Source organism: Cystobacter fuscus, assembly GCF_044360685.1.
Taxonomy (GTDB): domain Bacteria; phylum Myxococcota; class Myxococcia; order Myxococcales; family Myxococcaceae; genus Cystobacter; species Cystobacter fuscus_C.
This window is the reverse complement of the sequence record NZ_CP043491.1, coordinates 1,435,960-1,493,630: the sequence shown is the minus strand read 5'-3', so window position 1 is coordinate 1,493,630 and position 57,671 is coordinate 1,435,960. Positions and strand designations below refer to the sequence as shown.

The 57,671-nt window shown below is 67.6% G+C and carries 45 protein-coding genes and 3 pseudogenes (2 of these 48 only partly in view); 28 read left to right on the top strand and 20 right to left on the bottom strand.

The window, feature by feature from the left end:
• Together F0U63_RS06255 and F0U63_RS06250 are read left to right on the top strand one after the other, a co-directional pair.
• A protein-coding gene (locus tag F0U63_RS06255) for a discoidin domain-containing protein (protein WP_395844696.1) crosses the window boundary here: on the top strand, window positions 1–1,102 show its 3' portion. It extends 830 nt beyond the left edge of the window; only the last 1,102 of its 1,932 coding nucleotides appear in the window; its start codon lies beyond the left edge, outside the window; its stop codon occupies window positions 1,100–1,102.
• Between the two features lie 69 nt (window positions 1,103–1,171).
• Window positions 1,172–2,203, top strand: coding sequence for an alpha/beta hydrolase family protein (locus tag F0U63_RS06250; protein WP_395844694.1), 1,032 nt, complete (start codon window positions 1,172–1,174; stop codon window positions 2,201–2,203).
• Window positions 2,204–2,215: 12 nt separating this feature from the next.
• Here F0U63_RS06250 and F0U63_RS06245 read toward each other — a convergent pair whose 3' ends face one another.
• A complete protein-coding gene (locus F0U63_RS06245; RefSeq protein WP_395844692.1) occupies window positions 2,216–2,983 on the bottom strand; it encodes a hypothetical protein in 768 nt (255 codons plus the stop codon).
• Between the two features lie 133 nt (window positions 2,984–3,116).
• On the opposite strand from F0U63_RS06245, the gene F0U63_RS06240 reads away from it, so the two are divergent.
• Window positions 3,117–4,730 (top strand): carboxylesterase/lipase family protein, encoded by a 1,614-nt coding sequence (locus tag F0U63_RS06240; RefSeq protein WP_395844690.1) that lies wholly within the window; start codon window positions 3,117–3,119, stop codon window positions 4,728–4,730.
• 28 nt (window positions 4,731–4,758) lie between these two features.
• On the opposite strand, the gene F0U63_RS06235 is transcribed toward F0U63_RS06240, so the two are convergent.
• Window positions 4,759–5,373, bottom strand: a complete 615-nt coding sequence (locus F0U63_RS06235) for a GNAT family N-acetyltransferase (protein WP_395844688.1) — start codon at window positions 5,371–5,373, stop codon at window positions 4,759–4,761.
• 167 nt (window positions 5,374–5,540) lie between these two features.
• On the opposite strand from F0U63_RS06235, the gene zwf reads away from it, so the two are divergent.
• The 6 genes and pseudogenes from zwf to F0U63_RS06205 form a co-directional block, all read left to right on the top strand.
• Entirely contained in the window at window positions 5,541–7,082 is a 1,542-nt protein-coding gene (gene zwf, locus F0U63_RS06230; protein WP_395844686.1) for a glucose-6-phosphate dehydrogenase, read from the top strand.
• Window positions 7,082–7,729: pseudogene (gene pgl / locus F0U63_RS06225) on the top strand (6-phosphogluconolactonase); the annotation flags it as partial. The gene zwf and the pseudogene pgl, both read left to right, overlap by 1 nt.
• A 51-nt stretch (window positions 7,730–7,780) precedes the next feature.
• Entirely contained in the window at window positions 7,781–9,211 is a 1,431-nt protein-coding gene (gene gndA / locus F0U63_RS06220; RefSeq protein WP_395848326.1) for an NADP-dependent phosphogluconate dehydrogenase, read from the top strand.
• 257 nt (window positions 9,212–9,468) lie between these two features.
• Complete coding sequence (locus F0U63_RS06215; RefSeq protein ID WP_395844684.1) at window positions 9,469–10,257, top strand: hypothetical protein; 789 nt, start codon at window positions 9,469–9,471, stop codon at window positions 10,255–10,257.
• Between the two features lie 2 nt (window positions 10,258–10,259).
• Window positions 10,260–10,841 (top strand): hypothetical protein, encoded by a 582-nt coding sequence (locus F0U63_RS06210; RefSeq protein ID WP_395844682.1) that lies wholly within the window; start codon window positions 10,260–10,262, stop codon window positions 10,839–10,841.
• 83 nt (window positions 10,842–10,924) lie between these two features.
• Window positions 10,925–11,020 (top strand): annotated as a pseudogene (locus F0U63_RS06205) (hypothetical protein); the annotation flags it as partial.
• A 134-nt stretch (window positions 11,021–11,154) separates the two neighbouring features.
• Here the strand turns inward: F0U63_RS06205 and F0U63_RS06200 are convergent.
• The gene (locus F0U63_RS06200) at window positions 11,155–11,982 is read right to left on the bottom strand and encodes a hypothetical protein (RefSeq protein WP_395844680.1); all 828 of its coding nucleotides are present in this window, start codon (window positions 11,980–11,982) and stop codon (window positions 11,155–11,157) included.
• Between the two features lie 223 nt (window positions 11,983–12,205).
• Here F0U63_RS06200 and F0U63_RS06195 point away from each other — a divergent pair, with 223 nt between their 5' ends.
• Both F0U63_RS06195 and F0U63_RS06190 read left to right on the top strand, forming a co-directional pair.
• Window positions 12,206–12,550, top strand: coding sequence for a hypothetical protein (locus F0U63_RS06195; protein WP_395844678.1), 345 nt, complete (start codon window positions 12,206–12,208; stop codon window positions 12,548–12,550).
• Between the two features lie 184 nt (window positions 12,551–12,734).
• Window positions 12,735–13,925 (top strand): hypothetical protein, encoded by a 1,191-nt coding sequence (locus F0U63_RS06190; protein ID WP_395844676.1) that lies wholly within the window; start codon window positions 12,735–12,737, stop codon window positions 13,923–13,925.
• A 69-nt stretch (window positions 13,926–13,994) separates the two neighbouring features.
• On the opposite strand, the gene F0U63_RS06185 is transcribed toward F0U63_RS06190, so the two are convergent.
• Entirely contained in the window at window positions 13,995–15,044 is a 1,050-nt protein-coding gene (locus F0U63_RS06185; protein WP_395844674.1) for an SDR family oxidoreductase, read from the bottom strand.
• Between the two features lie 123 nt (window positions 15,045–15,167).
• Between F0U63_RS06185 and F0U63_RS06180 the strand changes: the two genes are divergently transcribed.
• The 3 genes from F0U63_RS06180 to F0U63_RS06170 all read left to right on the top strand — a co-directional run bounded on the left by F0U63_RS06180 (window position 15,168) and on the right by F0U63_RS06170 (window position 19,455).
• Complete coding sequence (locus F0U63_RS06180) at window positions 15,168–16,055, top strand: LysR family transcriptional regulator (RefSeq protein ID WP_395844672.1); 888 nt, start codon at window positions 15,168–15,170, stop codon at window positions 16,053–16,055.
• Window positions 16,056–16,492: 437 nt separating this feature from the next.
• Window positions 16,493–18,499 carry a M4 family metallopeptidase gene (locus tag F0U63_RS06175; protein WP_395844670.1) on the top strand — a complete coding sequence of 669 codons (2,007 nt, stop codon included), beginning with the start codon at window positions 16,493–16,495 and terminating at the stop codon, window positions 18,497–18,499.
• Window positions 18,500–18,585: 86 nt separating this feature from the next.
• Window positions 18,586–19,455, top strand: coding sequence for an alpha/beta fold hydrolase (locus tag F0U63_RS06170; protein WP_395844668.1), 870 nt, complete (start codon window positions 18,586–18,588; stop codon window positions 19,453–19,455).
• 11 nt (window positions 19,456–19,466) lie between these two features.
• Here the strand turns inward: F0U63_RS06170 and F0U63_RS06165 are convergent, their stop codons facing one another.
• Entirely contained in the window at window positions 19,467–20,288 is an 822-nt protein-coding gene (locus F0U63_RS06165; RefSeq protein ID WP_395844666.1) for an MOSC domain-containing protein, read from the bottom strand.
• Window positions 20,289–20,673: 385 nt separating this feature from the next.
• Here F0U63_RS06165 and F0U63_RS06160 point away from each other — a divergent pair, with 385 nt between their 5' ends.
• A complete protein-coding gene (locus tag F0U63_RS06160; RefSeq protein ID WP_395844664.1) occupies window positions 20,674–22,383 on the top strand; it encodes a PQQ-dependent sugar dehydrogenase in 1,710 nt (569 codons plus the stop codon).
• Between the two features lie 117 nt (window positions 22,384–22,500).
• Here the strand turns inward: F0U63_RS06160 and F0U63_RS06155 are convergent, their stop codons facing one another.
• Window positions 22,501–22,842, bottom strand: a complete 342-nt coding sequence (locus tag F0U63_RS06155) for a ricin-type beta-trefoil lectin domain protein (protein ID WP_395848325.1) — start codon at window positions 22,840–22,842, stop codon at window positions 22,501–22,503.
• A 569-nt stretch (window positions 22,843–23,411) separates the two neighbouring features.
• On the opposite strand from F0U63_RS06155, the gene F0U63_RS06150 reads away from it, so the two are divergent.
• Complete coding sequence (locus F0U63_RS06150; RefSeq protein WP_395844662.1) at window positions 23,412–25,337, top strand: ATP-binding protein; 1,926 nt, start codon at window positions 23,412–23,414, stop codon at window positions 25,335–25,337.
• Window positions 25,338–25,364: 27 nt separating this feature from the next.
• Here F0U63_RS06150 and F0U63_RS06145 read toward each other — a convergent pair whose 3' ends face one another.
• Window positions 25,365–25,916, bottom strand: coding sequence for an HD domain-containing protein (locus F0U63_RS06145; RefSeq protein ID WP_395848324.1), 552 nt, complete (start codon window positions 25,914–25,916; stop codon window positions 25,365–25,367).
• Between the two features lie 92 nt (window positions 25,917–26,008).
• On the opposite strand from F0U63_RS06145, the gene F0U63_RS06140 reads away from it, so the two are divergent.
• A complete protein-coding gene (locus F0U63_RS06140) occupies window positions 26,009–26,197 on the top strand; it encodes a helix-turn-helix domain-containing protein (RefSeq protein WP_395844660.1) in 189 nt (62 codons plus the stop codon).
• 14 nt (window positions 26,198–26,211) lie between these two features.
• Here F0U63_RS06140 and F0U63_RS06135 read toward each other — a convergent pair whose 3' ends face one another.
• The 3 genes from F0U63_RS06135 to F0U63_RS06125 all read right to left on the bottom strand — a co-directional run bounded on the left by F0U63_RS06135 (window position 26,212) and on the right by F0U63_RS06125 (window position 29,035).
• Entirely contained in the window at window positions 26,212–27,237 is a 1,026-nt protein-coding gene (locus tag F0U63_RS06135) for an aldo/keto reductase (RefSeq protein WP_395844658.1), read from the bottom strand.
• A gap of 135 nt (window positions 27,238–27,372) precedes the next feature.
• The gene (locus F0U63_RS06130) at window positions 27,373–27,822 is read right to left on the bottom strand and encodes a MaoC family dehydratase (RefSeq protein WP_395844656.1); all 450 of its coding nucleotides are present in this window, start codon (window positions 27,820–27,822) and stop codon (window positions 27,373–27,375) included.
• A gap of 184 nt (window positions 27,823–28,006) precedes the next feature.
• Entirely contained in the window at window positions 28,007–29,035 is a 1,029-nt protein-coding gene (locus F0U63_RS06125) for a dihydrodipicolinate reductase (RefSeq protein WP_395844654.1), read from the bottom strand.
• A 145-nt stretch (window positions 29,036–29,180) separates the two neighbouring features.
• Here F0U63_RS06125 and F0U63_RS06120 point away from each other — a divergent pair, with 145 nt between their 5' ends.
• From F0U63_RS06120 to F0U63_RS06095, 6 genes are all read left to right on the top strand, one after another.
• Window positions 29,181–30,368: a cytochrome P450 gene (locus tag F0U63_RS06120; protein ID WP_395844652.1), complete on the top strand. Its 1,188-nt coding sequence runs from the start codon at window positions 29,181–29,183 to the stop codon at window positions 30,366–30,368.
• A gap of 361 nt (window positions 30,369–30,729) precedes the next feature.
• Window positions 30,730–31,584 carry a hypothetical protein gene (locus F0U63_RS06115; protein ID WP_395844650.1) on the top strand — a complete coding sequence of 285 codons (855 nt, stop codon included), beginning with the start codon at window positions 30,730–30,732 and terminating at the stop codon, window positions 31,582–31,584.
• A 392-nt stretch (window positions 31,585–31,976) separates the two neighbouring features.
• A complete protein-coding gene (locus F0U63_RS06110; protein ID WP_395844648.1) occupies window positions 31,977–37,415 on the top strand; it encodes a copper oxidase in 5,439 nt (1,812 codons plus the stop codon).
• A gap of 82 nt (window positions 37,416–37,497) precedes the next feature.
• Window positions 37,498–39,486 carry a YncE family protein gene (locus tag F0U63_RS06105; RefSeq protein WP_395844646.1) on the top strand — a complete coding sequence of 663 codons (1,989 nt, stop codon included), beginning with the start codon at window positions 37,498–37,500 and terminating at the stop codon, window positions 39,484–39,486.
• On the top strand, window positions 39,483–40,562 hold the full coding sequence (locus F0U63_RS06100) for an SCO family protein (RefSeq protein ID WP_395844644.1): 1,080 nt from the start codon (window positions 39,483–39,485) through the stop codon (window positions 40,560–40,562). Before F0U63_RS06105 ends, F0U63_RS06100 begins: the two co-directional genes overlap by 4 nt.
• Entirely contained in the window at window positions 40,549–42,168 is a 1,620-nt protein-coding gene (locus F0U63_RS06095; protein ID WP_395844642.1) for an ABC transporter substrate-binding protein, read from the top strand. Before F0U63_RS06100 ends, F0U63_RS06095 begins: the two co-directional genes overlap by 14 nt.
• Window position 42,169: 1 nt before the next feature.
• Here the strand turns inward: F0U63_RS06095 and F0U63_RS06090 are convergent, their stop codons facing one another.
• Both F0U63_RS06090 and F0U63_RS06085 read right to left on the bottom strand, forming a co-directional pair.
• Window positions 42,170–43,558, bottom strand: coding sequence for an ATP-binding protein (locus tag F0U63_RS06090; protein WP_395844640.1), 1,389 nt, complete (start codon window positions 43,556–43,558; stop codon window positions 42,170–42,172).
• Complete coding sequence (locus tag F0U63_RS06085) at window positions 43,555–44,244, bottom strand: response regulator transcription factor (protein ID WP_395844638.1); 690 nt, start codon at window positions 44,242–44,244, stop codon at window positions 43,555–43,557. Before F0U63_RS06085 ends, F0U63_RS06090 begins: the two co-directional genes overlap by 4 nt.
• Window positions 44,245–44,693: 449 nt before the next feature.
• On the opposite strand from F0U63_RS06085, the gene F0U63_RS06080 reads away from it, so the two are divergent.
• A complete protein-coding gene (locus F0U63_RS06080; protein ID WP_395844636.1) occupies window positions 44,694–44,927 on the top strand; it encodes a GFA family protein in 234 nt (77 codons plus the stop codon).
• Between the two features lie 130 nt (window positions 44,928–45,057).
• Window positions 45,058–45,537: pseudogene (locus F0U63_RS06075) on the top strand (methyl-accepting chemotaxis protein); the annotation flags it as partial.
• A gap of 13 nt (window positions 45,538–45,550) precedes the next feature.
• Here the strand turns inward: F0U63_RS06075 and F0U63_RS06070 are convergent.
• Genes F0U63_RS06070 through F0U63_RS06055 form a run of 4 tightly spaced genes read right to left on the bottom strand, consistent with a single transcriptional unit; the run spans window position 45,551 to window position 50,415 of the window.
• Window positions 45,551–46,498: a DMT family transporter gene (locus F0U63_RS06070; RefSeq protein ID WP_395844634.1), complete on the bottom strand. Its 948-nt coding sequence runs from the start codon at window positions 46,496–46,498 to the stop codon at window positions 45,551–45,553.
• 42 nt (window positions 46,499–46,540) lie between these two features.
• Window positions 46,541–47,521, bottom strand: coding sequence for a dipeptide epimerase (locus tag F0U63_RS06065; RefSeq protein WP_395844632.1), 981 nt, complete (start codon window positions 47,519–47,521; stop codon window positions 46,541–46,543).
• Window positions 47,521–48,789, bottom strand: coding sequence for an ATP-grasp domain-containing protein (locus tag F0U63_RS06060; RefSeq protein WP_395844630.1), 1,269 nt, complete (start codon window positions 48,787–48,789; stop codon window positions 47,521–47,523). The genes F0U63_RS06065 and F0U63_RS06060 overlap by 1 nt, the downstream gene beginning before the upstream one ends.
• 39 nt (window positions 48,790–48,828) lie before the next feature.
• Window positions 48,829–50,415, bottom strand: coding sequence for an FAD/NAD(P)-binding protein (locus F0U63_RS06055; protein WP_395844628.1), 1,587 nt, complete (start codon window positions 50,413–50,415; stop codon window positions 48,829–48,831).
• Between the two features lie 336 nt (window positions 50,416–50,751).
• Between F0U63_RS06055 and F0U63_RS06050 the strand changes: the two genes are divergently transcribed.
• Window positions 50,752–51,099, top strand: coding sequence for a hypothetical protein (locus F0U63_RS06050; RefSeq protein ID WP_395844626.1), 348 nt, complete (start codon window positions 50,752–50,754; stop codon window positions 51,097–51,099).
• A 136-nt stretch (window positions 51,100–51,235) separates the two neighbouring features.
• A complete protein-coding gene (locus F0U63_RS06045) occupies window positions 51,236–52,534 on the top strand; it encodes a S8 family peptidase (RefSeq protein WP_395844624.1) in 1,299 nt (432 codons plus the stop codon).
• A gap of 50 nt (window positions 52,535–52,584) precedes the next feature.
• Here the strand turns inward: F0U63_RS06045 and F0U63_RS06040 are convergent, their stop codons facing one another.
• Window positions 52,585–54,750: a prolyl oligopeptidase family protein gene (locus tag F0U63_RS06040; RefSeq protein WP_395844622.1), complete on the bottom strand. Its 2,166-nt coding sequence runs from the start codon at window positions 54,748–54,750 to the stop codon at window positions 52,585–52,587.
• A gap of 153 nt (window positions 54,751–54,903) precedes the next feature.
• Here F0U63_RS06040 and F0U63_RS06035 point away from each other — a divergent pair, with 153 nt between their 5' ends.
• Window positions 54,904–55,647, top strand: a complete 744-nt coding sequence (locus F0U63_RS06035) for a MerR family transcriptional regulator (protein ID WP_395844620.1) — start codon at window positions 54,904–54,906, stop codon at window positions 55,645–55,647.
• A gap of 60 nt (window positions 55,648–55,707) precedes the next feature.
• Here the strand turns inward: F0U63_RS06035 and F0U63_RS06030 are convergent, their stop codons facing one another.
• The 3 genes from F0U63_RS06030 to F0U63_RS06020 form a co-directional block, all read right to left on the bottom strand.
• Window positions 55,708–56,049: a S1 family peptidase gene (locus F0U63_RS06030; RefSeq protein WP_395844619.1), complete on the bottom strand. Its 342-nt coding sequence runs from the start codon at window positions 56,047–56,049 to the stop codon at window positions 55,708–55,710.
• Window positions 56,036–56,239, bottom strand: coding sequence for a hypothetical protein (locus F0U63_RS06025; protein WP_395844617.1), 204 nt, complete (start codon window positions 56,237–56,239; stop codon window positions 56,036–56,038). The genes F0U63_RS06030 and F0U63_RS06025 overlap by 14 nt, the downstream gene beginning before the upstream one ends.
• Before the next feature lie 216 nt (window positions 56,240–56,455).
• A protein-coding gene (locus tag F0U63_RS06020; protein WP_395844615.1) for an ATP-binding protein crosses the window boundary here: on the bottom strand, window positions 56,456–57,671 show its 3' portion. It continues 761 nt past the right edge of the window; 1,216 of the gene's 1,977 nt are visible here — the last part of the coding sequence; its start codon lies off the right edge, out of view — the gene reads right to left on this strand; it ends in the stop codon at window positions 56,456–56,458.

Here is a 57,671-nt window from a genome sequence, read left to right as displayed (position 1 = left end):
ACTGACCCCGGGCCGCACGTACAGCTATGTGGTCGAGGCGTGTGGCTCGGTCACGGGCGCGCGCACCTTCCAGACGGCCACGGGCCCGGACGTCACGCGCGTGCACTTCACCGCCATGGGGGACTTTGGCACGGGCGGCTCGCTGCAGCGCAAGGTGCTCCAGGTGCTCACGCCCGAGCGCGCGGGCGAGTTCCTCCTCACGCTCGGCGACAACGCGTACTCCTCCGGGACGGACGCGGAGTTCCAGAGCAACATGTTCACCCCCATGGCGGCCCTGCTGCGGCGCACGCCCCTGTTCCCCACGCCGGGCAACCACGAGTACATCACCAGCAACGCCCAGCCCTACCTGGACAACTTCTACCTGCCGGCCAACAACTCCGCGCGCACCGAGCGCTACTACTCGTTCGACTGGGGTCCGGTGCACTTCGTCTCGCTCGACTCCAACTGCCTGAGCTACCCCACCACCGAGTGCACCAAGGCAATTCAGCAGGACTGGGTGGCCAAGGATCTGGCCGCCACCACGCGGCCCTGGAAGATCGTCTTCTTCCACCATCCGCTCTGGTCCAGCGGCGAGCACGGCTCGAGCACCTCCATGCGCAAGGCGTTCGCCGCCCTCTTCGAGCAGTACGGGGTGGACCTGGTGCTCACCGGGCATGATCACAACTACGAGCGCTCCAAGCCGATGAAGGGCGAGGCGGTGGCGGCCTCGGGCACGAAGGGCATTCCCTACCTCGTGGTGGGCAGCGGTGGCGCCACCATGCGTCCCTTCGAGACCTCGCAGCCGAGCTGGTCCGCCTTCCGCGACGACACCAACGTGGGCTTCCTCGACGTGACGGTGGACGGCGGCACGCTGACGGCGAAGTTCATCACCTCCAGCAACACCGTGCGCGACAGTCTCACGCTGACGAAGACGGTGGGCTCCAGCCTGAAGTCCGCCCTGAGCACCGCGGCGCCGGCGTCGGACACGCCGCCAGGCCCGGTGGACAGTCCCTACCGGCAGCCCGCGTTCCTCCAGCAGGGGCCGGTGCCTCCCGCCGACACCGCGGAGTCCGTGGCGGATCAGCCCGAGCCCGCGCACCAGTTCGTTCACGATCAGCCGTGACGGCGCTCCCCGCCCGTGTCCGGAGGCTTGCCGGTTGGCAGGCCGTCCGGACGCGGCGAGGATGGATGGATGAACCGCATGCACTGGCTGGACGCGCTCTGCGCGAGGTGGGTGGTGGCGCGCCAGCCGCGCTTCTTCGAGGACGGATGGGGCTCGTCCGCCCTCCTGGAGAAGCTCACCCGGGGACCCCAGGGCTTCGCCTTCCCGGAGTTGTCCGACGTGCGGATGAGCCCGCGCCGGCGCGAGGGGCACCTGCTCGTCCAGGAGGGACGCTTTCCGAGCCCCGCGGCCGTGGGCTCGCTGCCCGCCGCGTGCCAGGAGGCGCGCTTCCAGTTGCTGCTCCCCCACGGGGCCGGTCCGCTGCCTCCGGTGTGCGTCTTCCTCGCGTCCTCGGGAGACGAGGGCTTCGGCCTGCGCCGCTTCATCGCCGGGAAGCTGGCGCGCTCGGGCGTGGGCGCGCTGCTGTTGGAGAATCCCTACTACGGCTCGCGGCGTCCGCCCTCGCAGAAGGGCCCCGCGGTGCGCACCGTGGCGGACCTGCTGCTCATGTTCCGCGCCACGGCGGTGGAGGCGACGGCGCTGCTCGGGTGGCTGCTCGCGCGGGGACACCCCAAGGTGGGCATCTGCGGCTACAGCATGGGGGGCAGCATCGCCGCCTACGCCGCCGCCCTGTTCCCCCTGCCCGTGGCCGTCATCCCCCTGGCCGCCGCCCACGCCGCGGCCCCCGTCTTCACCGAGGGCGTGATGTCCGCCCTCCCCGACTGGGAGACCCTGGGCCGGCCCCTGGGAAGCACCGAGGCGGCGCGCCAGCGGCTCCAGGAGTTGCTCTCCGCCACGGCCACCACCGCGCTGCCGCCCCTGCCCCACCCCAAGCGGGCCATCTTCATGGCCGCGCGCCAGGATGGCTTCGTCCCCGCCGCCTCCACCCTGCGCCTGCTCCAACACTGGCGGGGAGCCGAGCTGCGCTACCTGTCCGGGGGGCACCTGAGCGCCTTCGTCACCGGCCGCGGCGCCATCGTCCGTGCCATCCTCGATGCCTTCTCGCGCGTCGAGGCCCTTCAACTTCCCCCCGACGGCGAGCTGCCGCCGGGTCCCCCGTGAGCCCGGGCTCCCTCAGCGCCCGTCTCCCGCCGCCTGCCCCTGCCCGTCCCCGCGGTCCCGTCCACCCCGCCGCTCCTCGCGGCGCATCTGGTCGTACTGGGCCTGCTGGGACTCATCGAGCAGGGCCTTGATCTGCGTGTCCGTCTGCTCGCGCAACTGCCGCAGTTCCTGACGCGTGTTGCGCGGCTCCGAACCGCTCTGCATCGCCTGGAAGAGTTCCTGGCGCCGGGTGGACTCGTTCTCCAGGTGGCGCAGGACATCGCGCTCCTGGCTGGAGCTCAACCGCGCCTCGGTGGCGAAGCGGCGCACGCGCTCGGCCTGCTGCGCCTGCGCCTGCGCCATGTTCTGCACCATCTGCTGCTGCCGCTGCTGCCGCTGCTCGGTGCGCATCTCGTCCTGCACCGAGCGCATCACGCCCTTGAGGTACTCGCGTCCCCCCTCGGACTGCAGCGCCTCGCCCGCCACCATGGAGCGCACTTCCGAGCGGAGCTGCTCCACCTCCGTGGCCAGCCCTCCCGGAACGGCGGCGTCCCCACCCGCTCCCGCGACCGCCGGCCGCTGCTCCAGCAGCATCAACCGCCGCGACAGGCTCAGCGCGTTGTCCTCCAGCATCTTCACCCGGAGTTCCAGGTCCTTCACCGCTTGAGGAGAGGACGCGGGGGCCGGGGAGGCAGGCGGCGGGGCAGCGGGCGCATCGTCCCCTCCTCGAGGGCTCCAGAAGGCCACGGCGAGGGCCAGCAGGGACACGGCAAGGGACGCGGGGCCAAGATACCGGTTCATATGTCTCCCAGACGGGTCAACGTCCCTTGTATTCGATGACCTTCCCGGATGCATCCCACGGCAAGGGGTGGGAGAGGACGACACACGAAAGATGACCGTGGGCGGAGACGGGCGGATGTGCTCCAGATCTCCCATGCGCTCGTTCTCCCGGATTCTTCTCTCCAGTTGCCTGTTGTTGCTCACCCACTGTGCCCACTCGGCGGGGCCCGAACTGGCCAAGGGACCCGCGCCGGTGGTCGAGACCGGCCGGGGACCCGTCCAGGGCCTGGCCTATGCGGATGGCAGCGCCGCCTTCCTCGGCATCCCCTTCGCCCAGCCCCCCACGGGCGAGCGCCGCTGGCGCGCTCCCGAGCCCGCCGAGGCGTGGAGCACCCCGCGCGATGCCTCGCGCTTCGGCTTTCCCTGCCCCCAGGCGGACATGCGCAACGGCAAGCCCGTCGAGGGCACCAGCGAGGACTGCCTCACCCTCAACGTGTGGACGCCCGCGCTCAAGCCCCAGAAGCCCGCGCCGGTGATGGTCTACATCCACGGTGGCGCCTTCACCCTCGGCTCGAGCCGGGATGAGCTGTACGACGGCTCGGCCCTGGCCCACGCGGGCGTGGTGGTGGTGAGCATGAACTACCGGCTGGGCGCGCTGGGCTTCCTCGCCCACCCCGCGCTCGGCGCCGGAGCACCCGCGGGCGCCTCGGGCAACTACGGCCTCATGGACCAGCGGCTCGCGCTCGAGTGGGTGCGTGACCACGTCTCCGCCTTCGGAGGAGACCCCACCAACATCACGCTCTTCGGCGAGTCCGCGGGTGCCATCTCCGCGTGCCTGCAGATGGTCTCGCCCGCGGCGCAGGGCCTCTTCCACCGCGTCATCGCCGAGAGCGGCACCTGCTACCTGGGCACCACGCCGCTGAAGGATCCGGGCACACCCGAGCAGGAGGACAGCGCCGAGGAGCGCGGGGTGCGCTTCGCGCGCGAGGTGGGCTGCACGGAGGGAGACATCGCCGCGTGCCTGCGCACCCGGACGCCCGAGCAACTGCTCGCCGCGAGTGGGGCCGCGCTCGATCTGATCAAGCCGCGGGTGGGCTTCGGGCCGGTGGTGGATGGGAACGTCATTCCCGCGGCGCCGCGCCAGCTCCTCGCGGAGGGCAAGTACGCGCGGGTGCCCCTGCTGCTCGGCGCCAACCGGGACGAGGGCACGATCTTCACCCTCCAGGCGAAGATCGACACGCCCGAGCAGTACGAGGCCGCGGTGAACGTGCGCGCGCCGGGCAAGGCCGAGCAGCTGCTGCGCGCCTATCCGACGAAGGACTTCGCCTCGCCCAAGGCGGCCTTCAGCCGGCTGCTGGGGGACGCGATGTTCGTGTGCCCCACCCGCCGGCTCGCGCGCACGCTGGTGGAGCAGGGGCAGCCCGTGCATGCCTATTTCTTCACCTACGAGCCCAAGAAGGCCTTTGGCAGCATCTTCGGCAGCTTCCTGAAGCTGGGCGCGTACCACTCCGCCGAGCTGCCCTTCGTCTTCGGCCTGAGCCGGGGCCGCTTCGCCCTGGACTCCGAGTCCGAGCGGGAGCTGTCCACGAAGCTCATCGGCTACTGGACCCGCTTCGCCGCCGGGGGAAATCCGAACACCGAGGGCGCGGTGCAGTGGCCCGCGTATACGCGGGAGGAGGAGAAGTACCTCGAGATCAACCTGGAGCTCGGGCACGGCTCGAACCTGAACGCGCAGCGCTGCGACGCGCTGGACTCGCTCGGGCTCTGAGCGGCTCGGCACGAGGGGACGACACGCATCACCGGGTGGGGCGCCAGAAGAACGTGGTGCCCCCGACGCCCGCCACCGTGAGCCGCTGGAAGCCCAGGCGCTCGTAGAAACGCAGCGCCCGGGTGTTGTCGTTGCCCGTGCCCAGATGCAGGGAGGGGGCGCCGGCGGCGGCGGCGGCGGCGAGGAAGGTCTCCACGAGGCGCCGGCCGTACCCGGCCCCCTGCGCATGCGGGAGCAGGTCGACGTGCAGGTGCGCCGGGTGGGGGGCCAGCTCGGGAGAGAGCATCCGCTCGGGGTGGTGCAGCGTGGAGATGAGCCGCTCATCCGGGGTGCGTGCCGGCTCGACCGGAGGGGGATGGCGGCCGGCCACGAGGGGCAACCACCGGGCGCGCCAGGCCTTCACGAAGGACGGCGTGTCGGCGGTGCCGAGCACGTACCCGACCGCGCGTCCGCCCTCGTCGAGCACGAACGCGAGGTGCGGCTCGAGTTCCAGGTAGGGGCCGGCGTAGACATCGGGGAGCAGGTCGTCGCTCCGGTAGTGGCCCCGGGCGTCCTGACCGGACGCACCCGTGCGCACACAGATGTCATACACGGCCTCGCGATCCTTCGGGTGGTAGGGACGCACATACATGGGTGGGCTCATCCAGGGTGCTTCCACACGTCATCCGGCGAACGGTTGTCCCGGCCCCCATACCACAGTGGACATTCACATGCGGCTGGCGGTCAGCGCGCTCCCCGATATATGGCCGCCTTCACGGACGCACGAGCATAGCGCTCTATCACCCCTACATCCGGAATCCGGAGGGCGACATGGACGACAAGGGCCTGCACATCGAGACCCATCCCCGCGAAGGAGATCCCCTGCTGCGCGCGGGGAGACCCGACCCCTGCATCATCGTGCTCTTCGGCGCCACGGGAGACCTGGCCCAGCGCAAGCTCTTCCCCGCGCTCTTCGAACTGGCGCGCCAGGGCTCGCTGCCCGAGCAGTTCGCCGTCGTCGCCTTCAGCCGCTCCAAGCACAACGTGGAGAAGCTGCGCGCCCAGGTGAAGGAGGGCCTGCAGAAGTACGCCCGTACCCAGCCCCTGGACGAGGCCACCTGGGAGAAGCTCTCCTCCAAGCTGGAGATGATGTCGGGCGCCTACGATGACCCCGAGTCCTTCATCCGCCTGCGCGAGCACCTGGACGACACGGCCAAGCGCCTGGGCACGCAGGGCAATCAGCTCTACTACCTGGCCACGCCCGCCTCCACGTTCTCCACCATCCTCAATGGCCTGGCGCAGTCCGGGCTGCTCTACCGCGAGGACGCCGAGGTGAAGAAGCCCTGGCGCCGCATCATCGTGGAGAAGCCCTTCGGGCGGGACCTGGCGAGCGCCAAGGCCCTCAACCGCGAGCTGGCCTCGGTGCTGGAGGAGAGGCAGATCTTCCGCATCGACCACTACCTGGGCAAGGAGACGGTGCAGAACATCCTCGTCTTCCGCTTCGCCAACGCCATCTTCGAGCCCTTGTGGAACCGCCAGCACATCGACCACGTGGAGATCACCGCGGCGGAGAAGGTGGGCGTGGAGGGACGCGGCGGCTTCTACGACGAGACGGGAGTCATCCGCGACATGGTGCAGAACCACCTGTTGCAGGTGCTGGCCCTGTGCGCCATGGAGCCGCCCATCTCCTTCGGCGCGGAGGACATCCGCGACGAGAAGAACAAGGTGTTCCGCGCGCTGCGCTCCATCGAGGGCAGTGAAATCTCCCGCTCGGTGGTGCAGGGGCAGTACCAGGGCTACCTCGACGAGGAGGGCGTGTCCAAGGACTCCAAGGTGCCCACCTACGTGGCGCTCAAGGCCTATATCGACACGTGGCGCTGGCAGGGCGTGCCCTTCTACGTGCGCGCGGGCAAGAGCCTGAGCAAGCGCGTGACGCAGGTGTCCATCCACTTCAAGTCCGTGCCGCACTGCCTCTTCAACACGAGCGACACCTGCCAGCGGCTGCAGCCCAACGTGCTCACGCTGCGCATCCAGCCGCGCGAGGGCATCGCGCTGAGCTTCGAGTCCAAGGTGCCCGGCGAGGACATCAACATCGCGGGCGTCACCATGGACTTCGACTACGCCGAGAGCTTCGACAAGCCGGTGCCGGAGGCCTACGAGCGGCTGATGCTCGACTGCATGCGGGGCAACACCACCCTCTTCGCCCGCCAGGACAGCGTGGAGCAGGCGTGGGCCTGGGTCACCCCCATCATCGAGGCGCTGGAAGGGGGCAAGGGTGGTCCGATGCACACCTACGCGCCCGGCGGCGTGGGCCCGGATGCCGCGAAGGATCTGCTGTCGCGGGATGGCCGGCGCTGGATGGAGCTGAAGTGATGAGCGCCACGCCCCTGGTGGTGCGAAAGGACGAGCTGGGCCGGCGGGGCGCGGAGTGGATCTCCCGCGCCCTGCTCGAGGCGGTGGCGGGAGGCCAGCGCGCCAGCCTCGCCCTGTCGGGTGGAAGCACGACGGGGCAGGTGTACCGGGAGCTGGCGAAGCAGGACGTGCCCTGGGCGCTGGTGGACTTCTACTTCGTGGACGAGCGCTTCGTGCCGCCGGACAGCCCGGACAGCAACTACCTGCTGGCGAAGCAGACGCTGCTCGAGCCCCTGGGCATCCAGCCCCATCAGGTGTTCCGGATGCAGGGCGAGCGCGAGGATCGCGAGCAGGCGGCGCGCGACTACGAGAAGCTCCTGCCCGAGGTGCTGGACGTGGTGGTGCTGGGCATGGGCGAGGATGGCCACACGGCCTCGCTCTTCCCCGGGCACGCCGCGCTTGAGGAGAAGGAGCGGCGGGTGCTCGCGGTGGTGGGCCCCAAACCGCCCCCGTGGCGCATGACGCTGACGCTGCCCGTGCTCCAGTCCGCCCGGAAGGTGCTGGGGCTGGTGAGTGGCGCGGGCAAGCAGGACATCGTGCGGCGCTTCCGCGCGGGTGAGGACCTGCCGGCGGCGCGGGTGAAGCAGACGCAGTGGATGATGGACGAGGCCGCGGCGGGACAGACGTCCGAGCCCTCGGCGAACACCGGAGCCAAGAACATGAGCACGACGACACAGCCCCTCGCGCAGTTCGGCGTGGTGGGCATGGGGGTGATGGGACAGAGCCTCGCGCTCAACGTGGCGGACCGGGGCTTCCGCGTCGCCGTCTGGGACATCGAGCCCAAGCGCTTCGACGACCTGCGCCGCAAGGGCGCGCCGCCGAGCCTCCAGGGCCACGCGGCGCTGGAGGACTTCGTGGGCGCGCTGGAGCGGCCCCGCCGCATCCTGATGATGGTGACGGCCGGAGCGCCGGTGGACTCGGTGATGGAGCGCCTGGCGCCGCTGCTCGCGCCGGGGGACATCGTCCTGGACGGCGGCAACTCCTGGTTCCAGGACACCCGGCGGCGCGAGGCGGCGTGGAAGCAGAAGGGGCTGCACTTCCTCGGCGTGGGCGTGTCCGGCGGTGAGGAGGGCGCGCGCCATGGCCCCTCGCTCATGCCCGGCGGCCCGGCCGAGGCGTACGCGCTGGTGCGTCCGGTGCTCGAGGCCATCGCCGCCCGGAGCGAGGAGGGCGCGTGCGTCACGCACGTGGGCCCGGATGGCGCGGGCCACTTCGTGAAGATGGTGCACAACGGCATCGAGTACGCGGACATGCAGCTGCTCGCGGAGACGTATGACCTGCTGCGCCGCGGGCTCGGGCTGTCGGCGGACGCGCTCGCGGGGCTCTTCGAGCAGTGGAACCAGGGCATCGCCGAGTCCTTCCTCCTGGAGACGACGATCCGGGTGCTGCGCAAGAAGGACGCGGAGACGGGCAAGCCGCTGGTGGAGCAGGTGCTGGACAAGGCGGGCCAGAAGGGCACGGGCAAGTGGACGGTGCAGGTGGCGCTCGACCTGGGCGTGTCGGTGCCGTCCATCGCCGGAGCGCTCGACGCGCGCAACCTGTCGTCGCTGAAGGACGAGCGCGTGGCGGCGGGCCGGGTGCTGGCCGCGCCCCAGGGCGAGGCGCTCAGCGCGGAGGAGAAGGCGAACCTGGCGGCGTGGGCGCATGACGCGCTGTACGCGGCGCGGGTGGCGACGTACGCGCAGGGCCTGCGCCTCATCCAGGCGGCGAGCCAGGAGTACAAGTGGAACGTGTCGCTCGCGGAGATGGCGCGCATCTGGCGGGCCGGCTGCATCATCCGGGCGCGGCTGCTCACGCCCCTGCGCGAGGCCTTCGAGAAGACGCCGGACCTGAAGAACCTGATGGTGGCCGACGGGCTGGCGCCAGTGCTCGGGAAGATGGCGCCCGCGTGGCGGCGCACCGTGGGAGTGGCCACGCGGCTGGGCATCCCCGTGCCGGTGCTCGGCGCGAGCCTCGCCTACTTCGACAGCTACCGCAGCCCGGAGCTGCCGCAGAACCTCACCCAGGCCCAGCGTGACGCCTTCGGCGCCCACACCTACCAGCGCCGAGACAAGCCCGACGCCGGCTTCGTCCACTCCGACTGGAGCTGATGCTTCGCCGTGCCCCGGAGTCTCCTCTCGTGGGGAGTTCCGGGGCGGCTATCCACATGACGTTGCCCGCCACCACAAGCCGCGTCTCCTGCTACCAAGGGGGCGCGGTTTGCTTTTGGGGACCAGCTGGTGGCGATGCCAGCCAGACACCGCAGCAGACCCAGAATCGCCACCACCACCCATCGACGTTCATACCGTCGCGCCGCCGTGCCTCCTGGCCTGTGGTATCGTGGGTCTCATGAATGGGGGGAGCTCAAATGAAAGTGCGGCACTTTATCATCCTCGTCGGTGGTCCTGGTTTGTACGACGGAGATGATCCAGCTCACGACAAGGCCTGGTACAACTATATCGACCCGGTCATGGCTGCGGCCAAGTCCGGCCAGCTCTCCCGCTCAGATGAACAGGTCCATTGGTACGTCTACGGACCAGCTTACGAGCACCGGTGGGCCGACGACATAACGGAACCTTCCTTCATCGAGAAGTACATCCAGGATGGCGATCTCAATGTAACCAGATACGACCACACGCGAAAAGTCATCGCCGAGGGCGCGTCCGACTACCTCGACTACATAAAGAAGAAAGCAGCCAAGTACGCCAAGCCAGGCTCCAAGAAGATCAATGTCATCACCAACTGGTGGGGAGCTTCTTCACTTTTCGCAGCGGATAGGTTCTGGACTGCGTTGGGGTCATATCCAGATCAGAGTATCAGCCGGGTGTGGTTCCTCGGGCACGCAGCGGGCGACCTCTGGCTCTCGCTTCGACACGAGGGGGACGATGCGGTCAGTCCTGTTATGGGTGAGATCGTAGAACGAACAGGCATCTCGAAACATGGAGCACTCGTCAAGAAATTCGCGTTCGCCAATGCTCCCATCGTTGCCGATCAGACGCCTTCCAAATTCTATGGATGTAATACCATGGAATTTGCTAGACTCTGGTCTGAAACCTTCAAGGTGCGTGCCGAAGGGGCAAATGGGAAGGTGAACTTTAACAAGACCAGCCTCAAGGACATTGAGACCTCGGCACAATTTGGGTGGAAGAAGTTCTGACCATGAGTATGCACTTTGGCGCGCGAGACTCTTGCTTGAAGGCTTGTTGGGCAGGCCTTCTCCTCCTCTGCTCATGCTTTCGCCCCAACTCACAGATATTCGAGGATCTCTCACTCATTGAGGTCGCGCTGGAGTTTCCGGCTACCTCCCAGCAGGCAGCCCAGTGCTCGCGAGGGAATCCCCCCGAGTGCCAGAACTATGAGCGCGCCGTTCGTGCGAAGAAGGCACTCCTGAGCCAAGGCGCGGCGGCCCTGGACTCCTCGCTGGAGATCATCCAGCACGATTGCAAGGTGAGCCTACCGAGCCGCAGCTCTCCAGACAAGACCTGGCGCAGGTGTATTGGCGGATTGGCAGCACTGTATTTCTTTTCTTCGCGCGAGCAGGATGAGCAACTCTTCGCCTTCTTCGAGAAGGACCCTGTGCTTCTACGCCTTGTCGCAGCGGAACGGGACTTCGCCTGGTTCCACAACCGGTTCCATCAGGAGCGCTGGCAAAAGCTGTTCGACACATTGGCTTCATCGCAGATGAATCCGTTCGCCCCCACCACGCAGCAGATCCAGTATCGGATCGAACTGCTGCGGTAGTCCGCTCTCATTTTGAGATCGCCGTGCGCGTTGCTCTTGGGCACCGCGTCCACCGAGCATGAGCCAGGGCAGAAGGCTCAGAACATGTCACCCAGGCCCAGCGCGACGCCTTCGGCGCCCACACCTACCAGCGCCGCAACCAGCCTGACGCCGGCTTCATCCACTTCGACTGGAGCTGAGGCCCCACCCCGCCCCGGAATCTCCTCTCGTGGGAAGTTCCGGGGCACGGCTTGGCCCGTCGTCGGCGGCGGCTTGGAGTCCCGCCGCCTCCACTCCGCATCTCCCGGAAAGGTTCAGCTTCCGGAATGGACAATCACCTGCTCCGCGCCTTCTCCTGCGCTGCAATTCTCTCCTGCTCCCTCCTCCAGTCTTCCACGATGGAGATGGGGTGCAGCGAGCGGTAATCGATCTTCTTGTGATACAGCGCGAGATGGTGCCCGCCCGCGATCTGCACGAAGACCGACAGGGGCGGAACAGGGTGACTCTTCCACCAGACCGCTGCCTCCGCGAGGGTGTCGAACGAGGCCGCCGAGGCAGGCAACCCGCGTGACGTGACGGCCTCGATGAATCGTTCCAGTGCGTAATCGCGTCGGAGGGCACGCACGCCTCTCTCACGAGAATAGAAGACCTCCAGATATTCATTCCCCACCAGGATATACGCGCTGCTCGGCGGCTCGGGGAGGTTCCTCAACCAGGTTTCCGCCTCGTCGCGCGTCTCGAATCGGGCGATGACTGGAGGAGGATTGCGGTAGAAGGTCTTCAAGTAGTCGTGAAATTCCTCGCATTGGCCTGTTGATGCAATGAATTCGAGCTGAGCCCTGGCGACCTGGATGAGTTTCTTCTTCTTCGCGGCTCGCAGGGTGTCGCCAATTCGAGAGAGAGTCTGCCAGGCCCCGCTGGCCTCCTCGCCATTCTCGCCACGCCAGGAGGTTCTCACATCGACAGCATGCTCTGCCGAGGGGCATGCGAGATAGTCCTCGAAGCGATAGAGCTGGCCTGTTCGCCAGATGAAGAAGCCTGCCTCTCTCAGGAGAAGGTATGCCTTGGCGTCGCCGGGCGGCTGGAGCTTCTGCCACTGGTCGGCAACCCGTGCTTCCGATACAGAGAGCAGTTCGGAGATCGTTAGCGCCTTCAGGCTCAAGATGCCCTCGCGTCTTCAGGCTGACCACTTCCAAGGTGGGAAGGGTGATACTACTCCCCCCGGAAAGGTGTCAAAGGACTCGTTCCGCCCCCCACGAGTCGTCTGACACCTGGAAGTGGAACCGCACCCAGGCCCAGCGTGACGCTTGGAGCATGCACCGGCCGGTTCAGGGCCGTGGCCGAGCAGGGAGAGCTTCACCGAGCTGGGGAAGTTCTTGCCGGACATGGAAATCCGAGGCAACGGCATCGTGCTCGTGGACGATTGGATGGGCTTCTGGCATCGGCGCGACAAGTACGTGCTGGAAGCGAAGAAGGGCCAGTTCCGGGAGGTGGAGCAGGATCTCTACGGGGTGGGCCGGGAGGCCAAGGTCATGAAGTCCTTCCCCCTCCAGCGCAGCCTCACGGACAGCTCCGTCGTCGCCAACCTCGCTCCTGACACGGAGGTGCTCGTCATCGCCGCGGCCAGAGCCAGTAACTGGTACCTCATCAAGTCCTCTACCAGTCTCATGGGCTGGGCCCGCATCGATATCAGCGCGAAGCTGCTGGACGGCCTGCCCTGGATGGACTGAGTGTGGGAGAGCCACGTCATCGGGGCAGGCTCATTTTTCGGCCATGAGAAAATGAGACTTTCGCAGCGCCCCCATTCGTTTCATGTGTCGGCAATTGTGTTGACTACTCCACGTAATCCATGCGAACCAGGATATTCCCGCATGGCTGAAACATTTCGGCCACATTGCGAATAGGAGAAGTCACATGACGTACCGTCGAGCCGACGTTGCATCCTCCAATGCGTGGCGGTGGGGCGTGGTTCTGCTGACGGCGGTAGTGGGATGTGGCCGGGAGACACAAGCTTCGGCTCCCACGCAGGATCCCATACAAGCACTCGAGCAAGAGACGTTGCAGCTGCCGCCTCCCGCCGGGTGTACGGAGATCACCCTGGGCGAACTCCGCAATGGCATCGATCTGTCGCCCGTGACGTACGGACAACAGCCGACATATCGCGGAGAGTTCTCGAACCTCGGGGATCCCGCGCGCGCGGATCTCGCGCAGATCCGATTGGACGTGAACACCGCCCTCGGGCGTCATGACCTGGCCAACGGCGGCACCAACCTGTTCAAGTGCGAGCAATGCGTCTATGGCACCCAGGATGCCGGTGCGCCGACCGCGAAGACCTTCGTCGCCGAGTCGGGCATCTTCCTGCTCGCGAGCAAGGTCTCGCCCCAGCAGACCGTCGGCGCACTCGGCAATGTGCTCTTGCGCGAGTCGGTGGCCGCGCCGCCGCTCCGGGTGCCGTACCCCGGAACCGCGCCGGTGGCGGGCGGTGAGTGCCGTTGGATCCGGTTCGCGAAGTGGGACACGACCCGCCACGGCGGCTGCGATCCTCGCGAAGGATCGCCCACCACGACCCCACCGAACCACACCTGCGTCGCCGACGACAACGTGGGCAGCGACGGAACAATCGAGGAGTCACTGGGCACCAAGACGCAGGGCGAGGCGTGCACGTACACACCCGCGGCGAGCGAGGACCAGTTCGCCTCGACGGACTGCGCGCCCGGCTACGCCTGCTCCAGCGCCTACAACGACACGCGGCAGTGCCTTGCCACGTGCGACTTCATGGCGGCGGATCCAGGTTGTCCGAGCGGCACGGTATGCGGCGTCTATGGCCTGTGCATCGAGCAGTCGATCATGGAGCCCATCGGCTATCTCTTCGATCCGGCACGCATCGGCGAGACCTGTAGCGTCAACTGGGCCGAGTACTGCGGCGTCGAGGGTGCGCGGGGCGTTTGTGTCGACCTGACACGCTCGGGCCGTGGCACCTGCTACCGCTACGCACGTGCCCGCTCGGAATGCGGCGAGGGAGAAGAACTCGGCTATGTCTCCTACCCACTCGCCAACGGCGGGGTCGATAACACCTCCGGATGGTGCTACCCCGACGGACTCTGAGTCGAGTTCCCTGGCGCCCGCGTGGCGGCACAGCAACCTGTCCTCGCGGCCCAGGCCCTCCGACACAGTCTAGACAGACCCTACGAGTCGAGGCAGGCGTGCCCGGTCCACGTACCCGTTCGTGGTGAACCACTGCACGGTATCCGTGAAGGTCTCTTCGAGCGGCCGGAAGCGGAGGCCCAGCGTCCGCTCGGCCTTGGACGAATCGAAGGCCACGTTCGTCCGCTCGCGGCGCAGCGTGCGGAAGCTCTGCCAGCTCAACAGCACCGGACGCCCGGTGAGCCGTGCCCAGGCCTCGTTCATCAGCGCCAGCGTGCCCAGGAGCGCGTCCGGTACCTGGCGTTCAGGTGCCGGGAGTCCTGCCACCGACGAGAGCACCTCGAGCGCCTCGCCCACATGCAGGTCCCTGCCCGCCGCCAGGTATCGCTCGCCTCGCTGTCCCTTCTCGGCAGCGGCCACCAGCGCCGCGGCCACGTCCCGCGCGTCCACGTAGGAGAAGCGCGTGTTGATGACGCCGGGAAGCCGGCCGTGCAGGAAGTCCAGCACCAGCTGTCCCGCTACCGTGGGGCCCGCGTCGCCCGGCCCGTTCATGAAGCCCGGCAGCACCAGCGAGGCGTGCAGGTCCGGGTGGCGCTCCAGGGCGGCGTCCACCTCTCGGTCCGCGAGGATCTTCGAGCGGTAGTAGGCGTCCGGCTCGTGCTCCGCGTCACGTCTCATCGTCTCGTCGGTGAGGCGGTGGCCCTGTCGAGCCGCCAGCACGGCGACGGAACTCGTGTGCACCACTCGCCGCACGCCTTGTCCGTACGCCGCCTCCAGCAGCGCACGCGTGCCCTCCACGTTGATGCGCATCAGCCCCGCCTCGTGACTGCCTCCCTTGTAGCTGTCCCGGAAGTAGGCCGCGGTGTGGAAGAGCACGTCCGCGCCCCGCATCGCGGGCGCGAAGGATCCCACGTCCTCCAGGTCCCCTTCGACGAGCTCCACCGGCACGCCGGCCAGCAGCTTCCGGGCCCTTTCGGGTGATCGGACCAGCGCCTTCACCGTCACTCCGCGTGACGTGAGCAGGCGGACCAGGTTGCTTCCAAGCAGTCCGGTGCTGCCGGTAACGAATGCCGTCTTCATGGATGGGACCTCCGAGAATGCGGGTGCCCGGCGCGGGCTCCCTCGTTGACACCAGGGGTACCCCTCTGTTGCGCTACACGCCACACGGGCAAACGGGTGTTGCATCCATGCAAGGGCCACTGAATGAACTGGGATGACCTCCGCTACCTCCTCACCGTGGAGCGAGCCGGCTCGCTGTCCGCGGCGGCTCGCGCGCTGGGCGTCGTCACCTCCACCGTGGGCCGCCGGATGACGGCGCTGGAGCGGCGCCTGGGCACCCGGCTGCTCGCCCGCGTCCCCGAGGGCGTCCGGTTGACGCCCGAGGGCCGCGCGCTGGTTCGCACCGCCGCGTCCATCGAGTCGCAGCTCCACAGCGCCGAGCGCGGGCTGAAGCACGAAGAGGGGCAGCTCAAGGGCCCGGTGCGTCTGACCACCGGGGATGGATTCGTGGCGTTCCTCAATCCCTGGCTGGCGCGCTTCCGGGAGAGCCACCCGGGGGTGCGCGTGGAACTGTCCCTCGACACGAGGCTGGTGGACCTGGCGCGCCAGGAGGCGGACCTGGGCGTGCGCACCGTACGTCCCAAGGGAGACTCGTTGGTGGCGCGCAAGGTGGGCCAGCTGGCCTGGAGGCTCTATGCCAGCGCCCGCTACCTGGAGCGCGCCGCGCCCCTGCGCGCACCGGAAGATCTGGCGGGGCATGCGGTCGTGGGCTTCGACGCGGCGCTCTCGCGCATGCGGCAACTCCGCTGGTTGGAAGAGTGGGGAAGCGGGCGCTTCGTCTTTCGCAGCAACGCGGCCGTGGCCGTGGCGGGCGCGGTGGCCGCCCACCAGGGCATAGCGGTGTTGCCTTGTGCGCTGGCCAGTCTCTATCCGGAGCTGCGGCCCGTCCTCCCGGAGGTGGAGTTGCCCCTGGAGGACGTGTGGCTCGTGGCCTCGCGCGAGGCCCGGAAGGTGCCGCGGGTGCGCGCGTTGATGGGCTTTCTCGCCGGGCAGTTCGAGGAATCACGCTCCGTGATGCTGGGCGTGCGCTGAGCGGTGCAAGGGTATTCGCGAGCGGCCACCCCAGCGTGATTGGAAAAACAGGCATCTCCTCCAATCGCCGCCTTCTCAATTGCTTGAAAATCAATTCCCAGCAATTGTTGCGGTCCCGGCCGCCGCGGCCGGTTGCCCACTCGAACAGCCAGCCTTGAATGCATGATCAGGTGTCCAATCAGACCCCGAACGTCCGAACTCGAGACAGGGCGAGGGAGAGCGCGAAACCCGGCGTTTTCAATGAAATTCGAAGCGTGTGTGTAAAGTTTGTTTTCGCGTCACGCGCACGGAAGTACCACCTCCCGGCGTCAGTATGTCTTCGAGCGGAATGTGGCTCTCATTGGAGACGTGAGGATGGGAGGGGTCCGGCACGTATCCTGCTCAGCATCCAGCTCGAGCGCGGTGGCGCCTCGTCACCGCCGAGCTGGAGGTCCTACTTGACTCGTCATCGCATTCTCGCCGCACTTCTCGCCCTGCCGCTCGCGGCATGCACGGTGGAAGACGTGGAGACGACGCCGCCGGAGAACAACGGCGGCGTTGCCCTCCCCACCCCCTCAGACGTGAAGGCCGCGTTGAGTGCGATTCCAGGCGCCCGGGTGCTCGGCTCGCATGCCAACGGCCTGCCCTTCATGGTCCGGGGCGAGTTCGGTTCCACGGGGCAGCCACCCCGGGCACTGGCGGTGCGTGACGCCCCCCCACACCTGGGTGAGGCGCTCGGGCGCATCGCGCCCGTCTTCCGCTTGAACGCGGCGGACCTGGTGAGGGTGCGCAGCCGCATCGACGAGCGCGGCCATACCCACGTGCGCTATGCCCAGATGAAGAATGGGCTGCCCGTGGTGGGCCACGAGCTCGTCGTCCATGCGAACGAGTCCGGCCTCGTCTACGCCGTCAACGGCTCCGCCCGTGACGGGGAGCAGGTCTCCCCCGAGGCATCGCTCTCCGCGGAGGCGGCCACCCGGTTGGCCCTGAGCACCACCGGCGGCACGGGGCTCGCCACCGAGAGCACCCGGCTCGTCTACTACCGCCCCGAGGCGGAAGGTCCACTCGAGCTGGCCTACGAGGTGGTGGTGACGGGCAATGGGCCTGAGCTGCCCATCCGCGACCATGTCTTCCTGAGCGCGAGGAAGGGCGCCCTGCTTGGCCGCACCAGCGACATCCACACGGCGCTCGAGCGGGCGGTGTACTCGGCCAACAACAGCTCCAGCCTCCCGGGAACGCTCCTGCGCGGCGAGGGGGACCCGGCCACGGGTGACTCCCACGCCGACGAGAACTACGAACACCTGGGCACCACCTACGACTGCTACCAGGCGAATTTCGGCCGCGACTCGCTCGACAACCAGGGCATGCGGATCAAGAGCTCGGTCCACTTCAGAACGGGGAGTGCCCCCAGCAACAACGCCTACTGGAACCGCACCCAGATGGTGTACGGCGACGGCGATGGCGTGGAGTCGGGGCCGTTGGGCAAGTCGCGGGACATCACGGTGCACGAGCTGACCCACGCCGTGACGCAGTACGAGTCCGCGCTCCTCTACGTCAACGAATCCGGCGCGCTCAACGAGAGCCTCAGCGACATGTTCGCCGCCTACTGCGAGAGCTGGACGAAGGGCTGGTCCACGGACGCGCCCATCTGGCTGGTCGGCGACGACATCTGGACTCCGGCCACGCCGGGCGATGCGCTGCGCTACATGGCCAACCCCACGCAGGATGGCTCGTCGAGGGACTACTACCCCGAGCGCTACACGGGCACGGCCGACGCCGGGGGCGTGCATCGAAACTCGGGCATCCCCAACCTGGCCTTCAAGCTGCTGTCCACGGGCGGCACGCACCCGCGCGGCAAGACGACCCTCCTCGTGCCAGGGATTGGCGTGCAGAAGGCCGGCGCCATCTTCTACAAGGCCAACACGGACTACTTCACGGCCTCCACCACCTTCCTCCAGGCGAAGACCTACACCGCGCAGGCCGCGACGGACCTCGGCCATGACGCGGCGGCCGTGACGGCGGCCTGGGATGCGGTGGGCGTGGACGGCACGGCGCCGCCGCCCCCTCCTCCCTGCACGTCCATCATCGCCAACGGCGTGGAGGTCACCGGCATCTCCGTGGCCGCGGGGGAGTGGAGCTGCACCTACACGCTCAGCGTGCCCGAGGGGGCAAGCCACTTGAAGTTCGAGTCGAGCGGGGGCACGGGTGACGCGGACCTGTACGTGAAGTTCGGCTCCGCGCCCACCGCGTCGTCCTACGACTGCGGCTCGTACGGGGTGGACAGCAACGAGAGCTGTTCCATCACCCAGGCGAGCGCCGGCACGTACTACGTGAAGCTCCAGGCCTACACGGCCATCTCGGGCGTGAGCCTGAAGGGCTCGTACACCGAGGGCGGCTCCGGGGACGAGGACGTGCCAGCCCAGCGCGTGAAGGCGGCACCCACAGCGACCGCGAGTGAACTGTAAAAAGCGCGGCGTCACCTGCAACACCTGGATCGCGCCGGATAGCAAAAAAGGACTCCTCCTCGGTACCGTCTTGCGAAGCTGGGAGCATGGAACGCTTCGTCGAGGTCGCCGAGGGAGTCTCGCTCTGGGTCGAATCACGAGGTCCGGAGGAGGCACCCGCCGTTCTGCTCATCATGGGCTCCACCGTCTCGGGACGGGTGTGGCCCGACGAGCTCATCGAGCGCCTGGCCCGCGAGCACCGGGTCATCCGCTATGACCACCGGGATACGGGAGCCTCCACCTGGGCCTTCGACAGGGTCCCCTACTCCGCGGTCCGGATGGCCGAGGACGCGCTGGCCATCCTCGATGCACTCGGCATCGAACGCGCGCACGTCGTCGGCCTGTCGCTGGGAGGCCTCCTGGTGCAGTGGCTGCTGGTCGCGCATCCCGAGCGGCTGCTCAGCGCGACGGTCATCGGGGCGCCCGCCCTCGAAGGCGCTCCCACCCGCGCCAACGTGACGGCGCGAGCCCCCATCGACCCGGACCTGTACGCGTTCTGGAGCCACATGTTCGAGCCGCGTGAGCGCGAGGCACAGATTGAATGGCGAGTCGAAAACTGGCGCAGACTCAACGGCAAGAAGATTCCCTTCGACGCCGAGGAGTTCCGTGCACTCGAGCGGCGCATCATCGCCCACGCTGGCCGTCACGACACCTCGGATGCGCACGCGCGGGCCGACGCCTCCGGACTGGCGCGGGGGGCGGAGCTCGTTCACGTCACCGTGCCCACGCTCGTCATCACCACCCCGGAGGATCCCACCAATCCCGAGTCCAACTCGCGGTTCCTCGCGGAGACCCTGCCGCGCTCGACCCTGGTGACGATCGACGGGATGGGGCACGCGATTCCACGCGCCGTCGTGCCCCCGCTCGCGGCGGCGCTCCTGAAACACCTCGAGACCGTGGAGGGCCAGACCGGTTGACGCGAGAGGATTTACCGTGCCTGACCGCGCAACCCCACGGTCAGTACTCCTTCGGACAGAACTCGACCATAAACCCCAAAGATGGGGTTCTTTTGTTGTCTCTCTCTGCTGAGGGCAGCCACCGCGGCCAGCGGTTCACGGTCCGCCGTGGCATCTTTCGGACTGATATTGGGCATGATGCAGCGAATACAGTGACCTGAGAACTGGATCTCTGGAGCCCCCTCACTCCACCGCAAGCTGGAAAATCCCTCTTCAACAAAAGGTGCGAGCTCCGCATCGTCCACCACCAGATTGGGGCGGAAACGCTCGTATTCCACCGGAGCATGCCCCTGAGCCGCGAGCCGCTGGTTGAGTTGCCTGAATGAAGCCAGGGAAAGGACATGCAGGGGCATCAGGGCTTTGCGGGTCAGGCCATCTTGTCCGAGTCGAACCAGACGCAGAGGCTGGCCCAGCACGGCTGTCAGCCATTCGCTGGCTTCATCTCCAGCATCCTGACCGGAGAATGTTTCATTGACCTTTTCGTCATCATTCCAGATCTCCACCTGACAGGGCTTTCCTGGCAGCTGACCAGGGACCGTCAGAGCACTGAACCCCGAGGCCTGAAGCACCATGGAGCCACCTTCGAGCCTGGGTTGAACCAGTGCCATCCGGTGAAGTTCACCCATCCAGACCTGATGGTTCTCACGGTTGATGATGACCCACTCCCGGTCTCCAGCCAGACCGGACTGAGGGAAGACCCGAGCAGACGAGACCTGAATCCCCGCACAGGATTTGATGGGGTAGATCCACAGGCCGACCAGTTGAAGGGCAGAGGAGAAGGTCGCTTCGGTCATGGGCATCCTTACTGGGCCGAGACGTACGCTAACACACCCAGCAGAGGCGCGTTTACGACACCTATACCCACACCGACCACCGCGATCAGTTCTGTTTCGGACGCCACACACGCACGCACCTTCCAGATGAGTGGCAAACCCAGGAAGCGCGAGTCCTCCAGCCCGTTTGAGGGTGTGATTCATTCTTGAGAATCGAGAGGCCAATCCTCTCGGAACATGCGCAATTATGTTCCTCGTGAATTCGTGAATTCATTGCCACCCTCGCCCCTCAATCATGGTATTACGGCCGACATCCCAATTCGGCGCTTTCGCCCGTTTTGGGAAAGGAAACCGCGTTGTCTCAACCGTGGTTTCCTGCGACTCAACCTAAACATGGAGTTCCATCATGCGTCGCGTGCCACACTCGCTCCTGCTGCTGGCCGGCCTCACCGCCACCCCGTGCGCCTTCGCGCAGAGCACGCCGGTCAACCTCGCGCTGAACCGGCCGATCAGCGCCAGCGGCACCGAGAACCCCGATGCGCTCAAGGCGGCCAACGCCAACGATGGCCGCCTGGACACCCGCTGGGGCTCGGAGTTCGTCAACCCCTCGTGGATCACCGTCGACCTCGGCAGTGCGCAGTCGATCGGCCGCGTTGTGCTGCGCTGGGAGAACGCGCACGCCACCGTCTACACCATCCAAGTGTCCAACGACGGGACCAACTGGACCACCGTGTACACGAACGCCAACGGCCAGGGCGGCACGGAAGACATCTCGTTCAATGCCGTCTCGGCGCGCTACGTCAGCATGCACGGCACGCAGAAGAACACCCAGTACGGCTACTCGCTGTTCGAGTTCGAGGTCTACGCCCCCGGCAGCGGCGGTGACCCGACCGATCCGGGCGGCGATCCGGATCCGCAGCAGCCGGCGCCGGGCACGGCACCCACCGTGTCGTACAACGCGCGCATCACCGGCAACCAGACGGAACCCGCGGCGCCGTTCAACATCACCGACGTGGCAACGTTCAACAACCCGTGGGGCCTGGACTTCCTGCCCGACGGCCGTGTGGTGGTCACCGAGAAGAGTGACCGCATGTACATCGTGACGTCCGCGGGCGCGAAGACGTCCATCGGCGGCCTGCCGGTCTCGGTGGGCGCCAACGGTGGTGGCGGCCAGAGCGGCCTCCACGACGTGGCGACCTCGCCGACCTTCGCCCAGGACCGCAAGCTGTGGTTCAGCTACGTGGCCAAGGGCGCGGACAACAACAACCACCTCACGCTGGCGTCCGCGCGCCTCGACGAGAGCGCCGGTACCGCGACCCTCGCCAACCTCCAGGTCGTCTGGCAGGAGCCGTCGAGCTATTCGATCCGCGGCCAGCCGGGCGCGCGCATCGCGTTCGCGCCGAATGGCCAGCAGGTCTTCCTCGCCGTCGGCGACGGCGACATCCCGGCCGCCAATGGCGACCGCGGTCACGTCGCGCAGCAGACGGACAGCGCGCTGGGCAAGATCATCCGCCTGAACCTCGACGGCAGCACCCCCAGCGACAACCCCGAGGCGTCTTTGGGCGGCGTGCGCGGGCAGGTGTGGGCCAAGGGCTTCCGCAATCCCTACGGCCTGGCGTTCGACAGCGGCGGCAACCTGTGGCTCAATGAGATGGGCCCCGCCTCCGGCGACGAGTTCAACTTCATCACCAAGGGCGCCAACTATGGCTGGCCGCTGGTGAGCAACGGCAACCACTACAACGGCGATGCCTACATGCCGGGCCAGCCGTATCCGCGCCACGACACCGCGCCGCAGTTCACGCCGCCGGCGGCGTACTGGGGCTGGTTCTCCACCACCAACTCCATGTCGCCCTCCGGGCTGGCGTTCTACAACGGCAACCTCTTCCCGCAGTGGAAGGGCTCCGCGCTGCTCGGCTCCACCTCGTCCATCGCGCTGTACCGCGTGGTGATCGACCCGGCGACCAACAACGTCACGGGCGTCGAGCGCTACGGCCGCGCCGCGAACGGCGTGTACACCGGTGCGGTGCGCGCGCTGAAGGTGTCGCCGCTCGACGGCAGCATCTGGTACGTCAAGGGCGGCAGCGACGGCGCGCTGCGCAAGCTGACCCCTAAGTAGTCATCGTCACGATGGGACCGGGATGCACCCGGTCCCATCGGCAGGTCGAATGGGCACCACCTCGCCACGCTCGTAGCCGGGGTCCCGTATGTCTCAGGAGCCCCTGGCCGCGAGATGTTAGCGGTAGTCCCACTTCTGGTTGGAAATGCCCAGGCAGTCCCAGAGATGCAGCTTGGCGCCGCTGTCCGGGTTGATGTCCTTGATGTCCACGCACTTGTTGGCCAGCTGGCTGACCAGCTCACCCGCGCTGTTCAGCGTGAAGTTCTGGGCGGCGGTGCCGTTGCAGGTCCACAGTTGGATGGGCGTGCCATTGGCCGTCGCCGCCCCGGACACGTCCAGGCACTTGCCACCGATCCGCACGGTGTTGCCCACGAAGGTCCACTGCTGGGCATTGGTGAGATTGCACTGCCACATCTGGACCTGGGCGCCCTCGAAGAAGTTCGCGTCGGGTACGTCGATGCACTTGCCGTTGAAGCGCGAGACGAACGCCCAGCTGCCGCCGCCCGTCCGCAGCGTGAGGCCGTAGGTACTCAGGATGGGGTTGATGGGCTGGTAGTACGTCTTGGGGCTGCTGGAGGAAGTGCAACTGCCGGAGATGCCAGACGTGACCCCCTGGGCCTGATTGCCGGAGAGGACCGAGCCACCCGAGTCACTCTGCCTCTCACGCCGGGAATGAGCCAGATCACAACCACCTCGAGCCGCGCTTCGTCCAGGGCGGCAAGCTCCAGGTGAACGTCGCCGCGGGGGACCACCAGCGGCCCTTCAGGAGTTGCCCGTCTCCGGCCCCTGGGCCGGGATGAGGGCGGCCTGCCAGGCTGCCAGTTCACGCGTGGGCCTCCCTCGCGGGAAACCCAGCGCCGAGGGCGCACGCCGCCCTGCCTGCCCGGCTGCTGAACACACTCCAGGTCCCAGCGGGGCCGTGCACCCCTCGCCTGGTCGGCGTTCTATTTGGGGAAGAGCCCGCCCCCCGCGCACAATCATCCCGGATCCCGTCGCGAGCCCCCCCTCTCGACTGTTTCCCCACAACCATGGCGAACCATCCCACCATCGAGATGTCTCCGTTCGTCCCCTCGCCTCCCGAGCCTTCTCGACAGGCCTCCATGCCCCACGGGCGCCGCCCCTGGCTCATGGCACGACTGGACTCCCTGCTCTCGGAGTCCCTGCGGAATGCCACGCCCACGGACCTCATCCGTCACCGACTGATGGTCGGGGCCGCCTGCATCCTCCTGCTGTTCAACTCCCTGTTCCTGCTGTGGTCCATCATCCAGGGCAGTCTCCCACTCGGGGTCATGGCCACCGTCGCCGGCCTGGGCTACCTGGTGACGCTTCTGCTGGCACACAGGACCACCACGTCCACCCCACCCGCCATGCTCCTGTTGGTGACCATCAGCATCGGGCTGGTGGGCTCCAGCTTCGTGGACAAGAATCCTATCGGTGGCGCGCATGCCATCAACATGATGCTGCCCGCCCTCGCGGTGTACCTGGTGGGGCCACGCATGGGGCTGTCCATCACCCTCTTGTTGTTCGCGGCCCTGGGCCTGGCCCATCCGCTCTACCGAGCGGATATCGGCATCGACACCAGCGCCATCACCCTCGAGTTCATCTGGTTCATCCACCTCTTCGCGGGCATCTCCTTCGTGGGGGCCTGGGGCCTGGGCTCACTGCACAGCACCGCGCGCGAGGCGGCGCAGACCTCGCTCGAGCGGACGCTCAAGGAGCTGCGGGAGAGCGAGAGCAGACTCAACAGCGTCATCGAGAGCACCGACGATCTCGTGCTCTCGCTGGACCGGGAGGGACGCCTGCTCACCGTGAACTCGGGCGCCAGGCGCGTCTACCTGCAGCGCGCTGGCATCGTGCTCGAGCCGGGACAACTGCTCTTCCATCATGACAAACCAGAGGAGCGCAAGGCCTGGGAGGCACGCCTCGCCCAGGTGCTCCAAGGCCAGCGCCTGCGCCTGGAGCAGACGTATGTGGAGGGGGGTCCCCGCCTCGTCCTGGACATCAGCATGAATCCCATTACCGCCGGGGACGGCCGGGTGGTGGGGGTAACCCTCTTCAGCCGCGACGTCACCGCCCGCCGGGAAGCCGAGACCCAGCTGGGAGAGATGCACCGCACCCTGGTGGACGTCTCGCGGCAGGCGGGCATGGCCGAGGTCGCCACGGGCGTGCTCCACAACGTGGGCAACACCCTCAACAGCGTCAACATCTCCACCAACCTCGTCACCGACCGGCTCCGCCAATCACGCGTCTCGGGCCTGGCCAGGGCCACCCAGCTGATGCGTGAGCACACCACGGACATGGCCTCATTCCTCACCGCGGATCCCCAGGGCCAGAAGCTGCCGGCCTATCTCATCGCCGTGTCCGGCCAGCTCCAGGAAGAGCGGGATGCCCTGATCCAGGAGATGCGCTCGCTGGCAGAGAGTGTCGAGCACATCAAATCCATCGTCAGCATGCAGCAGAAGCACGCGAGGGCCGCGGGGGCCGTGGAGCAGGTGGTGGTGCCGCGGCTCATCGACGAGGCGCTGCGCCTGCACGCCGTCTCCTTCGAGCGCCTGGGCATCCGCATCGAGCGCGACTACGCCAAGGTGCCTCCCGTCTACGTCGACCGGCACAAGCTGCTGCAGATCCTCATCAACCTGCTGAGCAACGCGAGGCAAGCGCTGGTGGACAGCGTGACCCAGGACAAGCGGCTGGAAATCCACGTGAGGCGAGCACCCGAGGAAGGCCCTCTGCTCATCGTGGTGGTGGACAATGGGGTTGGCATCGCGCCGGAGAACCTGGCGCGGATGTTCACCCAGGGCTTCACCACCAAGAAAACGGGACACGGCTTCGGCCTGCACATCAGCGCCCTGGCCGCCGCCGAGATGAATGGACGGCTGACCTGCTCCAGCCCTGGCCCCGGGCAGGGCGCCACCTTCACGCTCGAGCTGCCGATCAGCGCTGGGGAGCAGTAACGAGGCGATCGTCGGCTGCGAGTCAGGCTACCCTCGCCAGGCCGATTCCCGAATGACACGGCAGAAGTTGCCGCGGACGAACCGCGGCTCCTTGTCCGCGATCACGTCCGCCTTGACGTTGCCAAAGGTGGTCCGCGGCTTGTGCTTGATGCCCTCGTAGAACGCCTGAAGGATGTCTTCCTTGAAGTGCTCGGTCCGGGGATGGGCGGCGACCACCGCCTCGCGCTCGTCGTCGGGGTACTCGGCGTAGGTCAGGCCCAGCACGTCCATCTCGACGCCAGCGGTGACCAGCGCGACCACCGGATGCATGTGCTCCGGAATACCCGGCGTCGTGTGAAGCGCGATCGCGGTCCACACCACGTCGAGGTCGGACGGAGAGATCCCTCGGCTCTTCAGGAAATCGCGAGCGGCATTGGCGCCGTCCACCTCGAAGCGCTTGTCCGGGCTGGAGTACCGAGGGGTCAGGCCCATGTCGTGGAACATCGCGCCCGCGTACAGAAGCTCTGGATCGAACTTCAAGCCCCGCCGCACACCCGCCAACGCACCGAAATGGTAGACGCGGCTCGAGTGGTGGAACAGCAGCGGCGACTCGGTGTCTCGGACAAGCTCGGTGATGTCTCGGACGAGCTGGGTGTCGGGAATGCGGACGCTTTCACGACCCGGCCGAGTGGGTGGAACAGGTCCGAATCGCCACCGCCCGGACGATGCTGGAGTCCGGGCAGTGGGCTCCCAAGGAGGTGGCGGGGAAATGCGGCTTCCACGACGTCGACACGCTCCGGCGCGCGTTCCTACGGCGAGTGGGTATCTCACCGTCGGAGTACCGCAAGCACTATGCGGGCACCGCGCGCCAGGCGCCGTGAGCCATGGCATGGCGTCAGAGCGATGCGCTTCTGCCCTCCAGGTAGTCCATCGTTTCCCGGTCGAGCCGGACGTCGAGCGCGGCGAGATTCTCCCGGAAATGGTCGAACCGGCTGCCGCCCAGGACCGGGATGATCGCTGGCTTGCGGTGCAGCATCCACGCAAGCACCAGGGTGTTGCCGTCGATGCCCAACCGCTTCCCCACCACCTCGAGCCGTTCGAGGCGCGCGGCGGAATCCGGCGTATCGTAGAGGTGCCAATTATAGTACCCGAGCCGCTTTTCCCTGCTCGCGTAGATCCCCTTCAACAAGGGTGAGTACGCGAGCAGGGTCATCGAGGGGTTCTCCGCGAGATAATCGAAGAACTCGTCGTCCGCATGAACCGCGACCCCCTGATTGGCGCCAGCGGCGGGCCGCAGGAAACTATACTCCTGCTGGACCGCGACCGGTTGTGCCCAGCCATTGCGCTCGCAGAGCGCGCGTATCCGCTCGAGCCGCCAGGTACGGACGTTGCTGTATCCAAGATGGCGAACCACGCCGGAGGCAACGAGCTCATTCAGCGTGCCGAGGGTTTCCTCGAGCGGCGTCTTGCGGTCATCGACATGGACATAATAGAGGTCGATATAATCGGTACGCAGCCGGCGGAGGCTGTCCCGGACCGCCCCGAGGATGACCCGGCGCGACGCGCCCTCGTAGTTCGATGGGACCTCGGCCCAGCGTGGGTTTCCGTCCGCGTCGCGGATCGCCCGCGAGTCGGGAAGGCGGGCGCCGAACTTGGTCGCGAGGAATACCCGCTCCCGGTTCTTCCGGGCATGCATCCACTCCCCGAGCATGGCCTCGCTCTCATCCCCGACGTACTCCCCCTTCCCGACCCACCAGGAATAGCAGTTCGCCGTATCGATGAAATTTCCGTTCTGCCCAGCGAAGAGGTCCAGCGTGCGGAATGATTCGTCCCTGTCCATGAGGGTTCCCATCGTCATGGCCCCGAGACACACCCGGCTCACCTCCGCCCCCGTCTTGCCCAACCTCGTGATATCAATCATTTCCATTCTCTCCATTCCGACACGTGCACCGCCGGTTCCGCCCCACTCCGCCCCAGGCGCCGCACCAAATAAATTCGTTCCGACAACCGCATCCCCCGCGAGCCGTCCACCCCACGCGCCCGGCCCCGCGCCGGCTCACGTCGTCGTGGGTCGGCGACGGAAGAGCACACTGGCGAGCTCCGTCATCACCACCTCGCCCTGCTGGTTGCGCACCTCCATGCGCGTCTTGACGCTGCCGCGATCCGGCTTGCTGCGCGAGGGCGAGACCTCGAGCACCTCGATGCGCGCGGAGAGCGTGTCCCCGGGCCGTACCGGCCGCAGCCAGCGCAGCTCGTCCAGGCCCGGCGAGCCCATGCTGGCGGAGTCCTCCAACACGGCGCGCACCAGCAACCGGTGGCAGATGGCCGCGGTCTGCCAGCCGCTCGCGATGATGCTCCCGTAGATGGAGCGCCGGCCCGCCTCCTCGTCCAGGTGGAAGGGCTGCGGGTCATACTGCTGGGCGAACGCCAGGAGCTCCTCGCGCGTCACCTCGTACGTACCGAGTTCGTGCACCTGACCCACCTGGAAGTCCTCGAAGTAACGCATGTGTTCCTCGGGGGGACGAAATGGACCCCGCTTCTCCTCGTCCCTCCTTCTGGCATATCGCCCCGGGAAGGTGTCCCGGGAAGGTGTCCCGGGAAGGTGTCAGAGGACCCGTTCCGGGCCCACAACGAGTCGTCTGACACCTGGGAGGAGGCCCACAACGAGTCGTCTGACACCTGGGAGGGCCCTACGCCTCCGTCTCCAGGCGGGTGACGTAGGTGGCGGGCGTGAAGCGGTCGGTGGTGACGAAGCCCGGGGGCGCGGCCAGCAGCTGGGGCAGGCGGTTGAGCACGGTGGCGCACGTGAGCGCGGGCGTCGCCGGCTGGCGGATGGTCACCGTGGTGTCGGGCTCGCCCCGCAGCGTCCACTCGTTGAGGTCCACCTCGCCGGGCGCGTAGAGCTTGCCCACGCAGTGCGTCTCGATGCTCGGCCCCTCGTGCGTCTCCGTCACCACCACCGCCTTCATGCCCGTGGCATGCCCGGCGGGAACCTCACGGCCGAGGCTCGCCGAGCGCAGCGTCCCGGTGTGGGTGGTGGGCAGCAGTTGCTGGCGGATGTCGCGCACGCGCCAGCCCAGCTGGGCACACAACCACTCATTGGAATTCCACACATAGGAGGGCGAGTTGCTGGCGCCAATCCTGGCCGCGAAGGTCTCCAGGTCGAGCCCGACGCCATGCTTCTGGGCCAGCGCGCTCCCGTAGTCGTCGGCGTTGTACTGGGTCAGCCCCACGATGCGGTCGATGCGGTGGGTGGCGCCGGCCAGCACGGTGATGAGGTTGCCCCAGAACACGTCCTGGAAGCCCGAGCCGGTGAGGGTGCAGTCGTTGGCCTTGGCGAGCTGGTCCAGCTCCTTGGTGAGTTCCTGGGAGGTGGTCCAGGGATAGAACGCCTCCTCCCCGATGGTGATGGCGTTGACGCCATGGCTGGCGGCCACACGCAGGGCACCGGCCAGCTCGCTCATGACGCTGCGCGTGCACAGGATGCACACGTCCGCCCGGGCCTCGCGGAAGACGGCATCCGCCTCCTCGGGATGGTGGATGCGCACGCCGAGCGCCTGGCCGAGCCCGGCCACCTCTCCCGCATCCCGGCCCCGGCGGGCCGCGTTGTGATCGATGGCCCCCACCAGCTCGGCGCCCTTCTCGCGCAGGGTACGGATGAGGGTCTGGCCCATCAGGCCGCAACCCCACTGGATGATCCGGATCGGTCTCTTGCTCATTCACTTCTCCTGTAGAGGACTTGGGAAGGCACCTTCTCCCCTGCCGGGCAGGGTATGACAAGCCCCCCTGCCGCCGTGACATCCTCACCGGAGTCTCGGGGGGCGATCCCTTCTCATGCCCTCCCGAAGACACACGGAGGTCACATTGGTCACGTATGACTTGTTCGCGCCCACCACCCAGGAAGAGCGCCATGCCATGTTCGCCCGGATGCGAGCCGAGCCAGGACTCTGCCGCGTCGAGCCCTTTGGGGCCTTCGCGGCGGCCCGTTACGAAGAAGCCTCCGCGCTCCTGAAGGATCCGCGGACGTTCTCGTCCGAGGCCCTCGCGGTGACGGCGGAGCCGCCCTGGATCGGACCCAATCCGGTGGCGCAATCCCTGCTGACGAAGGATCCACCGGTGCACTCCGGGCTGCGCGCGTTGCTCACCCGGGCGTTCGGCGCCCCGATGCTCTCCCGGTTGGAGGTCCGGGTGCGCGAGCTGAGCGAGCATCTGGCCGAGGCCGCCGTGCGGCAGGGCGAAGTGGATCTCGTCGACGTATTCACCCACCTCGTGCCGCGCGACATCATCGGGGAGCTGCTCGGCCTGGATCCGAGTCTCTTTCCGAACTTCAAGCGCTGGTCGCAGGGCATGGCGGGAATCACCTCCGCGGTGACCTCCGCGCAGCAGGAAGAGTGCCGGTCCGTGGTGCGGGAGATGAAGCTCGCCCTGAGGGAGGTGCTCGAGGCGCGCCGCCGTCATCCCGCGCGGGACATGGTGAGCGAGCTGCTCCAGGCGGAGGTGGATGGGCGGAAGCTCTCGGATGACGAGCTGCTGTCCTTCCTCTTCCTGCTGCTGCCCGCGGGCATGGACACGACGACGCAATGGCTGGGCAACGCCATGTTGACCCTGGCGTGGCGGCCCGAGCAGCTGGAACAGGCCCGGGCGGACAGGGCCCATGTGCCGCGCTTTCTAGAGGAGGTGCTGCGCTACGAATCCCCCTCGCAGCTCAGCTTCCGCATGGCCACGCGGGACGTGGAGCTGGCGGGAACGCGGATTCCCGCGGGAAGCCTCGTGCTGGGGCTCATCGGCTCCGCCAACCGGGACGAGCGCGTGTTCGAGCAACCCGACCTGTTCCTGCCGGGCCGGAGCAAGGGCAACCAGCACCTGACGTTCGGGTATGGCATCCACTTCTGCCTGGGCGCGCAGCTCGCCCGGTTGGAGGCGCGCGTCGCGCTGGAGGCGTTCGTCTCCCGGGTGAAGGGCATTGAGCTGCTCTCACCCACCGTCGATTGGATTGCCAGCTTCGGAAGCCACGGCCCCGCGACACTCCCAGTGCGGCTGCTGCCCGCCTGACGCGCGGACACCTCGCGGCCCGAGCCTGACGGGTTCAGCGTCTCACGAAATGCTTGCACTGGCAGGATGAGCCTTCCTACTTCCTGCCTTCTGAACGGTAAGCATTGTTCATACGCCTGACCCGGTCAAACGCTTGCCGACGAAGTACCCACACCGGCGCTCGTCCGCACACCTCCGTGCCATTTCTTGACGAAAAAGAGTTTCGCCAGAGCCCGCGCCTCCCTCTCCGCGCCTGCGCCTTGTCTTCGATTGTATTTGTATGTATCGGAAACAGGCGTTAGTCTGAACTCGGCTGGATTCCAGCCGCCGTGGTATTTGTTTTCAGCACCACCAACAACAATCCCCCCGGAAAAACACACCCATGCATCTCTCGATCCGACTGCGCGCCCTGGGCGCGCTGTTCTCGCTTGGAGTCTGTGCACTGTTCGGAGTTCCCACGGCGCACGCCGCCAACTCGACCGCCTGCTCGGGAGGCGGCTTCGCCCTGACGCTGCCCAATGGCTCGCCCCTCGTCATCCCCAAGAGCAAGGGTGGGGGAAACAGGGTCGACGTTCCCAGCCAGAGCCTGCCCTCGCATGGCATTCTCAAGGTACGCGGTACCTACGTCGACTTCGACATCGATGTCTCGACGTTCGCCGTCTACAACTACACGCTCAAGGCCTCGAACAACCCCCTGGACATCACGGGAGGGGTGACCACGATGCTCTTCACGCGCAAGGAGCCCATCCTCGGGACGACGACGCTCGATGGCAGCTCCATGCGGGTGGAGAACAAGGACGGTGGCGTGCGGCTGATCCGCGAGGGTCAGAGCCTCAAGATGAAGATCCAGGCCAGTGATTGCGCCCAGGGTGGCATCTTCCAGATGGAACCCGAGTGGGCCACCGAGACGGGGACGATCGACTTCGTCCACACCCTGGGTCCGAACGTGTTTTATTTCACCAATCCCTACACCGGGAAGATCAACTTCGGCAACCTGGATCTGATCCGCGGCAAGGACAGCCCTCAGGTGGCCGCGAAGCTCGTCCAGGATGAGCACGAGACGGTCTGGCGTGTCACGTCCGGTGGCCGCATGGGCGGCGTGCTGGGAGAGGACGCGGTGGAGAACTCCCCCGCCGCCACCCCGTGCACCAAGAACTGCCAGGCGCAGAACCAGGTCCACGGCAGGTATGACGTGCCGGATCCCGTCTACGAGAGCGATGGCGACGGCGAAGACTAGCGGTTTGCTCCAAAATTCCTCTCGGGCTGTGCTCCCCCGAGGGGAATTCTGAGAGTTTTTTAAGTCAGACGCCGGCGGGAATCCTGAAAGGATTCTCAGCCGGCGAGTGCGTTTCTGGATGGAGCTGGGGCATTCCAGCAGGGTCATTTCTCAGAGAACTCTCAGCCAGGGCCGCGCGCCTGATTCCACTGCCAGTGAGTTCGCGTGGTTACGGACAGGCTTTACTTCGCTGGCTTGATCTCCTTAATGACTCACCGCCACTCACTGTCGCCAGGAAAGCACTTGCTATGGCCTGCAAGGGTTTTCTCCGAAGAGACACATTCCCAAGAAGACGCTCAGCTTGAGAAAGCTCTCAGGAATGGCGGGTACACGGCTCACTCAGGATGGAACCAATGTCGGCACGACAAAGACTCGATAGGGCATGGCGGCCCAACCGGCATCCGGTGTCACACCGGGCGCTTCTGGCCGCGCTATTCGCGGTGGGGTTGGCCTGCCAGGGCGACACCACCGGCACCGGACAGGAGGAGGCGGTCTCCTCCGGACTCCAGCCCATGGCCTCGCGGGACATGCCCCTGGTGGTGCCAGCGCCCGCGGTGGGCACGCGGGTGTCGTGCGTGCGCACCCTCACCGCGAACGTGGTGGCGTTGGATCAGGTCTACACCTACAACCGGTTCGGCGCGTACAACCCCTCGGGGATGATGTACGCCCTGAAGCGGGACGTGGAGGCCATCGACGCGTCCAAGCCCATCGGGCCCGGCAACGCGCGGCTGCGCTTGGACAAGCGCCCGCGGCCGCTGACCCTGCGCGCCAACGTCGGGGACTGTCTGCGCATCCAGTTCACCAACTGGCTCGCGCCCACGCGCGCGGAGATTCCCAACCCCGCTCAATCCCAACCCACCCCCAGCCAGGTGGCGCAGCCCACCGCGGGCTTCGGGATGGTGCGCAAGATGCTGCCCACGTGGTTGCCCACGGAGTCGTGGAATCCGCTGGCCTCGCTGGTGACGGGGCACGCGGTGGGCGGGAAATGGTTCGGCGCCGCGCCGGAGGTGGAGGAGCCCGGAGAGGGTGAGGAGCCCGGAGAAGTGGAGGAGCCGGGCGAGGAGGAGCCGGACGAGGGCGAGGAGCCAGGGGACATCGACACCGCCAACAAGGAGGACTCCCCCTTCACCCGCCGGGCCTCGGTGCACGTGCAGGGCTTACAGTACCTGAGCATCCAGGACGACGGCGCGAACGTGGGCAAGAACCCCAGCACCCTCGTGGCGCCCGGCGGCAGCGCCACGTACACCCTCTACGCGGACCACGAGGGCGTCTTCTTCATGCACAGCATGGGCGCCACCTTTGGCGGCGAGGGCGACGGCGGCTCCACCGCCCAGGGACTCTTCGGTGCCGTCAACGTGGAGCCCGCGGGCTCGAAGTGGTACCGCTCCAAGGTATCCGCCGAGGTGCTCCAGGCGGCGACGCGCAAGGACGCCCAGGGCAACCGCCTGTCCAACCCGGATGGCACCCCGCTCATCAACTACGAGGCGAGGGACGCCAATGACCGGCCCCTCTTGAACATCCTCGACACGAAGACGAACGAGATCTGGCACGGCGACCTGGAGGCCATCATCACCGATTACGCCCACACCAACGTGGGCACCTTCACCTCGAAGGACCAGGGGCACTTCCGGGAAATCACCGCCATCTACCACGACGAGATCAAGGCGGTTCAGGCCTTCGACGAGCTGGAGTGGAACCCCACCCTGCACGGCGTGCGCGACGGCTTCGGCATCAACTACGGCGTGGCCGGCCTGGGCGCGGAGCTGATGGCCAACCGGGCGAAGGTGGGCCCCACCAAGGAGTGCGCGGACTGCGCCTTCGAGGAGTTCTTCCTCGAGTCCTGGGCCAATGGAGATCCCGCCCTCAACGTGGAGAAGGACTGGCAGGGCAACGCCGTGCGCGCGCTCTACGCGGATGACCCTTCCAACGTGCACCACAGCTACCTGGGCGATCCGGTCCGCATCCGCAACATCCACGCGGGCCCGGCCGAGACGCACGTCTTCCACCTCCATGCCCACCAGTGGAAGTACAGCCCGGGCGAGGACAACTCCAACTACCTGGACTCGCAGACGATCGGACCGGGCGCGACCTTCACCTACGACATCAACTACGGCGGCTCCGGCAACCGCAACCTCACCCCGGGCGACTCCATCCACCACTGCCACCTCTACCCGCACTTCGCCCAGGGCATGTGGGCGCTCTGGCGCGTGCATGACGTCTTCGAGGCCGGCACGCAGGACCGCCACCTGCCGGATGGGGAGATCTCCGGTGGCACGCCCAACCCCGCCGTCATCCCCATTCCGTCACGGGCCATGCCGCCCATGCCCACCTACGCGGACTCGGTCATCACCGACGCGAGCGGCAAGCAGGTGCGCCGGCCCGCCTTCCCGGGCTACCCCTTCTACGTCGCGGGCAAGGCCGGCCACCGCCCGCCCCAGCCCCCGTTGGATCTGGAGCAGGACGGCGGACTGCCGCGCCACATCGTCACCGCCGCCGTCGGGACCTCCACCTATGGCCAGCCCGGCAAGCGCTTCTACGTGGACCACCAGGCGCTGGACGTGAAGCTGCTGCCCCAGGACGGCACCACCCTGGAGAAGAAGGCCATGTCCTTCCACGGCGGTGAGTTCCCCGGCGCCAGCCACGTGCCGAGGCCCTACTACACGAGCGACATCGTCGCGGCCTATCCGGCCTACACCGCGACGGGCGCCCGGGGCTTCTTCTACGTCAACGGCCGCAAGCCCGTGGCGGGCGCGCCCTTCGCGGACCCCTGCCCCGCCTCCGCTCCGCGCCGCGAGTACCGCGCCAGCTACGTGCAGATCGACATGCAGAACATCAACCGCGAGGGCTGGCACGACCGGCAGGCGCGCCTCATCGTGCTCGATGGCGACGTGGCGGACACCCAGAAGGGGCTGCGGCCTCCGGAGCCCTTCTTCTTCCGGGCCGAGTCCGGGGAGTGCATCAACTTCTACCCCACCAACCTCATGCCCAAGGAGCTCGAGGCGGACGACTTCCAGGTCTACACCCCCACGGACACCGTCGGGCAGCACATCCACCTGGTGAAGTTCGACGTGATGTCCGCGGACGGCGCGGGCAACGGGTGGAACTACGAGGACGGGACGTTCTCCTTCCAGGAAGTGCTGCATCGCATCGAGAAGATCTCCGCCGCGGGCGGCGCCTTCGCGGCGGATGGCACGGTGGACACCCTGGGGCCACGGGTCCAGCTCGCGGCCCGGATGCACCCGCGGCTGGGGGTCATGGGCGCGCAGACCAGCACCCAGCGCTGGTGGGCGGATCCGCTCGCCGACGCCAAGGGCCGCGAGCGCCCCATCGAGACGGTCTTCACGCACGACCACTTCGGGCCCTCCAGCCACCAGCACCACGGCTTCTACGGCGCCCTCCTCGTGGAGCCCAAGGGCTCGAAGTGGAGGAACCCGGAGACGGGCGTCTTCTACGGCACGCGCTCGAGCGATGGTGGCCCCACGAGCTGGAAGGCGGATGTGCTCACGGCGGACCCCGCCAACAGCTTCCGCGAGTTCGCGCTCGCCCTGGCCGACTTCGTCCCGGCCTATGACGAGTGCGGCCAGCCGGTGAACCCGCCCAACCACATCGAGGGGGAGCTGCCGTCGACGGTGGCCTTCCAGACGACCCCCATGCCCGAGGCCATCAGCGTCACGGACCCGGGCACCATGACCATCAACTACCGCAACGAGCCCATCCCCCTGCGCATCGGCCAGCGCACCGCGAGCTGCGCCCAGCGCACGCAGCGCACGGACGAACGGGGAGACATGGCCAACGTCTTCCGCTCGGACCTGCATGGCGACCCGTACACCCCGCTGCTGCGCGGCTACGAGGGAGACAAGGTGAAGATCCGCCTCATCCAGGGCTCCCAGGAGGAACAGCACTCCTTCACCGTCCACGGCACCAAGTGGCTGCGCGAGGGCGCGGACCCGAACAGTGGCTACCGCAACGCGCAGGCCGTGGGCATCTCCGAGCACTTCGAGTTCAACCTGACCAACGGCCTGCCCGCGCTCGGCGGCACCTACGACACCGCCGACTACATGTACCAGAGCGCCGCCACCGACGACCTGTGGAACGGCGCGTGGGGCCTGATGCGCACGTACAAGAAGAAGCAGACGGGCGAGAAGACCCTGGGCCACCTGGCGCTCCAAGCCGCGGAGCTCTCCACGATGGATTCCTCCGCCCTGTCCTTCCGGACGCAGGGAAGCACCTGGGCACCCGCGCCGCTGCTGGAGCTGCCCACCGAGTCGGTGCTCGGCAGGATGAATCCGGAGACCGAGGAGACGCTCCAGCGCTCCTACGAGGTGGACGAGTCGGGCCGGCAGGTCAAGGAGCGCAAGCTGGAGTACGCCATGACGTATCCCGAGAAGATGCGTCAGCTCGACTCCCGGCTCGTGCAGGCGGCGGAAGCACAGGGGAGGTTCGGCCAGAAGGCCGCCGCCGTGGACGCGTGCCCCCGTGGCAGCGCGGTGCGCCTCTACCGGGTGTCCGCGATCGACGCGGCCCACTGGTTGCCGGGAGGCGCGCTCGTCTACAACAGCAAGTACGGCCTCTATGACCCCGACGCCATCCTGTTCGCCCGGGACGAGTACCTGACGAGCCTCCAGGATGGAACGCGTCAGCCCGAGCCGCTCATCCTGCGCGCCCGGGCCGGCGAGTGCCTCCAGGTGGTGCTCACCAACCGTCTGCCCGCCCAGCTCAGCAAGACGCCGCAGTGGGCCTATCAGCCGCCCATCACCCCGGGCTTCAACGTCAACCAGGTGACGCCCTCCAATCACGTCTCGCTGCATCCGCAGCTCGTCCACTACGACGTGAACACGGACGACGGCGCCAACGTGGGCCTCAATGCCCTCCAGACGGTGCCTCCCGGCGGCCAGCGGACCTACCGCTGGTACATGGGCGACTACCGCAGCTACAGCCACGGGTCGGCCACGCGGCGCGGCGTCTACACGCCCGTGGAGTTCGGCATCGTCAACCTGCGCAACATGGCGGATGTGGTCAACCACGGCATGCACGGCGGCATCGGCGCGCTCATCGTCGAGCCGCCCAACGCCATCTGGACCACGGACGTGGGCACCGACGCCCAGGCCCGCGTGAAGTACCCGGTGGGTGGCGGCCAGCACGACGACGAGGACGACGACGACGACGACAAGGCCGTCCGGACGGAGACGTTCCGCGAACTCGTGCTCGTCTTCCAGGATGACCTGGGTCTGCACTCGAGCCAGGAGCGCTTCTGGGACACGAAGCCGCGCAACAGCGGCACGGCCTTGTGCAACATCGGGGACACCGACGACGCCGAGGACTCCGGTCAGAAGGCCTTCAACTACCACACCGAGCCGCTGTGGGCCCGGCTGGGCCTGCCGCCCCAGACGGATCCCAATGACGTCAATGATCAGGAATTGGGCGACCTGCTCAGCTCCTCGGTCCACGGAGATCCGGCCACGCCCCTGTTCACCGCGAACGCGGGCGAGCCGCTGCGCATCCGCGTGGCACATCCCTCGGGACACGCGCGCCAGCACGCCTTCGCGCTCCACGGCGCCGAGTGGCAGGCCAATGCGTGGGCCCAGGGAGCCTCGTCCCTGCGCATGGGCTCCAATGCCACCTCGAACATCATCTCCAGCCAGAGTGGCATGTCCGTCATGGAGTCCTGGAACATCAACCCCCTGTATGGCGCGGGCGGCATCTCCCAGGCTCCAGGTGACTACCTCTACCGCGACGTGACCAGCTACGAGTGGAGCGGTGGCGGACTCTGGGGCGTGCTCCGCGTGCAGTAGTCCTCTCTCGTCTCTCCGGGGCGGCGCGGGGCCCACCGGCATCCCGCGCCGCCCTCCCCTCCTCCTGAAGCAATCCCTCTCCATGCGAAAGCTCATCCTCCTCTCCGTGGGCGTCGTGCTCGCGGCACTCGTGACCCTCGTGGGATGGCGGTTGTCACACCGTGGCGCGCCGCCCCCGGTGCCCCGTCCCGAGCCCGTGGACCTGCCCGCACAGCCCTCCGTGACGGTGACGCGTCCGGACGTGGCCGTGAGCTTCGATCTGCGGCTGCATGCCCGAATCCCCGGCGCCGAGCGCGGCACGCCCCTGGAGGGCACCGCGCGCTTCGCTCTCACCAATCCCCGCACCGGCGAGCCCCTGCGCGGAGTCCGCCCCCTCGGGTGGCTCAACCGGCGCGCACGCGGACAGGCCGCGCCCGACGAGGCGACCTGCAAGGAGCGCATCCAGACGTACCTGGGAGGCTTCCTGGCCGCCCGGGCCGACGCCAACCTCAACTCCTATCTCTTCCTCACCCTCAACCATGACCAGACGCTGTCGGTCATTGATCCGCAGATCTCCCTGGACCGCACCAAGCTGCAGAACCTGGTGTCGCTGGGAGGCGAGCCCGCGGACTGGGCGCTGCCACCGGACATGAAGGCGCTCTTCCTCTCCATCCCCGTGCACGGGACGGTGTCCGTGGTGGACCTGCGCCGCTTCGTGGTGGTGCGCAACGTGCACGTGGGGAAGAACCCGGGCCGCCTGGCCGTCAGCCCGGACGGACGCACCGTCTGGGTGGGCAACGAGGGAGATGGCACCGTGTCCGTCATCGACACGGCCTCCTACCAGGTGCTCCGCACGCTCGAGGTGGGCGGTGGCGGACACGCCTTCGCCTTCAGTGACGGAGGCCGGACCGCGTGGATCTCCAGCTCCGAGGGCGAGGCACTGGTGGCCGTGGATGTGTCCTCGCTCGAGGAGACCGGCCGCATGGAGGTGGGCCCTGGCGTGGGCAGCCTCGCCTACAGCGAGGTGGCCAAGGCGCTCTACGCCGTGCAGGAGCGCACCCACGAGGCGCTGGTGGTGGACACCACCCACCGCGAGGTGGCACGCCGCATTCCCCTGGCGCCCTCGCCCGGCCCGCTGCGCTTCGACAATTCCGGCCGCTGGGCCTTCGTCCTCTATCCGCATGGGGACCGCGTGGATGTCCTCGACGCGGCCTCCAACCAGCTCGCCCACACCCTCACCGGCTTCTCCCAGCCGGATCAACTGCTCTTCACCAGCGCCTACGCCTACGTGCGCAACACCGAGGACGCGCGCGTGTCGCTCATCGAGCTGGCCTCGCTGGCCAGGGAGGGCAAGCCCTCCGTCGCCCAGGTGGCCATGGGTCAGAAGAAGCCCTCGGAGTCCAGGGGGCTGGGCCGCGCCCCGCCCTTCGCCGTCATGCCCGAGGGAAACAGCGCCATCATCGCGGGCACCGCGGACCGCGCCCTCTTCCTCTACAGCGAGGGCATGATGGCGCCGCGAGGCAGCCTGCTGAACTATGGCCGCGAGCCCAAGGCCGTCCTGGTGTTGGATCGCTCGCTGCACGAGGTGGAGCCCGGCGTCTTCACCGCCGAGGCCGTGGTGCGGGACAACGGCCCGTATGACGTGTACTTCCTCCTGGACAACCCACGCACCGTGGCCTGCCTGGAGTGGGAGGTCCGGGACGTCCCCGAGGACGTCTCCGCCTCGGAGAAGCGGCCCCTCGCGCTCACTCCCGAATTCAATCCCTCCACCCCCCTCTCCCCGGGCGTGTCCACCCCGCTGCGCTTCCGGCTGAGCCCCCTGCCGGACGCGAAGGACTCCCGCCCGGTACGAGCCGAGGAGGTGCGGGTGCTGATGTTCCGCCCGCCCTCGGGACGCTGGTTGCAGCGGCCCACGCCCCGGCGCGTGGAGGAGGGGCTGTTCGAGATCGAGGTCTCCCCCTCCGAGCCCGGCCAGTACCAGCTCCTCGTGGGCGTGGAAGGCCGAGGTGCCCCCTTCGGCGTCCTCCCCCACTTCACCTTGAGCGTCCAGCCCGCGCTGGCCGCCCGCCCCTCCCCCGAGGCCCCTCAATGAAGAACGCCCTCCGCCAGGCCCTGGCCCTGCTGCTGCTGCTCACCGCTCCGGCGCTCGCGCAGGACACGGCACGAGTCCCCGCTCCCGACGCGCGCTTCCTCCACCTCCAGGTGCCCGACGTCCCCCTGGTGGATCAGTACGGCCAGCAGGTGCGGCTGTGGTCCGATCTCGTCCGTGGTCAGACCGTGGCCATCAACTTCATCTTCACCCGCTGCAAGACCATCTGCTCGCCGATGACGGCCACCCTGTCGCGCGTGAGCAAGGAGCTGGGGCCCGACAACCCCGTGCGCTTCATCTCCATCACCCTGGACGTGGCCAACGACACGCCCGAGCGCCTCGCCCAATTCGCCGCGCCCTTCGCCCCCGGGCCCCGCTGGTCCTTCCTCACCGGCGAGCCGGCCCGGGTGAAGGAGGCCCTGGTGGCGCTGGGCGGCTACACCTCGGACAAGGAGGCCCACCGGCCCTTCGTGCTCGTGGGCGATGCCACGGCGGACAAGTGGCTGCGCGTGGAGGGACTCGGCTCGGCCTCCGCCATCCTCGAGGGCATTCGCGAGGTCCGCGCCGCCTCCGAGCCTTCCCCCGAGCTCGATCCCGCCTCCGCCCGCTACTTCACCAACACCGAGCTGGTGGACCAGCATGGCAAGACACACCGCTTCTACGAGGATCTCCTCCGCGGCCGGAAGGTGCTCATCAACTTCGCCTTCACCTCGTGCCAGGGCATCTGCTCCCCCATGACGAGGCACCTGGCCGAGGTGCAGAAGAAGCTCGGCGGCCGCGTGGGCAAGGACATCACCATGATCACCCTCTCCGTGGATCCCGCCAACGACACCCCGGAGTCGCTGGCGCGCTTCGCGAAGAAGTTCGACGTGGGGCCCGGCTGGTACTTCCTCACCGGCGCCCCCGAGAACGTCTCCCTCGTGCTCAAGAAGCTCGGGGGCTACACGAACGAGCCTGGCACCCACAGCTCCACCCTGCTCATCGGTGACGCCGCCACGGGCATGTGGGTGAAGGCCGCCGCCATGTCGGACGTCGATCACCTCGTGTACACCGTGGAGCACCTGGATGATCCCCGGTAGGGGCCCGCGAGGCAGGGCACTCCACGGGGTGCTCGTGGTGGGGTTGGCGGTGCTGCTGGGAGCCGCCTGCCGCAAGGAGGCGCCCCCCGCGCCCTGGGATGCGGAGACAGCCAGGAGGGGAAGGAGTCTCTTCCAGCGCGGCATGAGCGCCCGGGACACCCCGCTCGTGGGTCTGCTCGGGCCGGAGCGGATAGAGCTGAGCGGCTCCGTGGCCGCGTGCGCGCGCTGTCACACGCCGTCCGGGCGCGGCAGCCAGGAAGGCGGCGTGGACGTGCCGGACATCCGCCCCGAGGCCCTGCGGCATCCGCGTCCGCGCGCCTCCGTGGACGTGGAGGATCGCTCGCGCCCCGCGTATGGACGCGACACCCTGATGCGCGCCGTCACCGAGGGCCTCTCCGCCAGCGGCCGTCCCCTGGGGACGACGATGCCGCGCTACGTACTCGGGCCGGCCGAGCGCGAGGAGCTGCTCGCCTACCTGGAGAAGCTGGGCGAGACACCCGACCCCGGCATCACCCCCACCACTCTCACGGTGGGCGCGGCGCTGCCCCTCGAGGGGCGGTTGGGCGAGGCCGGACAGGACGTGGCCCAGGTGCTGCGGGCCGCCTTCGAGGAGGTGAACGCGGAGGGAGGCATCTTCCGGCGGCGCCTGGAGTTGGTGGTGGAGGACGACTCGGCGCTCCATGGACCGGCACCCGCCCCGGGAGGACGGGACGCCACCACGCGGTTGCTGGAGCGGGGAGTGCTCGCCCTGGTGGGCAATCCGCGTGAGGGCTCGCCCGACTCGGATGCCTTGCTGCGACGCGAGGGGGTCCCCCTCGTGCTCCCCATCGCCATCGGCGAGCAGGCCGCGGGCGGCGACAGCCCCATCTTCTTCCTCTACCCCGAGGAACCCACGCAGGCCCGCCTGGTGGTGCAACACCTGGCGCGAGAGGAGGAGCACCTGCTGCGCCACCACGCCCTGGCGGTGGTGCGGACGGAAGACGCCGCGGGCCTCGCCTGGGCCCGCGCGGCGCGCGAGGAGGCCCTGCGGCGCGAGCTGCCCGCCCCCGTGGAGCTCCCCTTGAAGGACGGTACCGCCAAGCCCGGAGCGCTCCAGCGCCTGCGCCAGACACCGCCTCCCGCCATCCTCTATGCCGGCCCCGCCGCGGGGCTGAAGGCGCTGCTGGAGACGTTGGAGGCCTGGAAGCTGGAGACGCGCGTGTACGCCCCGGCCCGCCTGGCCGAGCCCTCGTCGGTGACGGGCGGCCCGCTCCCCGTCTTCTTCGTCTACCCACCGGGAGTGGACGCGCGAGAGGAACACCTGCGCGCCTTCGCCGCCTTCCTCGAGCGCCACCACCTGCGCCCGCGCCACGTGGCCTTCCAGCTCGGCGCGTATGCGGCGTCACGTGTGCTGGTGGAGGCCTTGCGCCGCTCGGGCGCGGACGTGACGCGCGCGGACCTGATGCTCCGGCTGGAGGAGCTGCGAGACTTCGATACCGGGGTGACGCCCCCGGTGACGTTCGGGGTGAACCGCCGCGTGGGCGTGCAGGGGGCCCAGCTCGTCCGCCTGGACGCGGTGAGTGGCCGGCTGGAGGCGGCCTCCGCCTGGATTCCACTCTCCCCGTAGCTCAAGCGGACTGGGGCCGCGTGGGCAGCTCCAACACCAGCTCCGCCCCCCGGTCCTGGCGCGGCTCCACCCAGGCGTGGCCTCCGTGCCGCCGCGCCACCTCGCGGACGATGGCCAGGCCGATCCCCGCTCCAGGCAGGCCCTCGGACAACCTCCGGAAGGGGGCGAACACCGATTCCCTCTCCGAGAACGGAATGCCGGGGCCCTGGTCCACCACGCTGATGCGCGCCCACTCCCGCTCCCGCCACAAGCGCACGTGGATCTCCCCTCCGCTCGGGGAGAACTTGAGGGCGTTGGCCAGCAGGTTGTCCACCGCCCGCCGCACCCCGCCCGGATCGAACCAGAGCTCCTCCCGCGCGGGGGCCTCCAGTCGGATGATGAGCCCGCGTACCTCCGCCTCCGCGCGTGCCGCCTCCACCGACTGGCTCACCACCTCGGCCAGGTCCGCCTTCTTCCTGTCCCACTCCCCCCGCCCCGCCGCGGCCAGTTCCAGCAGCTCGCCCGCCAGCACGGCCAGCCGCTCCACCTCGCCACGCGCCTCGCGGAAGGAGGCGCGCAGCTCCTCGACGCCCCGCTCGCGCCGCAAGGCGAGGTCCATCCGGGTCCGCATGAGGGAGAGCGGCGTGCGCAGCTCGTGGGCAGCGTCCGCGATGAGCCGGTCCTGCGCGTCCCGGGCACCGCGCAACTTGTCCGTGACCTCGGCGAGCACCTCCCGCACCTGGCCAATCTCATCCGCACCATCATCCAAGGGGGGCGCCTGGGAGAAGTCTCCCTCGCGCAAGCGCGTCAGGTGGCGGGTGATGGCGCTCAACCGGCCCGCCATTCGCCGGGCGAGGAACGTCTGGAGCACCAGCAGCGTCACCGCCAGCAGCGCCGCCACGGAGAAGGCCCTGCGGTAGTAGCCGTTCACCGAGTCATCCACCTGCTCCAGCGACGCGGTCAGGCGCAGCGCATACAGCTCGCCCTGGGGCGAGCGGACGCTCACCACCGCCTCGCGCTCGCGCGTTCCATCCGGCAGGGTGCGGGTCGATAGCTGGGGCGGAAGCTCGGGGTCGCCCGGCTTCAGCGAAACCGTGGCGGCCTCCTCCTCCGGCATGGGTGGATGCTGCATCAGCAGCCGCCCGTCCTGGCCGAAGAGCTCACCCCGTGGAGCGAAGGGCCGCACGTGCTCGAGGAGCGGGTACATGGACATGTTCAGGCTCACCCGCTTCTCTGAGCCCTCGAAGAGGTTGACGCTGAGGCTCTCCACCGCGGCCTGGGTCAACAGGGCATGATCCAGCGCGGTTTCCAGGTCGTACCGGAAGAGCTGCCCGGCGACGACGAGCGCGCCCAGCGAGGCCAGGCACGGCACCAGGACGCCGAGCAACCAGAGGCGCCGCGCGAGCGTCATGGCTCGCGGGGCCCCTGCTCGACGAGCAGGTTGTAGCCCACCCCTCGCACCGCGCGGATGGAGACGTCCCTGGCACCCAGCCGCTCCAACTTCGTGCGCAGATAGCCCACGTACACCTCCAGCACGTTGGGGCTGCCCTCGAAGTCCGGACCCCAGGCCTGCGCCATCAGCCTCGCGCGCACCTGGGGCGTGCCCTGCTGGCGTGCCAGCGAGGAGATCAGGGAGAACTCACGCGCGGTGAGCGACTCCTCCTGGAGCCCCCGGCGCAGCACCCTGCGGCGGGGATCCAACAACACCGAGCCCATCCGCACCGGTCCGCCCTGCTGCTCACCCCGGCGGCGCAGGGCCTCCAGCCGCGCCAGCAGCTCGTCGAAGTCGAAGGGCTTCACCAGGTAGTCGTCCGCCCCGGCCCGCAGCCCGATGACCTTCTCCCCGGTCGTGCCCCGGGCCGTCAACATCAACACCGGCGTCTGCAGGCCCGCCTCACGCCACTGGCGCAGGACGGAGACGCCGTCCAGGCCCGGCAGGGACCAGTCCAGGAGGATGACGTCGAAGTGCTCGAGTTCATCCTGGCTCGGGGTGGTCCGGCCGCTATTGCAGACGCGGACCTCGTGCCCCTCTTCTTCCAGGCCCTGCTTCAGCAGGGCCACCATCTTCTCTTCATCTTCGACAAGTAGGAGCTTCACGGCGGTTCACCAAGATGGACATCTTCCCGAGCCCCCTGTGGAGGCAGGCCCGAGGAGCTGGCGTACGTGACGGCATCGCCACGGCAACCACCGGATGCCCATGTTTCAAGATTGAAACAAAGAGCATGTCTCACTGCCTCATGGCAGCAGGGACCCAGACCCGCGAGAGTGGGCGGGAAGAGACTCGGCACCTGCGCTGGGGCGCGGCGCGGGGCCAAGGCGGGCCAGGCTGGACAGCAGCAGGTGTCGTTTCATTCCCGAGGCCCCCGCACAAGGAGGAAGGATAAGCAGGTTTTGATTCGCTTACCATCTATTCCGTAAGCACCGTCTTCGCAAGGCTGTTGTTGTTGCAGCTCCTAGCTCCACGACACCGCTTGGAAACGACTTTTCGGGAGGTGTACCGGTGCCTGTTCCCCTCACTGGAGGTTGCACTTGCGGGGCCATTCGTTATGAGGGCTCCGCCGCGCCCATCGCCGTGCTCACGGGAGTTCTGCGGGGAATGTGGCACTCCGCTGTTCGCGGGCGGCGGCATTCCGTCGTCCTTCATCGCCATCCAGGTCGGCAGTCTCGACAACCCCAGTGAGTGCGCGCCGATGCTCGACATCTGGACCCGGAGCGCTCAGCCCTGGGACGTGATGAACCCCGCGCTGCCGAAGTTCCCGAAGAACCTTCCGCCCCGTTGAAACCAGACGGTTCAAGGCCGCGGCCCCACTCGGATTGCCGGCTCAGACTCCACGAACAACAAACCAGACAGGAGCACCCGCCTCATTGGAGGGAGAATTCACAGCCATCCCGTTGCAACACCCGACAACGGCGCGAGCGGGTGAGTATGGCCGTGGCTTCGTGGTGGTGGCCGCCGAGGTGCGCAAGCTGGCCGAGCGCAGCCAGACGGCCGCCCGGGAGATCCTCGGCATGGCGTCCGCGAGCGTCGAGCAGGCGGAGCGCACCGGCCAGGTGCTCGGCGCGCTGCTGCCCTCCATCCAGACGACGGCGAGCCTCGTCCAGGAGGTGGCCGACGCCTCTCGGGAACAGAGCCAGGGCGTGGCGCAGAGCTCCAAGGCCATGTCCCAGGTCGAGCAGGTGACCCAGAGCAACTCCTCGGCGGCCGAGGAGCTCGCCTCCACGGCCGAGGAGCTCGCCGCGCAGGCGGAGGCGTTGCAGCAGACGATGTCGGTGTTCCATACCCGCCCGAGCGAAGCGGGCCCGGTGAGATACATCCGGGACGATTCCCCCTCCCATCACGCGCCCCCACGGGCCCCGGTGCCACGCCCGCTCCATTCGCGGGAGGCATAGGGCGTTGCGCACGTCAGGTGGCGCGCGCCGGGCTCGCGCGGGAGGGAAGTGGGGCGGTACGCGACTCCTTCGCCTTCGTATGCACGACCCACAGCACCCCTGAGAGGACGAGCAACACTCCGGCCAGTGTGTAGAACGACAGCGCGATGCGGTCATCCAGCAGTTGGATCACGAAGGTGAGGATGGGATTGAGGTTCGTCATGACCACGACGACGAACGGAGCCACATGGCGGATGCCGATCTGCAGGAACAGGAGCGGAACCGTCACGCCGACGAAGCAGAAGGGAAGGACATACCGCCAGTCCAATGCCAGCTCGCGCGGGTTGATGCCCATCCCCAGGCAGAGCAGGACCGACGCGATGATCGTGACGTAGAAGCGGTGTCCGAGGATGTTGAGATTGGACCAGCCGAGCTCCGTCAGGCGCCTGGCACAGAGGGTCAGGAACACGGTCGACACCCCCGAGATGACGACCGACACGAGGCCCATGACGATGCCGAGCGTGTCACCCCCACCCAGTCCCGACCTGCCCGTGAACGAGACCCAGGCCAGGAGGATGCAGCCCGACAGGATCACCAGACTGCCCCCCCACTCCGCCACCTTGACCTCCCATCTCCCCGTCGTCGCACCGAGGATGAGAATGGCCGAGACGGGAGTCGTTCCCGCCTGGAGCGCGCTCGCGATGGAAGGCTCCAGGTACTTCAGCGCCGTGTAGAGGAAGATGAAGACACACGCCGACGCGATGTTGAGCCCCAGGATGTTGCGGAAGGCCTCCTTGTCGAGCCGAGGGAGGCGGCCCCGGTTGAGACCGCCGAACACCAGGGCCGAAAGGGTAAAGGCGACCAGGGTCAGCAACACGGGAGGCACGTGCTGCACCATCCGGGCGAAGGCGACATTCGCGGACGCGATGAAGGTGGATGCGAGCGCCAGTGAACCGATTCCGATCGGGTAGCTCGTCTTCATGTCTCAGGGTCCTCCAGTGGCGCTGTTCTTCGTCATGGGGACTCAGCCCCAGAGCTCCGGCGACGCGGGATGCAGCCAGCCATTGTCATAGGCGAGCGCGGGCTGGATGTCTTCCTTCAACCAGAACTGGTTGTCCAGGTCCACGAACTTCGCGAATTGAGCCGCGAGCATGCCGACCGCGGATGACAGCGAACTGGCTGGCAGGCACCCGAGCATGATGTACAGCTTTCTCCGCCGGGCCTCTTCGATGATCTTCAACGCGGTCGTGAGGCCTCCGCATTTGTCCAGCTTGATGTTGACCCCATCGTAGAGGTCCGCCAGCCGGCCGAGATCCCGCAGGGAGCCAAAGGATTCGTCGGCGATCAATGGAATGGAGCGCTCCACCTCACGCAGGCCGGCTTCATACCTGGGGGCCACCGGCTGCTCGATCATCTTCACCCCGTAGCGCTCGAGCACAGGCAACATCGCTCGCAGCGTCTCGATATCCCAGCCGCTGTTGACGTCGACGACCAGCTCCGCATCGGGCCGGATCCCGCGCGTCAACTCGAGGCGCGCGAGGTCGTCCTTCGAGCCGAGCTTGAGCTTCAAGATGGGATGTCTGCGGGCATCCTCCAACTCCCGAACGAGCTGGTCGTGCTCGGCCATGGAGATGGTGTACATGATCCGCACGGGCCTGGGCTCCGGCAGGTCGAGCAGTTGCCAGACCCGCTTCTTGCGCCGCTTGGCCTCCAGATCCCACAGTGCCGCATCCAGGGCGTTGCGGGCTGGACCGGGCGGCAGCAGCGTGAGCAGCTCCTCTGGCGTCAGCCGGTCGTGGACCTCGCCGGCGACGGCGTGCAACTGCTCGAGGGTTTCGCTGGCGGGCGCCTCGAAGAAGCTCTCGAACGGGGCACCCTCTCCACGTCCAACGGCCTCACCGTCGCGAAGCTCGACATGCACCAGGGTGCACTTCAGGTCGCGGCTGCGCGAGTAGGTATAGGGGGAGATCAGCTCCACGTCCTTCCGCTTGATTTCAATGCGCATCACTTCCTCCGGGAGGGCTCTTGGCGAACGGTGAAGAGGGTCTGGTTGTCGATCATCCGCCTGGCGCGTTGGACGTCCCCCTCGAGCGCGCGTCTGTCCTCGTTGAGCATATAGATGAAGCCACCACGGCCAGTCGTATCCTTGGAAGGGCCCACCTGGGTGCCAACCTTCGGCTTGTTGACGTAGCAGGCGAAGGAGGGCAGCGACTCGAGCTGCTTGCAGCCCTCGTCCCCGTCGATGATGCCGGCGTGCGGGAAATGGACCCAGAGGACCGTCAGGTGCTTGTGCTGATGGTAGGACTCACGCAGGTAGCCGCGGAAGCGGGCGGGATCACAGATGGCCATCGCGGTCAGCTCCACCTGGGTGATGCCCCGGGCGGACACGATCGGGCCCCGCTCGATGGTCGCGCCCATGAGCCTGGCAGCGGTCTCGATGAGACGGGGGCCATTCCGGGTGAATTTCAACTCCGAGTGGGAGGGTCCGTTGCGGATGCCCACCGCATCCAGTGCCTTGTTGTTGTACTCGACGAGCGGCTTGAAGGCCTCGCTGCTCGGATGCAGGAGCGAGTGCTGGGTGAAGTTCAAATGCCCGTACTCGTTCTGGACGAACTCCCAATACCACACATCGCTGGACAGGTGCTCGCCGTCCAAGCTCACGGAGTTGACCACGTAGAACTGTCCATCCAGATAGGTCTGTGCCAGGGCGGCCTCATTGCGAATGCCGAGGTAGTTGGTCTTGCCAACGATCTTCGGAACATTCTGGTGGATCTCCTCCACGCCGCGGCAGAAGTAGACGTCCTCCGAACTGGTGGACAGTGGTGGCTTGAGGACGATCGGCCACTCATCGAGGCTCCGCGCCCAACGGGCGATGGCTTCGCTGTCGGCGCTGGCCATTTGCCTGGCGGTTGGCAGGCCCGCGCGCTGGAGCGCCTCGATCATTTCATACTTGTTCCGGCGCGCCGAGGAGAGCGAGGGCACGTTCCACCTCAGTCCCATGCATTCGGCGAGTCCATCCGCGTACAGGACGCCCGATTCCGCCCCCGCGATGACGACTTGAGGCGCGTAGGGGCGGAGGGCCGCCGCGATCTCCTTCAGCTCGGCGTATGGCAGGCTGAGATCGAAATTCTGGGGATGGTAGGAGCGCTGGAGGATCTCGGGGATCTCCGGGCTGCTGTGGATGTGGATGACCTTCTTGCCATACTGACGAAAGGCCGCCGGCAGGTGCTGCGCGGTCGAATAGCCATCTACAATCGCGATATATTCTGGCATTTCTTCCTCTCGGTTCGGGTGGGGTCCTCGGGGCGCGTCTCAGGATGCGAACAGACGGGCGACGCGCGCGGCCTGACGCGCGGTGGAGTTCATGTAGTTGGTGACGGCGAGTGCTTCCCCGAGGGGTGGCCCCAGGAAGAAGAGCCGGGAGGAATCGGACTGCCGGACGCTGAAGGTGAAGGGGTCGATCTGCTCGGAGAAGTCCCCGAGTGGCGTGGAGGCGATCGTCAGGGGAGCACCGCCGCGGGAGACCATGAAACCCGAGGCGTTGATGACCCGGTCCGGGGTATGCCGCTGGCCCTCGCTGTCCTCGAAGACCCACTGGCCACGGTAGGTCGAACAGCGGGCAGGGCCTCGGACGACGCGCAGCCTGCCCTCGGCGTGGAGCGCCAGGATCTTCCGGGCGTTGATCGCGGGAATCGCGGAGACGAACCTGCGGATGATCGGACCGAAGGTGTGGCGGATCTCCCGGCGTTGGGGCAGTGCCAGCTCCGGCCAGAGCTGATTGGTGACCGTGATGATGCCGCGGTCGATCTGCTCCCACCCGCCCCCGCCCTCGATGGTCGCCTCCAGATCACGCCCAAGCTGCACCGTCGGACAGGGGTCCACCCGCAGGAGTTCCTCCAGCAGGGAGTGGGCGCGCTCGGGCCCGGAGACCGCATACAATTCCTCGCGCAGCAACCGGCCATAGGTCCGGGCGAACTCCTGAGGGGATTGAGAGAGCGCGGCGCGAAGACGAGCCGTGGTGAAGCACCGCGTTTCCTGTTCGACCATCTCGCTGCGAACCGAGGGAAAGCACCCGCTCCTCGACATCATGACGACCGAGCAGCCGGGACGGGCCTGCGCCACGAGCAGCGCGGCATCAATCGCGCCCTGGCGGGAGCCGATGATCAGCACGGACGCGCAGTCTCCCAGGAACTCATCATAGGAGGTGATGTCGTACGGAGACTGGGCGAAGCCGGCCCCCATTACCCGCCCCGGAAGTGGAGCATTGGGAAGGCTGAGTCCCGTGCAGACGGCCACACTGCGGGCGATCAGTTGCTCCTCCCGGTCGTCCAAGATGACGTAGCCGTCGCCGGTCCGCTCGACGCGCCGCGCCTTGGCCGGGATGTGGTGCAGGCTGATGCCCAGGGCTCGAGCCCTCGTTCGCGCCTGGGTGAGAAACGCTTGCAGATACGTCTTGAAGAGCCCCCGCGGCACGAATGACGAGAGGGTGAGTGTGGCCGTATCCACCCCCCAGGTGCGGCACAGCTCTTGATTTTCCCTCAGCCAGACGAGGAAATGCGTGGGGTCGGCCGCGAAGAGGCTGTTGACGCCAACACTGGTGTTGCAAAGGATGAAGCGCTCTTCCCGGTTGAATGCGATACCATTCCCCAATCCCGTTGAATCCAGGAACGCGATGTCGTGAATGGAATTTTGAATCTCCTGCGCCATCAAATGGATGAAGAGACTCGATCCCGCGGCACCCGCGCCAATGATGACGAGGTCATACATGGCGACGCCCTGGATGAACCGGGCCAGGCCTGTCGGCGGGTAGCGCCGGCTGAGCGCGGGGTCCAGATCGGGGGAAATACCACCGCCTGACTGGAAAATGGGGGACGCAGGCGGGGAGCAGCCCGCCGCCATGCGGGCTCCTGGCCGTGCTCCCCGGAAACATCCAATCCATGTTCATTGGAAACACCTCCGCACCTCCAACCTCACGGGGTCCCAACCTACGCATATGGAATCAAGACAAGAACCATTGTGACGGCTCATCCATCGGGCCTGATCGAGGAGTAGCCAGGGGAGGGTTAGCCTTCCGCCCCATGCACGAGCAGGACGAAGCGATCGCCGAACCCGAGGAGGTCCCTCCCCTGCCCGCCTGGGCACTGTGGAGCGGGGCCCTGGGCTGGTGGCTGGCGGACGCACTGGTCGCGGTCAGCCAGGTGCGACTGCTGCAATACGCGGGAGAGGCCCGTCAAGGTGGATGGCCGCATCCGCTTCGTGGATTGCGCCGCCATCACCCACGTGGAGGCCGAGGCCAACTACGTGCGCGTGCACACGGGCGGCTTCGGAGGCTGGGACCTGTGGCGCTCGCGCTGGCGGGCCGATGGCTCCTACGGCCCCGCGGAGAACCTCGGTGCCGCGCTCAACACCGCCTACTGGGAGTTCAACCCCACCGTGACGGCCGATGGGAACAGGCTGCTCTTCGCCTCCATCGACCGGCCGGACGGTTTCGGCTCGGGAGACCTCTACGTGGCCGAGCGCCCGCGCGGCGGACGTGCCCGTCTGGGGGTGGCTCCGCGCACCGGCAGACGGACTGACTCGTAGGATGGTCTACAAATAACCTCGTCCGCATGTCTGTTTTTGGACGGACATGCACAATCCTGGACCGGAAGTGGGCAGGTCAGATGTCTTATTAAACTGAAACAGGCAGCCGGGTATTACCCAGCAACAGGGGGGAACAATGCGTCTCCGTACAGTGTCTTGGATGGCCGTGTCCGTCGTCTCCGTGTCCTTGCTGGCGGGTTGCGCGGCCAGGAACATTCCCCTTCCCCAGCCCCCTTCCGACGCGCCCTGCCCCCAGGCCGCGACCGGGTCCGAGGCGCGCACCGGGAAGTTCGTCACCGTGACCCATGCCATTCCGGGTGAGTACATCGTCGTCCTCAGAACACCGCGTCCGGGGGAGACGCCGCTCGCGCCCTCGGTGATGGCGGACAACCTCTCGGCACGCTACGGGGGAAGTGCCTTCCTCTCGTACGCGCATGCGCTGCGAGGGTTCGCGAGCCGGATGACCGCGAAGCAGGCCCACGCGATGGCCTCCGATCCCGAGGTGGCGTACGTGGAGGAGAATGGGGTGATGCACGCCATCGGTGAGCGCCAGCCCGGGGCCACCTGGGGCATCGACCGCGTCGATCAGCGTGACCTGCCACTGGACAACACCTATCTCTACAACACCATCGGCAAGGGCGTGCATGCCTACATCATCGACACCGGCATCCGCGTCTCCCACGCCGACTTCGACGGGCGCGCGCAGGCCGACCATGATGTCTTCTCGGATGGCAAGCAGGGCATCGACTGCCATGGGCATGGCACGCACGTGGCCGCCACCGTGGGCGGCCGCGTCTACGGCGTGGCCAAGGGGGTCCGGCTCCACGCGGTGCGCGTGCTCGACTGCGGGGGCTCTGGCTCGACCGCCGGGGTGATCTCCGGCGTGGATTGGGTGACCCAGAACCGGCAGCTCCCCGCCGTGGCCAACATGAGCCTGGGGGGCGACAAGAGCCAGGCGCTCGATGACGCGATCCGCCGGTCGGTCGCCGCGGGGGTCACCTACGTGGTCGCCGCGGGGAACGACAACCAGGACGCCTGCTCGGTGTCTCCCGCGCGCACCCCCGAGGCCATCACCGTGGGCGCCACCGAGGGCAGCGACAAGCGCGCCTCCTTCTCCAACTTTGGAAGCTGCGTGGATGTCTTCGCTCCTGGCCGCGACATTTCCTCGGCCTGGCTCTCCGATGACAACGCCACCAAGGTCCTCAGCGGGACCTCCATGGCCTCGCCACACGTCGCCGGCCTCGCCGCGCTCGTCCTGGAGCGCAACCCCACCGCCGTTCCCGCCGATGTGGCCGCCGCGCTCGTCGACAACGCCACGCCCGGCAAGGTGGCCAACGAGGGGCGGTGCTCGCCCAACCGGCTGATGTTCTCCGGCTTCCTCGGGGACCCCGCGTTCAGGATCCCCACCGTCCAGACGGTCAAGGACACGCCGTAGACGAGCGCCGCCCCCCCGCGCCGGCAGCCACCCGGCGCGGGGACGGACAGCTAACGGCTCACCGGCCGGTACTTCATGCCCAGCTCGTTGAAGAGGAAGGCGTGGACATCCACCTCCTCGGCGATGGTTTCCGACAGCGGCGTGCCCATGCCGTGGCCCATGTCGTTGGTGCGCAGCAGCACCGGACGCTTCGAGCCCGTGGCCTCCTGCAACCGCGCCACCATCTTGCGCGAGTGGAAGGGGTCCACGCGCGGGTCGTTCTCACCGGAGGTGAAGAGCACTGACGGGTACTTCGTCCCATCCTTCACGTGGTGGTAGGGCGAATAGGCATACAGTGCCTGGAATTGTCCGGGGTCCTTCACCGTACCGTACTCGGTGGTGTTGAACTGCCCGTTGGGCGTGAGTTCCACCCGCAGCATGTCGTAGATGCCCACGTGCGCGAGCACCGTGCGGAACAGCTCCGGATGCTGGGTGAGCGCGGCGCCCATCAACAGGCCGCCGTTGCTGCCGCCCTCGATGGCCAGGCGCTCGGGCTTCGTCCACTTCTTCTCCACCAGCAGCTTCGCGCAGGCGTGGAAGTCATCGAAGACGTTCTGCTTCTTCGTCAGCGAGCCCTGGGTGTGCCACTCCTCGCCGAACTCCGAGCCACCGCGCAGGTTGGCCACGGCCACCACCCCACCCTGCTCGATGAAGGCGAAGTGGAGCACCTGGAAGCTCGGGGACAGGGAGATGTTGAAGCCACCGTACCCGGTGAGCAGCGTGGGGTTGTTGCCGTCCCGCTTCGTGCCCTCCGCGTACAGGAGGTTGAGGGGCACCTGGGTGCCGTCCTTCGAGGTGCACATGACGCGCTCCACCCGCACGTGGCTCGTGTCCACCGGCGAGGTGCGTCCCAGCGCCGTCTTCGCCAGCGTCCCGTCGCCAGCCGAGTAGCGGTACACGCTCGTTGGCGCGAGGTAGCTGATGGAGCCGAAGAGGATGTCGTCTCCTCCCAGGCGCGTGGGCCAGCCCACCGAGGACACCGGCGGCGTGGGCACCAGCCCGAGGTCCTTTCCATCCAGGCCCACCATGCGCATCCGCATGGGGCCACCGAGCTGCTCCGTCACGTAGAGGCGCGAGGCGGTGGCGAGCAACCCGGCGATGGAGGCCTCTGCCTGGGGGAGGAAGACGGTGGCCTTGTCCAGGCTCGGCGCGGCGAGCGGAATCCGCAGCACCTTGCCGCGCGGCGCGTCCCGGCGCGACAGCGCGTAGAGCGCCCCGTCCTGACCGAAGGCCGCGGAGACGAGCTTGTCCTCGAACCGGGAGAGCTGCGTCCAGGCGCCCTGCCGGGGCCGGAGGTAGACGGCGTACTCGCCACCGTCCCCGTTGCCCAGGATGGCCATCACGTACGCCCCATCCTCGGAGGTGGAGAGCGCGTAGTTGGCGATGCGCGGCGCCCCCTTGCCCAGCTCGTAGGTGTCCTGCGCCGTGGGCGTGCCGAGCTCGTGGAAGTACACCTGCAGGAAGAAGTCCCGGTCCTCGGGCGGACGCTCCTCGCCACGCGGGTAGCGCGTGTAGAAGAAGCCCGTGCCGTCCGCGTTCCACGTGAGCGAGCCGCCCGCCGTGCCACCGTTCACCCGAGGCACCGACTCGCCTGGCAGGGGCTTGCCCGTGGCCACGTCGTAGACGGTGACATCCCCGCTCTCCGTGCCGTCCTTCGACAGCGACACGGCCACCTTCTTGCCGTCCAGCGAGGGGACGAAGAAGTCGATGGAGGTGTGGCCGCTCGGGTCCAGCGCCATCGGGTCCACCAGCACGCGAGCCGTGGAAGGGTCCTCCACGGACGGCAGGACCACCAGGAAGGACTGCTGCTTGGGGGGCTGGGACTTCAGCGCGAAGAGCGTGCCGCCACGCTGCCGCAGGGCGAAATACGACGGGGACTGGTGGGTGAGGAGCGTGGTGATGCGGGCGCGGATGGCGTCGCGCGAGGGCAGCCTGTCGAGCACCGCCCGCGTGTACGCCGTCTCGCCCTGGAGCCACCGGCGGACCTCGGGGTCGTCACCCTTCTCGAGCCACTGATAGGGGTCCTCCACCTTCACCCCGTGGTAGGTGTCCACCACGGGTTTCCTCGCCGCGACGGGTGGGGCGGGTACGGCGCTGCCCTTGCTCGCGGCGAACGGCTTCAACGGAGCGAGCAGCGACAGCGTGGCGAGCGCCAGCTTGATGCGTGGGTGGTGCACGAGAGCCCTCGGGTTGAAAGGAGGGCTCGCAGCCTGCCACGCGGCTCCGGGGTTTGCCTCCGAAAGCGGTGCTGAGCACCACGAGCGCGGTTGACCTTGACGCAACGTCAAGGTGTAGCTTGGTTTCAATGACTCCAACGAGGAGGGAGCCCGATGGAATGGTCCATCCAGGACATCGCCCGCCTGGCGGGAACGACGAGCCGCACCCTGCGTCATTACGACGACGTGGGGCTGCTCAAACCGAGCCGCATCGGAAGCAATGGCTATCGTTATTATGATCAGGCGGCGCTCGTCCGCCTGCAACGCATCCTGCTGCTGCGGGAGCTCGGCCTGGGTCTGCCCGCCATCGCCGAGGTACTGGAAGGGCAGAAGGACACCACCAGGGCCTTGCAGACCCACCTCACCTGGCTGAGGCGGGAGCAGCAACGCCTGGCGCGTCAGATCACGTCGGTGGAAACGACGATTCGCAAGTTGAACGGAGGAGAGCAGATCATGGCCGAGGAGATTCTCGATGGCTTCGACAACAGCCAGTACGAAGAGGAGGTGGTCCAGCGGTGGGGACGGGACGCCTACGACAAGAGCCAGCGCAAGTGGACCGCCCTGGGCAAGGACAAGCAGCGCGACCTGATGGCCGAGCAGGAGCGGCTCGCCCAGGCACTCGCCGAGGCGAGCGTGCGCGGTGAGGATGCCGCCAGTGACGAGGTGCAGGAGCTGGTGCGCCAGCACCACGCGTGGGTGTCGTTCTTCTGGGTGCCCAACCGCGAGGCCTACATCAACCTGGGGGAGATGTACGTGGCGGATCCGCGCTTCACGGCCGTCTACGACAAGCACGCCCAGGGCGCGACGCGGTTCATCCGGGACGCCATGCGCGTCTTCGCGGAGAAGAACCTGGAATGATCGAACGAAGCACCCGCCGGGGCTCGGGGGAGGGCCGGCCGCCCTCCCCCGCCCCTCGTTTCAATGGCTGTCGAGGGCGCTGACGGGCTGGGTGTAGCCCTGAATCCAGGACACGTACCGGCTCACGCGAGTGAAGACGCCGTAGCCCTGGCAACTGCCCCCCAGGGCAATGCCATGACTCACGATGCCAATCTGTTCCCAGCCTCCGCCGTAGCGGGGGCTCCTCACCACCAGGGGCCCGCCGCTATCCCCGTGGCAGACACCCGTGGCGCCATCGACGAAGCCCGCGCACACCTTGGTGTCCCCCAGGAACGGTTCGATTCCCACGGCGTTGCAGGTCTCGTTGTCCCGCACCGGCAGCACCGTCTCCCGCAGCACGTCCGAGGACTCACCGTTCGTCACGGTGTCCCCCCATCCGCTGATGCGTGTAGCCGGGAACGACGATCTGGGCCATCCACGGGTACTCGCCGGCATCCGCTGGATTGCCATTGAGGATGGCCGAGGTCTCGCTCGACAGGTCGCTCTCCTCCACCCGCTCCGCCTCCTCCCGCATGGAGCAGCCGGGCTGTGGCACCACGAGGGACAGACACAACAGGGCCCTCCCGAGCCACGGGAGTGGCCCGCGGCTTCCTTCATCGTCCGGGGGGTTTCCCGCCAGCTCGAAGGCTGTCCTGGATGAGGACAGCCTTGTCTTCATCCGCGACAGCCACTCCACCGCGCCACGCCAAGACGGCGTGAGCTTTATTATGACAATCCATCAGTCTGTCTTTGCGGCCCCACCGAGCCCGGGTTCCCCCGGGCACCCGCGTCAGAGCCGGCCCGCCAGGGTGGCGATCATGAGCAACAGCTCATCGGCTGGCACGGGCTTGGCCAGATGCATCTGGAAGCCGGCGAGCAGCGCCTTGCGCCGGTCCTCCGGACGCGCGTGGGCGGTGATGGCCAGGGCGGGGATCCGCCCGCCGCGCTCCACCGGAAGTGCCCGGACGCGCCGCAGCAACGTGTAGCCATCCTCCCCCGGCATGCCGACGTCCGAGATGAGCACATCCGGCTTGTCCTGCAGCAGGCGCTCCCAGGCCTCGGCGGCGGAACTGGCGGCCGTCACGTGAAGCCCGCAGCGCTCCAGCAAGGTCACGAGCAGCTCACGCACGTCCGGCTCATCCTCGACGAGCAGCACCCTCAGGCTCGCGATCCCCTCCGGGCAATCGAAGGGGAGCGCCTCGGCCCTGGCCGGGTCCGCGCCCTGCTTCGTCAGGCGCAGCGGAGAGATGGGCAGGCTCACGACGAACGTCGCGCCCTTGCCCGTCCCCTCGCTCGACACGGAGACGTTCCCCCCGTGCAGTTCCACCAGGTGGCGCACGATCGACAATCCCAGCCCCAGCCCGCCATGGCGCCGGGTCGCGCTGGAGTCCGCCTGGCGGAAGCGCTCGAACACATAGGGCAGGAAGTCCGGAGCAATGCCCTGCCCCGTGTCGCGCACCGTGAGTTCCGCCGAGGAGCTCACCCGGCGCAAGGTGACGTAGACACGTCCGCCCTTGGGCGTGAACTTCACCGCGTTGGTGAGCAGGTTCCAGGCGACCTGCTGCAACCGCTGCGCGTCCCCCATCACCGGGCCCAGGGTGTCGTCCAGCACCACCTGGAGGCGGATGTCCTTGGCCTGGGCCGCGGGCGTGACGGACTCCACGGCGGCCCGGACGACGTCCTCGAGCTGGAGGGAGGCGACCTCCAGGCGCAGCTTGCCGGAGATGATGCGGCTGACGTCCAGCAGATCCTCGATGAGCTGTGCCTGTGACTTCGCGTTGCGCTCGATGATCTCCAGCGCCCGGGACTGCTTCTCGGGGGAGAGCGTGCCGTTGCGCAGCATCTGCACCCAGCCCAGCATGGAGGTCAGGGGCGTTCTCAGCTCATGCGACGTCACCGAGAGGAACTCGTCGCGCATCCTGACCGCGGCCTCGAGCTGTTGAAGCAGTCCCTCGCGCTCGCGCTGCAGCTTCACCTGCTCGGTGGTGTCCTGCAGCACCAGCAGG

Bases quoted from the DNA above. Each gene is read 5' to 3' on its own strand.
- F0U63_RS06250 (WP_395844694.1), top strand. From the start codon at position 1,172: ATGAACCGCATGCACTGGCTGGACGCGCTCTGCGCGAGGTGGGTGGTG.
- F0U63_RS06245 (WP_395844692.1), bottom strand. From the start codon at position 2,983: ATGAACCGGTATCTTGGCCCCGCGTCCCTTGCCGTGTCCCTGCTGGCC.
- F0U63_RS06240 (WP_395844690.1), top strand. From the start codon at position 3,117: ATGCGCTCGTTCTCCCGGATTCTTCTCTCCAGTTGCCTGTTGTTGCTC.
- F0U63_RS06235 (WP_395844688.1), bottom strand. From the start codon at position 5,373: ATGAGCCCACCCATGTATGTGCGTCCCTACCACCCGAAGGATCGCGAG.
- zwf (WP_395844686.1), top strand. From the start codon at position 5,541: ATGGACGACAAGGGCCTGCACATCGAGACCCATCCCCGCGAAGGAGAT.
- gndA (WP_395848326.1), top strand. From the start codon at position 7,781: ATGAGCACGACGACACAGCCCCTCGCGCAGTTCGGCGTGGTGGGCATG.
- F0U63_RS06215 (WP_395844684.1), top strand. From the start codon at position 9,469: ATGAAAGTGCGGCACTTTATCATCCTCGTCGGTGGTCCTGGTTTGTAC.
- F0U63_RS06210 (WP_395844682.1), top strand. From the start codon at position 10,260: ATGAGTATGCACTTTGGCGCGCGAGACTCTTGCTTGAAGGCTTGTTGG.
- F0U63_RS06195 (WP_395844678.1), top strand. From the start codon at position 12,206: ATGGAAATCCGAGGCAACGGCATCGTGCTCGTGGACGATTGGATGGGC.
- F0U63_RS06190 (WP_395844676.1), top strand. From the start codon at position 12,735: ATGACGTACCGTCGAGCCGACGTTGCATCCTCCAATGCGTGGCGGTGG.
- F0U63_RS06185 (WP_395844674.1), bottom strand. From the start codon at position 15,044: ATGAAGACGGCATTCGTTACCGGCAGCACCGGACTGCTTGGAAGCAAC.
- F0U63_RS06180 (WP_395844672.1), top strand. From the start codon at position 15,168: ATGAACTGGGATGACCTCCGCTACCTCCTCACCGTGGAGCGAGCCGGC.
- F0U63_RS06170 (WP_395844668.1), top strand. From the start codon at position 18,586: ATGGAACGCTTCGTCGAGGTCGCCGAGGGAGTCTCGCTCTGGGTCGAA.
- F0U63_RS06165 (WP_395844666.1), bottom strand. From the start codon at position 20,288: ATGACCGAAGCGACCTTCTCCTCTGCCCTTCAACTGGTCGGCCTGTGG.
- F0U63_RS06160 (WP_395844664.1), top strand. From the start codon at position 20,674: ATGCGTCGCGTGCCACACTCGCTCCTGCTGCTGGCCGGCCTCACCGCC.
- F0U63_RS06150 (WP_395844662.1), top strand. From the start codon at position 23,412: ATGGCGAACCATCCCACCATCGAGATGTCTCCGTTCGTCCCCTCGCCT.
- F0U63_RS06135 (WP_395844658.1), bottom strand. From the start codon at position 27,237: ATGATTGATATCACGAGGTTGGGCAAGACGGGGGCGGAGGTGAGCCGG.
- F0U63_RS06130 (WP_395844656.1), bottom strand. From the start codon at position 27,822: ATGCGTTACTTCGAGGACTTCCAGGTGGGTCAGGTGCACGAACTCGGT.
- F0U63_RS06125 (WP_395844654.1), bottom strand. From the start codon at position 29,035: ATGAGCAAGAGACCGATCCGGATCATCCAGTGGGGTTGCGGCCTGATG.
- F0U63_RS06115 (WP_395844650.1), top strand. From the start codon at position 30,730: ATGCATCTCTCGATCCGACTGCGCGCCCTGGGCGCGCTGTTCTCGCTT.
- F0U63_RS06110 (WP_395844648.1), top strand. From the start codon at position 31,977: ATGTCGGCACGACAAAGACTCGATAGGGCATGGCGGCCCAACCGGCAT.
- F0U63_RS06105 (WP_395844646.1), top strand. From the start codon at position 37,498: ATGCGAAAGCTCATCCTCCTCTCCGTGGGCGTCGTGCTCGCGGCACTC.
- F0U63_RS06100 (WP_395844644.1), top strand. From the start codon at position 39,483: ATGAAGAACGCCCTCCGCCAGGCCCTGGCCCTGCTGCTGCTGCTCACC.
- F0U63_RS06095 (WP_395844642.1), top strand. From the start codon at position 40,549: ATGATCCCCGGTAGGGGCCCGCGAGGCAGGGCACTCCACGGGGTGCTC.
- F0U63_RS06090 (WP_395844640.1), bottom strand. From the start codon at position 43,558: ATGACGCTCGCGCGGCGCCTCTGGTTGCTCGGCGTCCTGGTGCCGTGC.
- F0U63_RS06080 (WP_395844636.1), top strand. From the start codon at position 44,694: ATGAGGGCTCCGCCGCGCCCATCGCCGTGCTCACGGGAGTTCTGCGGG.
- F0U63_RS06070 (WP_395844634.1), bottom strand. From the start codon at position 46,498: ATGAAGACGAGCTACCCGATCGGAATCGGTTCACTGGCGCTCGCATCC.
- F0U63_RS06065 (WP_395844632.1), bottom strand. From the start codon at position 47,521: ATGCGCATTGAAATCAAGCGGAAGGACGTGGAGCTGATCTCCCCCTAT.
- F0U63_RS06060 (WP_395844630.1), bottom strand. From the start codon at position 48,789: ATGCCAGAATATATCGCGATTGTAGATGGCTATTCGACCGCGCAGCAC.
- F0U63_RS06055 (WP_395844628.1), bottom strand. From the start codon at position 50,415: ATGGCGGCGGGCTGCTCCCCGCCTGCGTCCCCCATTTTCCAGTCAGGC.
- F0U63_RS06045 (WP_395844624.1), top strand. From the start codon at position 51,236: ATGCGTCTCCGTACAGTGTCTTGGATGGCCGTGTCCGTCGTCTCCGTG.
- F0U63_RS06035 (WP_395844620.1), top strand. From the start codon at position 54,904: ATGGAATGGTCCATCCAGGACATCGCCCGCCTGGCGGGAACGACGAGC.